Genomic DNA, 57,671 nt, shown 5'->3' on the forward strand with positions numbered 1-57,671 from the left:
TGCAGTGGATCACACAGATCATGAGACAAAATGCAGCGCTTTTCATAACAAGCACCCAGCTTTATCAGGCAGTTGTATTGGGTCGCGTCAGTACCGACCACAGATAACAAAGCAAAGGCCTTAAGGTTTTATGTAATACAAAAGACATCAAGACCACCAAAGTACCTATTATTGTTGGCAGTACGGCGCCAAAGCAGTAGCTCATTGCCAGCACAAAACCCAGCAAATATTCGGCACGATAGAGCGGAAACAGCAAGGCAAAAAAAGGCAAACTCAGCATCATATAAGGCAGGATTTGATGCTGCCCTTGTTGAAACAACACTGAAAGTGCCGCCCCAAACAGCAAAGCCATGATCAATCCTGCCACTATATTGGCAGGATATGAACTCCCTACTCTTTTGTAGATAAAACCTGTCAGGAACCAGCTTAGCACTGGCAACAATAAAGCTCCCCACCAGTTTGAAATAGCAGGCAAATCGCCCCGTTGTAATAGGTGATGGCTAACCACACCGCCGTTCAAATGCTCAAACACCAATAAGACCAAAATATACAAACTGGCAACAGCAACCAGTACCAAGCGGTGAAATTTAAATCGTTGATCGTTCATCTTTTTTAGAGTCCTTAGCCAGAAAATACAGTATCCAGTCTGACTCATCTGAAACTGGCAAAGCGTAAGAAACTGTAAGGAAACATATATGGCAGTTATAGCTGCGCTGACTGGCAAAAACGCAGCACAGCTCAACCTCCAGCAATACAGGTTAAGCTGCATTGCAATCCCCCAACCCAGCAGTTACTTTCAATTGACTATAATTACAACAATCCGGCTACCCTATGAAAAAAACTGTTACTTCACTGTTAGTTAGCGTCATTTTATCTGGCGTAAGCCTGAGTGCTTCTGCCGAAAAAATTGCTCTGGTTGGAGGCCGTTTAATAGATGGCACAGCCGAAAATCTAATCCACAACAGCGTGATCCTGATAGACAAAGGCATCATTCAACAGGTGGGCTCAGTTGATACACTCCAGGTGCCGCCAGACTACAACATCGTATCTACCGAAGGTCAGGATGTGCTGCCTGGCTTGTGGGAAAATCATGCACATATCCAGCTGACAGGGCATGCCAATTATGTGCATTGGCAAGCGAACTATAAACACCGTTTTGCCGACGAAATTATGCCGGCAAGCTTAGTGCAGTTGCTGCTGGCGGGTATTACCAGCGTGCGTGATTTAGGCGCTCCGCTGGAAGACACTCAAGTTATTAAAGCTAAACTGGCGGCCAATCAAATCCCCGGCCCCACTTTGTATGCCTCAGGCCCCTTTTTACAGTGGCAAGTCAGGGATTGGGAAAAAAGTTACCGCTGGGCCGTCAAAGATAAAGCCGATGCAATGAAAAAGGTCAATCAACTGGCCGACGCCGGTATGGATATCATCAAACTCATTGATCAGGACGATATGCCACGTGAAGTGGCACAAGCCATAGTAGTACAAGCACACAAACGGGGCTTAAAAGTAGTAGCACATTCGCATAAACCCAACGAAATTCGTCGGGGCTTAGAAATTGGCGTTGATAACTTTGAACACACAGGCCTGACTACTGCACCTGGTTATCCCGAAGATGTGCTGACTGCTATTAAAGAGCGCACAGGTACTGGTATGTTTAAAGGCTTGTTATTCTGGACTCCGACCGTCGAAGGCTTATGGAGTTATCAGGACAGGGTAAAAAATCCTGAACATCTGGACAACAGCTGCTGGCACAGAGGCTTAAAACCAGACACTATTGCCGATATTCAGCAATCTATTAAAAAACCAGGCCATTTAGGCTATACCCAATTGGTGCCACTGCGTAAACCCACCTTAAAACGTAAAATTGAACAGTTAAAAGAAACTGGTGTAGTGATGCTGATAGGCACAGATGTGGGTATTCCGATGAAATTTCATTGCCAGACCACCTGGCACGAAATGGCGGTGTGGGTAGATGATTTTGGTTTTGACCCCATAGAAACGATCAGAGCTGCCACTTACTGGCCAGCCGTCATGATGGGTGTTGAAGATAAATATGGTTCAGTAACACCGGGCAAAGTGGCCGACATCATCACAGTCAAAGGTGACGTACTGAAATACATGAACCTGCTGCGCCATGTCGACTTAGTGATGAAAGACGGCGTGATTTATAAACAAAATGGTCAGGTGATTGAAGAGGCGTTAAAGCGCTGATACAAAACTGTGCTCTACCAAACAGTGGCCTTAGGAAAAAGCTGCTTTTGTCGCTGTTTGGTAAAATCCGGCCCGTTTAAATCCATACATCATTCTGAGCTGTCAGTGTACTTTGGGTATCCCCTGTATTCACCACTCCTTCAGGTTCTACCAACAGGATCTGACACTCTTCTTGCGCCACTGGTTTATGTTTGACGCCTTTGGGCACTACAAACATTTCTCCGGCTTGCAAGGTCACTTTTCCATCTTCAAATTCAATATCCAGCACACCGCTTATCACAATAAACACTTCATCTGTATCCGGATGATGGTGCCAGACAAACTCCCCCTGCACTTTTACCAGCTTAAACTGGTAGTCGTTCATTTGAGCAATCACCCGCGGCGACCAGTGGTTGTCAAACTTAGCAAACTTGTCTTTAAAATTAATGGCCTGGTAACTCATGGAATGCAGCTCTCCGGTAAATTAAAAAACGCAGCAGGTGCTTCTCAAGGAACGCTCTGTTTCTTTGTCTGTTTATATACTGCACCCGACAAGCTGACAGGCACAACTTTTAATTTGTTAACACGGCAGCCTGAAAAAGAAACAACACTGTACAAATAAAGTTGCAACCTTAATCGCAAATAAATGCTGTTTTATCGCCTTTTCTCAAAACCAACAAAGACTTTTGCCGCAGCCATAGTGTCACTGAAAATCACAAAACGGCTCATCAGGTCAGCACTTAGAAAAAATACAGAAATTTAGCATAAGCTCATGATTTAAAATAACTTCTGCCTCACACGCCAAAAACAGCCCAATGAAATCGGTTACATTCCGCAATTTCTATCCATCAGGCTCCGCCACCGTTTTCTCTCTTTTTATTCACGATGCCAACTTAGCGCCTGATTAAAACTGAAATAAAAACATCATAGTCGCTCTGTAACCTCGCCCGTCGTTGCACACCGCAGCTGTCCATCCGAAAAACACTGTGGTGACGAAAATACAAAAACTTCAGCTAAGGGTTTGGGAATGAAACATCAGAATCAATACCGTCATCAACTTGTGTCAAAACGCACAGCCTTAAGCCTGGCTGTAGGTCAATTGCTGTTGGGTTCAGCCATCAGTTTACCTGCCTACGCACAAATGGCAGAAAGCGAGCAGAAAGTAGAAGTCATAGCAGTAAAAGGCACCTACAGTAAAAGTCTGGAACAAGCCGTTGATATGAAAAAAGAGAACATTGGTTTTTCTGATTCTATTGTAGCCACCGACATTGCCGATTTCCCTGAACAAAACCTGGCAGAAGCATTGCAACGTATGCCTGGTGTCACTATTGAGCGAAACAAAGGTTTGGGCAGCAAAGTGAACGTGCGAAGCCTCCCTTCTGAATTTACTCATGTGTCGATCAACAACCTGGCTACAGCCTCTGGCAGTGGTGGTCGTGATGTTGAGTTTGATATTTTTGCCTCTGAAATTATTCAAAGTGTGACTGTGCAAAAATCTCCTACTGCTGCCGATGAAGAAGGTGGTATTGCAGGCTCAGTGCAAATTGGTACAGCCAAACCTTTTGATTACAGCTCAGCACAATTTGTGGTCTCTGCAGAAGGCGCTCATAACTCGATTTCAGAAAAAACCGATCCTAAATTCTCCTTTCTCGCCAGCGACACCATGGGTGATTGGGGCGCGTTAGTGTCTTTCTCTAAAGCAGAGCGCAGTAACAGAACAGATTCCAACTCTGGGATCAACTTCCGTCCTATGGGCCGTTTCCTTGAAGCTTCAGCACCACGCTCAACTCAGGCTGCTGCAGTACTGGAACGTGATGCAGGCGTAATTGTCAGTGATTTCAAAGATAAAGACCAAACCAGCCGTATTATTTTCCAGGACAAAGTGGGTGACCGCGTTTTCCAGAGCGAGCAGGATAAATGGGGCAGCACAGCCTCAGTGCAATACAAACCAAGTTCAAGCTTCAGTCTGACTTTTGATGCCATGTTAGGTGGTTATGACAACACTGAAGATGAATACGATGCGGCAGCTTACACTGCATCAAGCCGCAGTACGCTGGAAACTATTCATGCCTACGACGATACCACCCTGGCTGACTACGGTATGGTGGTTCTGACTGACGTGTCTTACACCGCCACTCAGCACGAATTTTTAAGCAAAGAACGTATCAACGAAACTGATTTCACTCAGTACAGTGCCACTATGGACTGGCTGGTCAACGGCTGGGATATCAATGCATTAGCAGGTTACTCAGGTGCAGAAAAAACAGCGGACTACGCCAACCTGAAACACGTGGCTTATGCTCCATCCCGCAGCCGCTGGACTGCCAATGGCGGTGAAACCGTCAAAAGTGCCAACCCAAACAGCATAGATATGTACAACGCAGCCGACAAATACCTGTTTGAAGCTTATGAAACCCAACTGGAAGAAGTGCAGGACGACAAATATGCCGCTCAGCTCGACTTCAAAAAAGAGTTGGAATTATCCATGCTACCAGCGCTGAGCAGCGTGCAGTTTGGTCTGCGTTATACCGACAAATCCAAAGAGCGTAACTTTGGTGAGATAAAAATTCAGGGCCCTTCAGCAGGCAACAGCTCCTGGGTAAATACCCGTACATTACAGGACAGTGAACTGGGTTATGTGACTGATATCGCCTCTGGCGGTGGTTACAAAGCCAAAGATCTGAACTGGATGCAGGTGTCCAACGATTATGCCCGCAGCACCTTCCGCTATGCCGGTTTCTTCACTCCGTTTCAGGATAATCAGTACTACCGTGTTGATGAAGAAGTGACAGCTTTGTATGCCATGACGAACTTTGATTTTGAGTTAGGTAACTTGCCAGCCAGGTTAAACGCTGGTGTACGTGCAGTAGACACTGCAGTGACCTCTTTTGGTTACCACCCAATTCAAAACGAAGATGGCACTACAGGTTACACTGAAGATCCAGTGTCAGCAGACGGCAGCTACAACGACCTGTTACCCAGCTTTAACCTGACAGTTGAAGTGGCTGAAGATGTGATTTGGCGTACAGCTGCATCAGAAACCTTAATGCGCCCTGCCCTGGGTGATATTGCCTACAAACGTACTGTCAGTTGGAGTGGTTTCCGTTTTGTCGACGGTAACCCAGGTCTGAAACCAACCACAGCCAGGCAATGGGAAACCGGTCTTGAATGGTATATGGAAAACGGCGGTATTCTGGCAGCTTCTTACTTCTGGAAAGATATTGAAGGTGTAGTACGTCAAGAGCTGACCGGCATAGTGGAAGACGTAGAAAAACGTAACGCCGACGGCTCATTAGACGGTTATTACGATTTTGAAGTGTTCCAGCCAGTGAATGCCGAAGGTTCGTACAAAGTGACAGGTCTGGAGCTGATAGCCCAGTTGCCTTTAACTATGCTCAGCGACTCACTGGAAGGTTTTGGTATTAACGCCAACTACACTATGCTGGACAACAGCTTAACCGGTGCTTCTGACCTGGATATTCCGACACCACCAGAAGGTTTAGCGGATACAACCTACAACTTTACGCTCTATTACGAAAACGATATCTTTGATGCCCGTCTGTCTTACAACTACAAAGACAAATACGTCGAGTACATTCACCTGAATATGTACCCTGTGTACCGTGACGCTTATGGCCAAACCGACATAGCTTTAGGTTACCAGCTGACGGATAACGTCAAACTGAGCTTAAAAGGCATCAATATCACAGACGAAGAAACCAGCGGTTACACCATGGATCCGGCTTTTCCTGTGATGAATGAGTTTTCAGGCAGAAGAGTAAGCTTAGGTCTGCGTGCTGACTTTTAAACTTAGGGGATTTACCCTTCGTTCTTGAAGCTGCAGCGTTGTTACCTGCGTGCCCTCGCCCCAGTCACATAGGTAAACTATGCTCCTGGGGTCTCACGCACTTGTCGCCTAACTGCAACTCCAATTACTTTGGGCATAGGCAAGAGGCCACAGTATCGCTGTGGCTTTTTTATTAGCATTTCAAGGAAAGCACCACTGATGAAAACCCTTTGTTTTGGCTTGGTATTAGCTTTGTTTGGTTTACCAGCGCTGGCAACCCCGGTAAGCGCGCCAGTACAAATAGCCTTTTTACCTGATGTGCATTTTCACGACGTGTACGCCCAATTTCCTGACAACAGCTTCAAAGGCCTGCACAGCCAAGCCACAGGCAAAGCAGCTACTATCCGCACTATGGCCGCTCAATTGAAATCCACCCGGCTTTTTAACGAAAACTACTTTGCGTTGCGTGCAGCTTTAGACGATCTGGTACGCCGTCATATCAAACTGGTGGTATTGCCGGGTGATTTCAGCGACGACGGCCAGACTGCCCATATACGAGGACTAAAACAAATACTGCAGCATTACAGCAGCACTCATGGCCTGAAGTTTTTACTGACCTTGGGCAATCACGACCCGGTACGGCCTTATGCCCAAAGCGCAGGTAAACCTGACTACTTAGGAGCTGATGGCAGGCCTTTAGCTATTTATAGCCCTGGCTCTGAACCTTGTGCTGGCAAAGATAAAAACGTGATTTGCACTGAAGAGGTAAAAGAGCTGGGGTACCTTGAGCTCATGACAGAGCTGTCGGATTTTGGCTTTTACCCCAAAGCAGATGATCTGTATTGGGAAACACCTTTTAGCAGCTACTCAAACACGAATTACAGTTACAGCCAGGCTTTGGCCCAATCAGATTTAACCAAACGTCAGTTTGAAATTTGTTTGCAAGGTGCTGGTGGCGTTTTTAAAAAACCAGAGTACAGCCACTGCCAGTTTATTCCTGATGCCAGTTATCTGGTGGAGCCTGTTCAGGGCCTCTGGTTGCTGGCCATAGATGCCAATGTGTATAAACCTAAAGCAAATGATCAGGGCAAAGGCCGTCAAGCTGCAGCTTTTGAAGGCTCAGGTAATGCCGGTTACAACGCTATGTTTGACTATAAACCTGCTGTGATGCAGTGGGTGAAACATGTGGCTGAACGTGCCAAAGCTCAGGGCAAAACCCTGATCACTTTTAGCCATTATCCGATGATTGAGTTTTATCAGGGCCAGACAACGCAGATAGCCACATTGTTAGGTGAAAAACGTGGCCAGCTATCACGTAGCCCACAGCAACAAATCAGCCATCAATTAGCTGATTTAGGCGTACAGCTGCATATAGGGGGTCATATGCATTTAAATAATACGGCAGTGGTGAAGTCGAACAGCGGCAATAGCTTAATCAATATACAGGCCCCTTCTTTAGCCGCTTATGTGCCCGCCTATAAATTGCTGACACTGGTCAGCAAAGAGCAAGTCAAGGTGCAAACCATAGTACTGGAGCAGGTACCGGGTTTTGATCAACTGTTTGAGCATTACCAAAAAGAGTGGTTGCAGTTAAAAGAGGACAAAATGCCATTATGGGATCTCAGCATTTTGCAGTCGAAAAGCTATCGTGATTTTGCCAATGGCCATTTACGCGAACTAACCCGCTTACGCTTTTTGCCTGACGACTGGCCGGACGAACTGAGGCAGTTACTGCTGAGTTTAAATGGCGAACAAATGTTAGTGCTCTCAGAGCTCAACAGCAGTGTCACTCTGGAGGAATTTTCCCCAGCTATGTTGCAGCAATTGAGTCAAAGCCCTGAATGGCAAAAAGCCAGACAAAAGGCAAAAACTAAGGCTGCCACAGCGGGTTTAAAACTGGAAGACTTAGCCCACTGGACAGGCTTTGATTTAGTACTGGATTTTTACCGCTTACAAAATGCCGGTGAACTGGCTTTAGCTGATATTTCTGCACAGCGCCTGCAGCACTATGGCTTTTTTACCGCTCTGTTGCAGCAAACAACCACAAGCCCCCAGGCTCAGAACTGGGCAAACTGGACCCTGCCCCAGTATTGCCACAACAAATTTGCCAGCTTATTTCAGATCATCCAAGGGTTTTTACAAGGCCCACCCAATGGAGATTTTCTATTGAATATGCAAACAGGCGAATTAACCTCTCTGAGTGTGGTGCCTTAGCGCCACACTTAGAGCCTGAAGTCATAGCGGCAATTGTTCCAAATGCCTTAACTGGTCTTTTAACCTGTTGATCTCAGTGCTGGTTTCTTCCAGCTTTTTACGGTATTTCACTACTTTATCTTTTTTGCCATCCTGCTCTGCTTGCTGCAGATCGGCCTGATACTTCACCAAATCTTTATTCGCATCAGCAAGCTGCTTTGTTAAATCATCTTTTAATTTATTGTCACTGCAGTGGGTTCTGGCGTTATCCAAAGCCATTTGCAAACCCGTCACCTGACTGTTATCACCTGTTTGTTTCGCCAGATTAAGCTGGGTTTCTATCTGACAAATTTTTTGTTCACAGCCTTTTAAAGCACTGCAACTGGCTTGTGTCTGAGCAACAACAGGAGTAACTGTTATTAAAAGTGCCAAAGTCAGAGGTGTAAACAACTGATTTGGAAAAATAATTGATGTAAGCGTCATTTCAGTTTCCTTCTTCAAGACGGTTGAGTGCGATTAAATATCACACCAGTCTTTGAGACTAACAGCCCCTGCTGAACTGAAACTTAAGCTTTGTGATAGCGGAAATAAGCCAGGATGGCAGCAAGGACAGGTAAGACGGAAACAGCCAACAGGGAAATAACCATTTGGTTTTCTGTCAGTAGTTGCAAAGCCAGGCCAGCAGCAATCAACATAATGGCCACACCCAATAGCAGTACACTAAAGCCAACTAACCTTGCATAAGCTACCGGATTGCTTATTTTACTCTCATTCCAGCCTGCTATCAGATGGCGCTGCTGTTTCACTGCGATCAGATAACCAGAAATAATACAGGGCAAAGCACCTGCCACTATCAAGATTGCCACTCCCGCCCAGATGTTATCCATATCCGCCTCCTGAATGTTTTATTACAAAGCCTGAGCTGAACCTTGAATGGCAGCTTCAATAGCAGCCAAAGCCTGTGGACTGTTTTTCCAGCAGCTGGTTCTGAGCATAGAGGCCACCCGTTCAGCAATTTCGGCAGCACTGTGGCTGGCCAGTTTTTCAAAAGAATCCAGACCAATTTGCTCAAAGCGTTGGATCACAGCAGGGCCTACGCCTTTTAGCTGCAATAAAGCGGTTTTTTCCTGTTCGCTAAAAGCCACGTCAGTCTCCTTGCTGGTATTTGATGTTAACTGCGTTATAACATACCAGTACCACGGCTGTGAATTACAGCCAAGCAAAAATAACGGAATGAAAACAAAGTGCTGCAGTCAGACTGCAGCACGCAGAAGAGGACGGATCATCAGTAGCTGTCTTTAATCTCCTGATAAATACCGGGGTAGTTTGCCTGTAACTCTTTGGCTTTGGTGGTGGCAATATCATCCCAGTTAAACCAGATGTTGACCCACAACGCATCAGAACGAGGCACATTGTTATTCGCCTGATCCATGATCAAGGCATCATTCCGGGTTTTAAAGCTGGCTGAACCAAAGTTCGATTGCTCCAGCGCGATGCGGTATTGCGTATTGCGCTCATGGCGGCTGCGTTCATTCGAGTCCCACACAGCTACAGCACGGTAGTGGCTGATAATATTAGGCGCATAAAACTCGCCCCAGTTGCCCAGAAACTCCACATTGGCTTTATCCGTTGCATTGGCAAACCGAAAGGCATGGGTGCGGATGCCGTGTTTGTGATACACCACCAGCGGATGACCATTGTGTTGCTGTAAGGTGTTCATAGCTCGGGTATCAAAGTTACCATGAGCACTGGTGGATACATGGCTGACAAATTCCTGATTATGACCTTTCAGAGTCCAGACAATCACAGTTTCCACATCATGACGATGGCCACCTAAAAAGGTGAAGTGCACCGCCTGATCTTTCTCAAAATACAGCTCATAAAAATGCGCACAACGCTCCCAGCCATCCGTACCTTGCTGGCATAACTGTCTGTGAATGGTATTGGCGGTATTACCCCAGCCTGCATCACGACAGCCACCATAATAACTGGATGTTGCTGCTAAACCCGGGTTCTGGCGTAAGGATCCATAGCGGTGAAATGGGGTGCCCGGATAACAGCCATCCGAGTCAAAATCAAAAGTAGGGTGAAATTTTCTGACCTGGCCTTCGTTATAGGCGGTAATGGCCGTATCCCAGCTTGGGAATTCATCCGCATTAGCTGTATTAAGGTTAAAAAAAGCCAACAAAACTAAACAGCTTTTTACTGTCGTTAAGGTAATTAATTTGAATCTACTGAACACGGGTTGGACCTCCGGTTGATCATTGTTGTTGTGTGAACTCAACTCCGCCTTCTGGAAAAAAAGCGAAATCAGAAACAACAGACTAAGGTCCGGTACATGACAACATGAGGTCATCATGAAAATTTAATAAAAGGGCAGACAAGAAAACGTCAGGAGTCGTTATCACCTGAGCAATTTTCTGATGTAGGCCCCGACAAAAGTTGTGATAAAAAACACGCCAACATAACTTTGCAATGCCACCAGAAACAATAGATCATTTTTTGAATCTAAAGATGCAGCCCAGGAGCCAAAAAAGGCACCGCTAAAACTCTGAATACTTAATAAAAAGCTTTCTTTCACAGCAAGTGCATTTGGGCTCAGAAAATACAGCGCTGCAAAAAGAATAATCACTATCAGAGATGATAAAGCTATATTGGAAATTCGTACTCCCCAACCAAACACACGGCCTAAAAAAAACTTAGTTAAAATGCCAGAAGCTGACACATCCCTCATATGAAAAAACGCCATATCTTCATAAGCTAATTTACCAGTATCATGAAACCAGTGCTTTAGGTTCGAATACTGCTCCTCCATACTTTTGCTGGAGTTGTGTTTGACTAATCCGGCAAATTCGCGGGGTGAAAAAAATCTGAACTTAGCTTTCCCAACAAAAACCTCTGGCACGTTAGTGTAAAAGCGGGCAGATATAAATCTATACAGATCAATGCCTTCACTCTTAGCTGTTTTAAGGTCTTCCAAATAAGTACATTGAGAAACAGAACTGTTCGCCAAAGAAAGTTGGGATTGAATATCGCAGTTTTCCAGTTTCAGGTTTCTGGCAACCATCACCTCAGACAAACTGACCCTCTGCACAACCTTCATATTTTTAAGCTCAATGTCTTTTTGCACATGGCTTGATAAAACAATTACATTTTTCGCTGTTAAATCAGATAAATATAAAGCATTCAATTCGGCACTTTGTATAGTGACGGTTTCGAACTCATAACCAAAGACTCTGATGTCAGCAGTGCTTCTGGTCAGGTTCGCTTTTTCATTTTGATAACATTCTGTCCCAATACAAAGATAACCTACCGGCATTTTGATCTCAGATACCTCATCCTGACGGTTAAATAACTGGATCTCCGATCTGAAATCTCCACCAATACTCAGTACCCCTGCGACAGAAACTTCATTGAGCCAGACCATATCTGATGGCCCTTTCACGCCAAGATCAAGATAGATGTTCCGGCAATAAACGCCACGCAGGGATAAACCGCCTTCCCCATAAAAGCAGGCTGATTCCAGGTGCACCGAACCGACTAAATGGCAGGCTTTCAAACTAAAGTGTTTATAAAAAGTACAGTGAGGAAACCATACCGATTTGCTAAAGGTTGAACTCGTCAGTCTGAAATTGTCCAAAAAGGTGCATTGGCAAAACAACAGATCCTGTTCAAAGTGCAAACCGGACAAATGAATTTCCTCAAATTCACACTGGTAAAAAATCAGGGTTTTGTCGGATGAACTGGCAAACACAGCCGCCAGGCTTTGTGAGGTGAATTTTATACCGCTAAATTCGGCAGTGTTTGCTGTCACCGCGGGACCATCAACCTGAAGAGCTGACAGCCTGATACCTCGAAAGCAATTGTCTGGTTGCGTAATATCCTGGAATTGCATCAGGTAACTATGGTTTTGTGTCAGCTGGGTGACACTGAATTTCTTTAGTTCAGTCCAGTAGCAGAAGCGGATATCACCCACAGAGTTCATTAATAAAGAAAAGCGGTGATTCACCTTGTCTTCGTAAATACATTTCAGTGCTTCCAATGCTTAAAACTCCACACTCATACCTTGTTTCGCAAAACCTGAAAAATAAGCTTTTACCTGCTGTTCAAACTGCGGCCAGCTGTCTTCATAACTCATCAGGTACAGTTTTTTTCGCACAGCTTCAGGGTAATCCATCAGGCTGGATAAAGTGGCATGCACCGGATTCCAATCTGTGAGCGTCACGTCATGAAATCCCACATCAAACTTAAGTTCCGACACTATCTCGGGTATAGCTATCGTATCAGATGAGTAAAATACCTTATCGTTGACACACAAACCCAGCGTCTTTTTGCCCGGCGTATGAGCAACCTCAAACACATCGTAGTGATTACCTAAACTTTCGAAGCCAGAGCCTGTGAGCGGGCATAATTCAAAATAGTCATCAAAAGCCAGGCTGCCCTCGCCTATTTTTGCCAGAGAGCCTTTTAGTGTTTGCTCCCACAGCTCCTGATAAATATCGGGGTGATAATGAAGTTTGATTTTTTTCTGATATTTAAAGCGGGTTTCATAAGCAAAACGTTCAAGCCCAAACACATGATCACCATGCACATGAGTGATAAAAATTTCGTCGACATCACCAATAGTCAAACCAAGATCATGCAGTGCGTGTTTTGCTGTGTGCCCGCAATCAATTAACAACAGGCCCTTTGAGTTTGACACCAAAGCATTGTTGTTATGATGCAGTAAGGATTCTGAATGACCACAACCTATGATGGTGAATTTGTTGTTTTTATCCATGGTTCAGCTCTCCGCTAGGATCTGGTTTGACACCTCAGCATTCGGGCAGCACTCTTTCATACTAAATACTGAATCAACTTTAGACTTTTGTTATTGCACTCATCTGAAGTGCACTAACAAAAGCTTGAGCTGAGTTTTCCATAACTCAGCAAAAGATACTCACAGACTTAAAAACTTACGCCATAGTTAGCATCCACTAACTCGCTGACCTTTAATTGGTCAACTGAAGGCAGAGCTTTAAACCATGCTGTGATCACAGCAATATCTTCCTGAGTTGCAGAACCATAACGGTGTGCAGACCAGATAAAGGCTTCAAACTGAGTTTTATCGCCACCACCGGCCATCACTAGATCACGGCTTTCGATCAGACTGATAAATTGGTCAAGCAATTTGCTGAAATCCTGATCAGACTCCAGACCTAATGAACAGGACAACATAAAACCGTATTCAGTAAATTCGCCCAAATAGAGCTTTTTCTGTAAACGACGGCTTTTAGGTTTAGACATGGGATCTCCTTGGTGCATCTGCCGGATATTCGGTGGGATGCATAATGAACACAATCAGTATTGCTATAGGATCTCGTTATTCGTCCGTGATTGGCAAGTGTTTTTTTAGATGTGTTGTCTTAGCTACCTCAGACAAGAAAGTCTAAGCCTCACTATTAAGCTCTCAGCACCAAGACCTCAACCCTTCGCTCACAAACTTGCACTTACAACATCGATAGCCATAGCTGACACCTAACTTCAGATATAAAATTTGATAAATATGAAACACTACCATTGATAATATGCGAAAATTTGATAATATCGATAAGCCGTATTAGTTGATATTCGTTCCAGCACAAAAAACGAGGCATACCATGTTAAGAGAATTCACCATACAAAAGCGTTTATTGTTGGCATTTTCAGTGATCATTGCCCTGCTTATTGGTGTTGGCACTGTTTCACTCTCGTCAATGAAAACTATTCGAACTAATGCAGCAGAAATAGAAACCAATATGCTGCCCGCTATCCTTAATCTGGGTGAAGTGAACCTGAATCTGATGCAGGTGCGGGGTTTTACGCTTCGCTTGTTATTAGATAAAGATGATGCATCCCGCCAGCAAACAGCTACCCTGCTACAGGAAGTAAAAAAGGCTGTTGAGAAATATTCAGCAGACTACCAACTCACTATTTCAAGCGACAAAGAACAGCAGTTGTACAATGAATTTGCAGCTTCTCTTTCCAGTTACTATCAAGCACAGCAACAGCTTTATTCGCTTGCGCTCAACGGCCAAATCGATGAAGCCGAAGCCTTACTACCGCAAATTAATCCATTGTCAGACAGCATGACCAAACATCTTGTCGCCATAGTGCATTTTAATGAGCAGGCAGCTGCAGAGGTCAGTGCGGAATCAGCCACCAAATATAACAGCACCTTTTGGCTTATTCTGAGCATCATCATACTGGCAGTAATCATAGGATTAGTGGTTGCCAGAGTGCTGGCGTCGAGTATCAATGCACCTTTACAGGAAGCATTAAGAACAGCAGAAACTGTCGCTTCTGGTGACTTAACTCAACATGCACTGATTAAAGGGGATGACGAACTAACCCGATTAGCCCGAGCTTTGCAGACCATGCAATCTAATTTACGTGAAGCTATAGTGCAGATTGGCAGCTCTTCCAGCCAACTGGCCTCAGCGGCGGAAGAGCTGAATGTAGTCACAGAAGAATCTTCCAAAGCACTGCAACTGCAAAACGATGAAATTCAACAAGCTGCTGCGGCCATTACAGAAATGAGTGCTGCAGTGGACGAAGTTGCAAGCACAGCATTACAAACCTCTGATGCTTCTGCCGAATCAGCCCGACTGGCGTCTGAAGGCAAAGCTCGTGTCGCGGAAACCAGTGCTGTTATTGTCAACATGAACAGAGAGATGGCCGACAGCAGTGGAGTCATTAATACACTTGCAACTCAGGTTGCCTCCATTGGCCAGGTACTGGACGTGATCCGTGCCGTAGCAGAACAAACCAACTTATTGGCGCTAAATGCTGCCATTGAAGCTGCAAGAGCTGGCGAAGCTGGTCGGGGTTTTGCGGTAGTTGCAGATGAAGTGCGAAGTCTGGCTTATCGCACTCAGGTATCCACAGGTGAAATTGAAGCCATGGTACGCAGCGTACAAGATTCAGCCCATGCCGCGGTTTCTTCCATTCAAAGCACCAGCATGAAAGCCAATGAGGCACAGTCTGTGGTCCAGTCTGCAGCAGAAGTATTGGATAGGATTGCGTCTCGTATTTTGTCCATCAGCGACAGTAATCATGTTATAGCCAGTGCGGCTGAACAGCAGTCTAAAGTAGCCCGGGAAATTGACCGCAATATAATTACTATCAGTGATTTAGCAGCACAAACTGCAGCAGGTGCTAATCAAACCAGTGCCAGTTCATTTGAATTAACCCGTTTGGCTGTAGATTTAAACGGTCTGGTTGCTCGTTTTAAGGTGTAAAGGTCTTTTTTTGGCAGGTTTTGTTTAGCAGTAGACAAGACCTGCCTTTTTTATTGAGCTTCGCAAAAACAACGAACTGATATATGATGCGCGGCCGAAAATTTGACCAAAACATACAGCACCATGCACTCATCCAACGCGCTTTACACTGATCTTTCTGGTTATTACGACCTGATGTGTGCTGATATCGACTATCAGGCGCAAAGCCAGAGTGCGCGCAGGTTGCATCAGTTTTTTGGTGGTGAAGGCAAAACACATCTGGATTTAGCTTGTGGTACAGGGCCACATATCCGCCATTTTCTGGACGCTGGTTATCAAAGCAGCGGTCTGGATTTAAATCAGCCTATGCTGGATAAAGCTCAGCAACGTTGTCCTGAAGCCCGCTTTATGCAACAGAATATGTGTGATTTTCAGCTGGAAGAACCTGTGGATCTGATCACCTGTTTTTTATACTCCATTCATTACAGCGCCAGTATAAAAAACCTTAAAGCTTGTATCGCCAGCGTGTTTAACGCCTTAAAGCCAGGTGGGGTGTTTTGTTTTAACGCGGTCGATAAAGACAAAATCGACAACAACTCCTACGTACGGCACAGCGCTGTGTTTAACAACAGCCATTTTGTGTTTGAATCCGGCTGGAATTACAGTGGTAAGGGCGAGCAGCAGTCGTTGAACCTGAGCATAGAAAAAACCACGGCCGAGCTGAAACAACTCTGGCAAGACCAGCACCCTATGGTAGCCATCAGTTTTGCCGAGCTGGAACAACTGCTTTGCCCCTGGTTTGAAGTGCATGTGCTTGAGCATAACTACGAAAAAATCGCAGCATGGGATAACCACTCAGGTAATGCACTTTTTATCTGTATCAAGCGTTAAAAGCTCAGGCTGCCGCCTCATAAGCGGCTTTTAACCATGCCACTAACTCAGCGTCCACTTCTGCAACATCAGCTAAGCGGATTTTATAGTTACACATTTGGCCTGCCGGCATCACTTTTAGCCTCTCACTCAGAGGCAGATCTTTCACGTTTAAGCCAATTTCAACTGCTGTATTGGTCGCAGGCCCTATCATGCAAAACTGTTTAGCACGGCGATAACTGATATAGGTTTTTTTAGGCGCAGTTTCATAATCACCAAACTGACTCATCTCTGCCAGCAGCTTCTGATGCACAGGTTTCAATGCTGCTTTTTTATCCGTATAAAGCTCGTTCAGACATTGCCCTGGATCCGCAGCCATGGCAACAGGCGAAGCTGTATCACTGCGGGCCAGATGCACTATGGTATTGGCATCACCATGCCCCATTCCCAAACTACTTTTTAACAAGGCCACCAGCTCTCCATGTTTCACCAGAGCTGAGGCCTGAACCAGTTGGGTTAACTCTGCAATGGATTTACCTGTGCGTTTTTCAATATTGGCCAGTTGAGTGGCCAGAGCTTTATCAAGATCTGCCATAAGTGTCTCCAATTTTAGTCTGTACTTAGGCCACTTTATGCCAAAAACAGCAGCACCAATGCAAGAGCGGCAGGCATAGCCTGAATAAATAAGATTTTCTTACTGACCGTCATAGCGCCATACACACCAGCCACAACCACACAAAGCAGAAAAAACACTTTAAAATCGAGGCCTGCAGCGCCTTGATGTACTATGCCCTGAAACAAGCCCCACAATAAACCAGCCGCCAGAAAACCATTGTATAAGCCCTGATTGGCCGCCAGTACTTTGGTATCCGCTGCCTTTTGTGGCGTCAGGCCAAAGGCTTTCATGCCCTTGGGTTTGTCCCATAAAAACATTTCCAGTACCAGAAAATACAAGTGCAGCAAAGCCACCAGAAGTATCACCAGATCCACAATCAACGCCATATATTGTCCTTTTGTATTGCTTTAAAGTGACGAACTCAAAAGCGGTTCGTCTTCTGGTCCAAGACTCAGAAAAAACTCTTTTTAAACTCAACACCTATAACACGGGGTTCGTTGACGAAACCAGCCAGATTATTAAAGTCGATCGCACCTTTAAGGTTATGCTCGTCGGTAATATTACGACCAAACAAAGCCGCTTCATAATGCCCGGCGAAGTTCAGATAGCCTATTCGCAAACCCGCTTCGTAGTTACCGCTGGAATTAAACTCTTCCGATTGGTACAAAAACAGCTTGGTTTTGCCTTGCACTGCTATATCTCCATAAAAATACAACTCGCCACTTCGCAGCGGAATACCGTAGCGGGCATTAAGCGTCAGAATGGTTTCAGGGGCCTGAGGAAACGAATGGCCATCTACATAAGCAAACTTCTGACTGCCAGCTCCTGGCAAATTGACATAAGGGCTGGTCAGAGTACAAGCAGCACAGGTTCCGACCAATAAATCGTCATCTTTGAGTGTTGTGTGGTTGTAACTAAAACCCCCTGCTATCACTAAACTTTTTGTTGCATGCCAGGTCAGATCCACTTCAAAACCATAGCCAGTGCCCTTGTCAGCATTGAGCAAGGTATTGCTGTTGCTTGCACCACCTATGGCAGACAGCTGCATATCATCAATGAGGTAATAAAACAGCGCCGCATTCAGTCGCAGAGAATCATCCAGCAGATCCGATTTAATCCCCACTTCAGCAGAATGAATAGTTTCAGACTCTGCAGTGGTTGGATCCCGTTCAAAGGCCACATTACGGCCCTGAATGGACGGAGCGCGAAAGCCTTTGGCAAGGCGTGCAAAGCCGCTGACTTTATTTGTGAACTGGTAGTTCGAACTGAAATCCCAGCTCCATTGTCCGTCATCCTGAAAGATTGGGTCGTATTGCTGAATACGGGCAGCCCCCACAGCCAAAGCTGCACCTCCTACATTTTGCTCTCCTACCCAGAAAGATTTTTCATCGAAGGTATAACGAATACCACCGCTCAGCGTCCACGCCTCAGTCAGCTCATAACTTGTCTGCCCAAATAAAGCCCAACTCTGGTTGCTGTGGTACACAGAAGTGGCACCATAAAAGCCATCGATACTGGTGACGCCAAAAGAAGAATCAAAATAAAATGCGCCTATTTGCCACTGCACTGCCTTATCAGTGTCACTGGCTAAACGAATTTCCTGTGTGATTTGCTTCAGGTTATTTAACTGATCTTCAGTCACAGCACTAAAAGGAATAAAGCCAGGCCCCATTTGCTCTGGTACACCGTCAAAATTAGCGTCAATACGGTAGCCACCATCCACATCACTTTTACCCCGCCCATCGGCTTTTTCCAACGCCGAAATCATGATAAGACTCATCTCAGGCAACATAAACTCAAAAGCCAACGAAGCGCCAAACCCCTTATAAAGCCTGAAGTTACCATCACCACTGTCATGCCAGACCCGGTCGCGCTGGTAATTTTCGTTCAGTTGATTACTGCCTTTAGTTAATACATTGGCGCGGAAAACCGAGGAAGAACCATCCAAATCCCGGCTGTGAATATTCAATAACGTCTGAAAGTCTGTGCTTTCATAACGCAATTGCAAACGTCCGGCTTTTTCTTTATGCCCTCCGGTAAAATCGGGCTCTTTGGTAAACGCATTGTCTATATAGTCAGAGCGCTGTTGCGACAATAAGGAAATACGTCCGGACAAGCTTTCAGTCAAACCTCCTCCCGCTGCAGCTTCCAGATCCAGAGCCCCTAAACTACCTGCGGACATCCTGGTGTAAGCAGAAAAGTTTTGTTCAGGTTTGACTGAGGTGATTTTTACTATGCCTGCTGTGGTATTGCGGCCAAATAACGATCCTTGTGGCCCCCGCAGCACTTCAATTTGTTCTGTATCAAACAACGGAAAACTTTTCAGCACCACATTTTCCATCACCACTTCATCCATGATCACAGAAACAGGCTGAGACGCAGCTAAATCGAAGTCTGTATTGCCTAAACCTCTGATGTAAAAACGTGGCGCTATACGGCCATTCGAAGATTCGATATATAAACCAGGGATCTTGGTGGTTAATGCCTGAATATCATCACCTGAGGAAAACAAAGCTTCCAGTTTTTCACCACTTAAGGTGGCTACAGAAAGCGGCACATCCTGAGCATTCTGGACTCGCCGTTGCGCTGTCACCAGAATATGCTCAAGCTGGGTTTCATGATCGGCGTTAACATCAAGCTCTGTGGCAACAGCCACAGCACTCAGGCCTGCCACACTGATAAAAACTCCAATACGGAAACACACAACCACCACAAATACTATGTAGTTTGTCATCACCATGACGCCTTATAAGCTGAATTGTTATGAGGACTTGCAGTGTTCTGACCCGACCACTCATTGCATTGAGTATGGTATTAACAACAGACTTTATCCCGATACTTTTGTTAGATTATCCAGGCATTTGATTTTGAAGTGTTTTATTTAGCGGCCCATTTTTTTGCACTTTAAGGGGTTTTCGTAAATGACGGCCTGATGCGGTTTAACAGTCGCTGATACTCTCCGGATTTTTTAAGCTGCATTATACCCGCATCCAAAGCTTCAGCCCTTCTGATGCTTTGAGGATTATCTTTGGTAAAAGCCAGATAAATTTCGCTGGTGTAGTTCAACTGCCCACGCTGAATATTCTGCGCCTTAATGCCTTCGTGCTGCAGGTAATAATGCAATACATCATCAAAAAATATCGCCAAATCCAGCTTGTTGGTGTTTAACAAACCAATAAGTTGAGCATGAGTCGATACTTCAACCCGTTTAAACCTGTGTTTATGCTGCTCATACAAATCACCGTATTCGTACCCCAAAATCACGCCTACTACAGCTCCATCCGGAATTTGTGCTACCGACACATAAGGCTTTGGCTGCAAGTAATAATAAAATGAAGAGTCAGCGCTAAATAAAGCAGTGTTATGAAACCTAAAGTCGCGCTCTGTATTTTGCTGACGGGTCACATTCCAGCAGGCATCGGTGTCACCCTGACTGGTGAAATATAAAGCCCGGGCATAAGGCACAACAACAGTGGTAATTTGATAACCCTGAGTAGCAAAAGCTGCTTTTACTAATTGCTCAGACAAACCTTTGCCCTGATGGTCTGAAAATGGCGGCTAATTGTCCTCAGCAGCAATGCGGATCAGCATGGCAGAGTCTGTTGGGGCGACATCATCCTGACTTACCGCTGATACAGGCCACATCAGTAGCCAGAGGCACAGATACAATCGCAAATGAAAAACTCAGCTAAACCAGAATGCTTTAAAGATAAACCAGATCAAAACAAGGCTCCAGTTTCAGACTTGATCTAAAACAAAACGGCCTCTGTCAGTTACCATTTCTGCTTATTTTTTAAACAAAACAAACCCTCAGGCCCCTGTGTTACACTGAATCGCGAACAGGGCATTGCATCGCAAATCACGGTATGCAAGCTGTTGAATACTCAACACTAAACTCTTATCAAGGATAGTTATGCAATTGATCAAACCTGGCTTCATCAACTATAAAACTCTGATCCTGTTTATTGTCGCTGCAGGCATTCTGGCCGGATGTGCCACTCAGCCTGTGGCAGGCCAAAGCGAAACTGAAGCAATGAGCTTTGTGATGGGGCTTATTCACGGATTTTGTATCCTGTTCAGCTTAATTGGCAGCTATTTTACCGACGTGCGCATCTACGCATTTCCAAATTCAGGGGGCTGGTACGATATTGGTTTTGTACTGGGCGCAGCCATGTTTTTAGGGGGCGGCGGAGCCAGCGCCAGATAATAAAAATTCAGATCACAAAAAAAGCCCATGACGGCAACATCATGGGCTTTATTCAGAACAGAAAGTGGCTATCAGAACTGCGCTGTATAACGCACACCAAATTCACTGGCATCGTTGCTCAGAATTCTGAGTATATAATCGCCAGTATTTAAGCGGGCATTGTCATAACGCTCATCAAAGATATTGTGGCCATACAGAGCCACTGTCCAGTCACCGCTGGCAGGGCTGTAGGCTATATCCATATTCACCAGTTCACGGCTGTCGATCTGAGTCAGACGACCAGGGTCTGAACTGGGCTCACCATACATCTCATCACGGAATGAATAGTCGATACGGGCGGTAACAGAGGCACCGCTGGCCAGTGCAAACTCGTACGAAGGCCCAATAGCAGCGGTTAACTCCGGAGTTAATGGCGCTACAGGTTTCACCCCGTCTTTTTCATCCACATCCACATCAATCCAGCCCAAAGCACTGTGCAGCTTAAAGGCATTCGAGAAATACACTGTACTTTCCCACTCAATACCACGGGAGGTTTGGCTGACGACCAGGTTTGTGGTGCTGAAACCGCCTTCAGCTGTAGTGCTGACCTGATAAGGCAAGTCGTCAAATACGGTGTTAAACACTGCAACGCTCATACTGAAGGTATCAGTCACCTGCCCTTTGATACCCATTTCGTAGTTCACAGCTGTGATGTTATCCGTCGCCACCAGACACTCTGGGTTGCCGAATAAGCAGTAAGGACGAGCCGGGAACTGGCCTGACTGATAACCGCTCTGAATGGTGCCGTACAGGTTCATACCATTTTCCATACGGTAGCTGGCTGACAAGTCGTAACTCATCTGGCTCCATTCATCGCTGGCAGCAAAAGGCCCAATACCCACATTTGCCACTACGTCTTTTTTGTCTTTGTTAAAACGTAAACCACCGGCCAGACGCAAATCGTCGGTCAGCTGATAACCCACATTGGCAAACACAGCGCGACTGGTTGAAGTTTGATCCAGTTCCAGCGTATTAGCACCGCCATTAAAACGCGAGTCTTCGCCCTGACGATTGCTGCCCTTTTCTTCAAACCAGTACAGGCCTGACACAAAGTCCATATCGCCATAAAAGCCAGATAACTGCCACTCTGCCGACGTTTGATCCGCATCACCTCGTTCAGGGTAATGATCCAGCGTATAGACTGTACCATCATCATCTAAACCCGCTTTGTATTCAGAGCTTCTGTTGCTCAGCACAGCCTTGGTCGACAACTCGTCGTTCAGACTCCAGTCGGCCGTCAAAGACAAACCACTGGCTTCATTGCTGACCGTTGTTACTTCACGAGTACCTGTAGCATTGTCATAAATATTGGGCGCCAGATCTGAATTACGCAGCGGGCCAGTGGGCGTTGGCGCACCAAATCTCATGCCAGTGTAATAAGCGCCATTTGGCACTTCGTCAATCAATACAGTATAGGGGCGTAAGCCACCTTCACCGTCATTGCCATCTGCAGTTAACACCAGGCTGAAATCATCATTTGGCGTAAATTTAACCGAAAAACGGCCATAAGCTTCCTGAGTTTCACCCACATCATATTCAGCATCAGGCACATTAATAAATTTGCCCAGACCGTCGCGCTGGTTGTAACCGGCATTGAAATTAAAGGCCAGCGTATCACTCAGCTCACGATTAACAAACACATCTCCCTTGGCACGGCCACGGCTACCCGCTTCTAATGCAACTTTGGTCACAGCCACTTCGTCTGGTTGTTTAGTGATGATGTTAATGGCACCACCAATAGAGTTACGACCATATAAAGTGCCCTGAGGGCCACGTAATACTTCAATACGTTCAATGTTACTCAAATTCCAGTTCTGGCCAACCTGACGGCCCAGATACACGCCATCCACATAAACACTGACACCTGGATCTGTGGTGATCAGGTGATCCTGCAAACCAATGCCACGAATAAAAGGGTTGGCTGACGACGTATGTCCTGCTGAAAAACCCGTTACATTCAGGTTAGGCACAAACTTGCCTACATCTGTCAGGTCGCTGATGCCCTGCTCTGCCAGCGCATCACCGCTAAATGCACTAATGGCTAAAGGCACTTCATAAATCACTTGAGTACGTTTGGTGGCCGTCACCTGAATGGTTTCAATGCTGTCGTCTTTTGTTGCTTGTGATTTCTCTTCAGCCCATGCCACTGAAGATAAGGCTGCGGTAATAGCTGCACCTAATAAGCTGACTCTGGTTGCAAAAATGCGGATTGGTTGTTTGGATTTGTTCAAGAAGGCTCTCCATTATATTATTTTGAAGTATGAAGGTCGGCCACGAAGGCGCATAAGTATATGCGAAAGCACTTATATTGACTATTAACAACATAAAGAAAATCAGCAGCTAAGCTGTTATCCAACACCAAAGCACAGACTGATTATCGCTGCAATTCCCCTGTTAAACGTATTAAGTTGCGGCCTCAACAACCCCTTGCCATAGTAAAAGCATGCATACCCACCACAATAATAATGAAGGAAACTCTATGCCTATTCGCCTGTTGCTCAGTGCCGCTCTTGTGCTGAGCTTGATGTCTGTGTTTGCAGAAGCTGCAGCCACACCTGAGCGAACCCCATCAGCACCGGAACGGGACAGAGGCGAAGGCCCGTATAAACGGCTGATTTTACGGGGTGCAACTTATATCAGCGGCGAAGGGGCGCCACCTGTTGGGCCTGTGGATATTGTGATTGAACAGGACCGTATCACTGAAATCAAAGCGGTAGGGAATCCGGGTGTGCCTGTATTGCCGCAAGGACGGCCAAAAGCTCAGCCTGGGGATCAGGAAATGGATCTCAGCGGCATGTATATTCTGCCGGGTTTTGTGGATATGCATGGTCATATTGGTGGCTCTGCCAACGGCACTCCGGCTGAATATGTGTTTAAACTCTGGCTGGCACACGGCATTACCACAGTGCGTGAACCCGGCAGTTTTAACGGCGTAGACTGGACTATGCGCCATGTCAAAGCCTCAGAAAAAAACAGCATAGTAGCTCCGCGTATTGTGCCTTATATCGGCTTTGGTCAAGGCCTGAGCAAACCCGTATTCAGCCCGGAACAGGCAAGGGATTGGGTGCGGGATATTAAAAAATCCGGAGCTTCGGGCATCAAGTTTTTTGGTTCAACGCCCGCTATTATTTCCGCCGCTTTGGATGAAGCCAAAAAACAAAAACTCGGCACTATGATGCACCACGCTCAGTTGAACGTGATGGGTACCAATGCACTGGACAGTGCCCGTATGGGCTTAACTTCTATGGAACACTGGTATGGTTTGCCTGAAGCTTTGTTTACAGGACAAGTGATCCAAAATTACCCGGCCAGCTACAACTATCAGAACGAGCAAGACAGATTCGCCAGCGCAGGTCATTTGTGGAAACAGGCAGCAGCACCAGGCTCAGACAAATGGAATACAGTGCGCGATGAGTTAATCAAACTGGACTTCACTATCAACCCTACATTGACTATTTATGAAGCGACACGGGATGCCAGTGCCCAGCGCAACGCAGAGTGGCATCAGGACTACACCCTGCCCACTTTAACTGACTTTTTTAAACCAAACCGTTACGCCCATGGCTCATTTTGGTTTGACTGGACTACAGATCAGGAAATTGCCTGGCGCGAAAATTACCGCATCTGGTTTCAGTTTTTAAATGATTACAAAAACCATGGTGGTCGTGTGACTGCCGGATCAGACGCTGGTTATATCTATAAAATTTATGGTTTTGCTTATATTCAGGAGCTGGAATTACTGCGTGAAGCAGGTTTTAACCCGCTGGAAGTCATACAAGTAGCCACCTTAAACGGCGCGGCTGCTTTGGGTATGGATAAAGACATAGGCAGCTTAGTTCCGGGTAAAAAAGCCGATATGGTTATAGTAGCTGAAAACCCGCTGGCGAATTTTAAAGTGCTGTATGGCACAGGCCATTACCGTTTAAACGACAACAATGAGCCTGAGCGTAGCAAAGGCGTGCGTTACACTATTAAAGACGGTGTAGTGTACGACGCACAGCAGTTGCTTAAAGATGTGCGAGATCTGGTTCAAAGCGAAAAAGACATGCACAAAGCCAAAAAATAACCGCTGTAGGGGCGGCGGCTTGTCACCGCCCGTTCATCCGGCTAAATCAAAATCAAACAAAGTTTATCCCGCCCTATTCTCCAGGCTGTTGCATTAATCAGTGCATCAGCTTAACAAATAGGTCTATACTCCTCTGGCTATTTAGTTTTAGGGAAGCCAGACGCAGATGGCCCACTGTCCGCCGTCCACTTGTGACAGCAAGCGCGGTCCATGATCGTCACTCAAAACGGAGATTTGTATGTCTGACTTCAACCATCCCCACGAAGACTTTACCTCTTTACGCCAGCAAGCAAACGAAAGAATAAAAAACGGCACAGCCAAATGCAGTGACACAGTGGCCGCCAGTGCTGAAGCACTTGCTGTACTGTATCAGCTAAGCAATGAACCTGACACGGCAGTGGATGGCTTGAAATTACTGCACGAACTGCAAACCTATCAGGTTGAGCTGGATATGCAGCTTGAGCAACTGCAGGCCAATGAACTGGAGTCCAATCATGAGCTGAGCTGCTACCGGATGTTTTTTGAGATGGCGCCTGTAGGTTGCATGTTGCTCAGAACGGATGGCGTGATTATGGATTGCAACCTGGCCGCCGCCCGTTTGTTTGGCACAGTCACAGAACAGCTTCTTGGCCAACCGGTAGATTCGTTGTTAAACAATGAAAGTAAAGCTCAGCTGCGGGCTGCTTTGGCCAGACTGCAAAGTGGCGATACCAGCCTGAACAAAATCCTGACGACAAGTCCGGCTCAGCAAGGCCAGCAGAGCCTGGAACTGAACATCAGCTTATCGCCAGACCGTCGCGCCATCATGATGATGGTTTGTGATGACGAACCAAAGCTACCCAGCTAAAGCATTGTTGTGTCTGACTGAATTTTAATGCCCGCTGGCAGCAGTGGGCAGCCTACTTCTCTGTAATGAGCATGATCTGATTGAGTTCACACACTATTTCCCAGACCTCTGAAACCAAAGCAATACGTATCGTTGGCATAGGCGCATCGGCTGGAGGTCTCGAAGCGCTGAATCAATTTCTGGCACAAACGCCAGCTGACACAGGTTTGGCCTGGATTGTGGTTCAGCATCTGGATCCAACCAAAAAAGCACTGTTGCCCGAATTATTACAGCGGGTCACCACTATGCCGGTACAGCAAGCCATTCAGGGTATGCAAGTACAAGCCAATCATCTGTATGTGATCCCCCCAGACACCGAGCTGACGGTCGTCAATGGCAGCTTGCACTTAGCGAAACCCGAAGAAGCCCGGGGTTTACGTTTGCCTGTTGATGTTTTATTTTCTTCTCTGGCAAGTGCCCTTGGCGAAAAAGCTATAGCCGTAGTGCTGTCCGGTATGGGTTCTGATGGCACAACAGGCGTTCAGGCGATCAAAGCAGTAGGTGGTTTATCTGCAGTACAAAAGCCGGATTCAGCCCAATTTGATTCCATGCCGAGCAGTGTGATTAATGCAGGTTTCGCCGACATCATTGATACTCCAGCCGAATTACCGGGTCGAATTCTGGCGGTATTAGCTCACAAACCCGAAGTGCATCCGCAGCAGAAAAACTCCTTAGAAATTGCGGATCTGCCCTCAGATTGTTTACAACAGATAGTGGTGCAGTTGCAGCGTCATAGCCGCCATGATTTTTCCTCTTATAAAACCAGTACCTTATTACGCCGTATTGAACGTCGTATGGCGATCCACTCTTTAGCCTCTTTGTCAGACTACGCGGCTTTTCTGCACGACAATCCGCAGGAACTGGATCTGCTGTTTAAAGAACTGCTGATTGGCGTCACTCACTTTTTCCGCGAACCCGCCGTCTGGCAGCATTTATCGGATCTGGTCTTGCCTGAATTATTGCAGCACCGCATGGAAACCAAAGCAATACGAGCCTGGTGTATTGGCTGCTCTACAGGGGAAGAAGCCTGCTCTCTTGCTATCACCTTTTGTGAAGTATTAGAAAAGCACAGCGAGTTTAAAGGCTACAGCCTGCAAATTTTTGCATCCGATCTCAGTCCTGATGCCATTGCCAGTGCACGCCGTGGTCAATATCCGCTGTCTATAGCTGAGCACGTATCGGCCGAACGGCTGGAACGTTTTTTTGTTCGTCATGAAAGCTGCTATCAAATCAAACAAGCAGTTCGTGATTTAATTTTATATGCGCAACATGATGTTATTCTTGACGCGCCTTTTACCCGGCTGGATTTAATTGTTTGTCGTAACCTGTTGATTTATTTTGATACAGCATTGCAACGCCGTTTGTTGCCCCTGTTTCACTACAGCTTGCGTGATCAAGGTATTTTACTGCTCGGCAGCTCAGAAACCACAGGCCGTTTTCATGACTTATTTACACCAGTGCAGGCTAAATTAAGACTGTACCAGCGCCAGCCTCGCCACACTCAGGCTGGCTCTAAGCTGCCAGTTCAATCTTTCCCTCCGCTGTCGACCCTTGCTAAGGAGCATCCAGTGCCTACAGATAAACCTTCTGTGCCAAAAACCCATAACCTGCAAAACGCTGCCGATCAGTTGTTGTTACAAGTGTATTCGCCAGCCGCTGTGGTGCTGAACAGCAGCGGAGATATTGTTTATATCAGTGGCAGAACAGGCAAATACCTCGAACCTGCTGCTGGTAAAGCCAACTGGAATTTCCACGCCATGGCACGGGAAGGATTGCGGGCTCCGCTTGCCACCGCATTAAAACAAGCATCTCAACATAGTGCGCCCTTGCAGCTGCGTGGCTTGACGGTATCAGTGCAAGACACAACACAACGGGTGGATGTGACAGTGCAGGCGCTGCGTGAACCTTCGGCTTTGCAGGGCATGACCATGATCGTATTCCGTGATGTGGCAGGTGAAGTAACAGACTCGCAAGACCCTGCTTCAAGTGTCGATTTTTCCTTAGCTGCAGTGCAACAACAATACCTGGATGAAATTCAGCTGCTGCGCGAAGAAACACAGGCCTCCAAAGAAGAGCTGCAATCCAGTAATGAAGAGCTTCAGTCGACCAATGAAGAACTGCAATCCACCAACGAGGAATTAACCACCTCGAAAGAAGAAATGCAGTCGATGAATGAAGAGCTGCAAACTATTAACACCGAATTGCAAACCAAACTGGATGATTTAGCCCTGGCGCAAAGCGATTTGCAAAATACCCTGAACAGCATAGAAATAGCGGTGTTGTTTTTAGATCAGCAACTTAACGTAAGACGGTATACAGACAGAGCCGCCAAAATTATTAACCTGCGTGAAAGTGATTTGGGCCGGCCACTGACCGACCTGACCAGCAGTTTGATGTATCCGGGCTTGCATCAGGACGCCCAGGACACCTTACGCACTCTGGTATTTTCTGAAAAACAAATTCCAACCAGTGACGAGCGCTGGTTTACAGTGCGGATCATGCCGTATCGCCGGTTGGACAATGTGATAGACGGGGTAGTTATTACCCTGGTGGATATCAGCACCACGAAAAAACTCGAAGCTGCTTTGCGGGAGCAATCGACTCCAACTGTAGTTGGCCCCTGACAGGGCCTTTTAGTGCAGCTTATTTAAGGCTGATTATTTAAGACTGATACCCGGAACTTCAGTGACGGTTTTTGCGCCAGAGCGCTCAATAATTTTAACCAGTACAGACTGAATAGTCTCATCCTGATGCACATCTTCCGTACCTGAGAATTTTTGCTGCTGCGCAGCAGCCCCTTCTTCCAATACAAAGGTCACCACCACTTCGGTGGCCTTATCCGCTGTTTCACCAAAATAGGCCAACGACAGGCTTGGATAACCTTCAAAGCCTTTGGTCAGTTGTTTTGACAGGCGCTTTTTTGCTTTATCTAAATTCATACGATTTTTTCATCTGTGGGATAGTCAGTAAGACTATACAGCGCCAAAGCCTGCGCCGCAGTTATTTCTGTTTGCTCAGCCCTGATCAGTGCCGCAGTTCCAGCACAACTCAAAGGAAGCCGCATTTTCTTCAGCGCACTGACTACAGACCCAGTCTTCGGCGTCACTATCCAGCTTCAGGCTCTGTACTATTCGGCTGGCTAAGGCAAAATCGTTTTCATCCACCAGCCATAACTGCAGCCAGCTATCAAAAGCAGAGACTTCACCTATGATGCTCACTGCATGTTCGTTTTTGACAAACACTTCAAAACCACGGCGCTGCAGAATATTTTTGATATTACTGACAATAAGCCGGTTCTCATGGGTGTAGATCATTTTCAAGACAATTCCCTCTACTTTCAGCGAACTGTTATTGGCTTCGTTGCTTGCTGAAATAAATACCAATGGATATGGCAAAGATAAGCAAAAGTCAGATTGTCAAAATCAGGTTCAAAGTTTTTTAATCTGAAAGAAGTAAGCTCAACCTCGGCTTCTTCAAGTTCTGCTTCAGAGTGGATATCAAGTAAATTAATAAGTATGGAAGTGCCAGGGGAACAATAAGGATCCTGTCCGACCCCGTACTTGTCAGTCATCAGAGCTTTGTAATTCTTTAAGTTTGGCGGCCAGCTTAGGATTTAGCTGTTGTCTGGTTTTGTCCGTCGGCTTCAATCCTTCCAACCTCAGGCTTTCGTTGTAATTGGCAACCTTGGTTGCGTCGAAGCGCTTACGCAATTGTGGTTTATTCATCAGAACCGCACCTCTTTATTGATAGCCTGAGTTTAGCTGGTTTTGATCTGCTCAACAACATCAGGCTCTCATCAGAGCTGAAACACAAATCCGCCACAAAACCACTGCTTTAACAACAAAACAGCAGCTTTGTGGAGGAGTAAAAATTAAATAACAAAAACTAAGTCAGATACCTGTACAACCACAGACAGAACCAGCGCTTGAATTAGCGTTTGTCCAGTTGCCGTTCCATTTCAGGTAGCTTGCAGTGCTTTGGCACACACCTTTTTCGCCGCCACAAATACCAGCAGCCATGCTGTTATCACCAATAGTAGTGCCGGACGTTACATCAATATTTTCACCCTGACCTATTTTGATATCTTTAAAAATATGACTCAGCGCCTGAGACGTAATGTTATTGCTGATCTGTTGCCCTGTGCCTGCGTAGTTATGGCAACCAAAACAATTACTGGCAAAGGTGCTGTTCAGGTTCACATGCTGATAATCCGTTTCAGCGACTGAGTTGGCTAAACGTAACGAACCCCGTTCATTCGGAACCCCTACTCCACCTGAGCTTTGGCTGATATCACTCACCCAGAGTGCGCCAACGGTAAAATAGTTTGCCAGTACTTTCATAGCGGCTGGCGTGGTCGGTTGTGTTAACAAACTAAGCAGCTCGCTGTTTTGGGTAGTCACGTCCGTCAGATTTTGTGCAGCTTTTGGATCACCAGATGCGGTACCATAAGGATGAACCCGACAAATATTGGTTGGTGTGCCTGTTGGCGCAGTTTGTTTTTTCAGAGGGTTATTAAAGTTACAACTATTACCCGCATCTGCTGAACCAGGCAAAGCCGCAGTGCAGCTGGCACTGGCAAAAGTCCAGGCATTGCCATTTTGTGCATCTGGTGGTGTGCAGTCAGGCGTATTATTTATATGCTCGTAAGTAGTCCAGATAAATTCCGGGTGATCTGTAGTCGCAGACACCATATGCATACCAGCCAAACCCAAAGTGACATTTTTACCGCCTATACTTTGTTTTTGGGTCACAAAGGCATTTGACGCTATTTCAGCGTCTGATAACAGTTTCCAGCCAAATTTCAGCTCCATAGTGCCGGCAGGAAAATTAATGATATTTTGTTTTTGCATCTCAACAGCACTGCCGGTTAAAGCACATAGCGACTTGCTGAAGCGCACATCGTAATACACTACATTGCCATCCTGCGCATAAATAGTAGCGCCACCACCAGCCTGGCCTGTAGTCACCGAAGTGCCGGCTCCGGCTTTGGCTAACGCCGTTCTTAAGGTCGGCCCTGAGATGCTGTTATCACAGGAATTGGCTGGACTGCCATCGTCTTTGAATTCCAGTACAGGGTAATTCGCCTGGTTCATAAAATTACGCTGGCCATTCGGGTCTTGCGACATCAGATACAAAAAGGTTTGAGTAGAAAACTGATAAAAATCACAAAAATTAGAGCTTCCATCTGAGCCGCTTTTTTTCACTTCAGTAGGTAAAGACGGATTTTTTAACCAGTTTGGATCAACAGGACAAGCCGAAGCTGCTGAAGCAGAGCTTGCATACGCCTGATTTGCCAACGCCATCTGAGGCAAAAACGAGCCTAAAACCAAACTGCTGATCAGTAGTTTTTTTAAGGTATTCATCTGCGGTATTCCTTCCTTTGTTTTGTTATCACTTTTTTAGCAACAGGTTCTGCTGGTTTTAGCCTGCCATTTTTACCTGTTTTGAAAACTCTAGTTGCTAAATCAGAAAAGGAAAGAAATTTCAAAAAAAGAAACAAAAACACTGCGGTTTTTGTTCAAAGTACGGAGCTAAGTAAACAGAGCCCGTATCACCTCATGCTATCTTTTATATCTCCACTTGCCCTTGTACTTACCCCTGCATACAAACCCTGTTCCGGCCCGATTGTTTAGCCTGCATCATAGCTTTGTCTGCCTGATGCAATAAGGCTTCCAGCATGGCTTCTGGTTCACATTCGCCTGTTAACCCAGCCAGATTGGCACAGGCTATTCCAAAACTTGCAGTGCAACTGATTTCTCCGCCTTCTACTGCAATTTTATGCTGCTCAAAGCCTGCTCTTATCCGCTCTGCCAGTTGTTTTGCCTGCTCAGGCTGGGTGTCGGGTAATAAGATGGCAAACTCTTCTCCGCCTACCCGAGCCAAAACATCAGAACCCCGTACCAGACTTTGCGCCAAAGCTGAAAGCTCTGCCAGCACAGCATCACCAGCAGCATGGTTCCACTGGTCATTCACCTGCTTAAAATGGTCCAGATCAAACATAATCACGGCCAGCATCTGGCCATGACGATGGGCCTGAAGAAACAGTTGCCGACTTAAATTAAAAAACGCCCATCTGTTGTTTAACTGAGTTAACTCATCTGTATTCGCCTGCCGCTCCGCCAGAGCTTTGGCGTTCGCCAGTTGTTGTTCCATTTCTTTACGTTCAGTGATATCTGTGGCTATTTCAATACGAACCAGCCTGCCATCTACCCAGCGGATCGCCTGATCGCGGCGCTGATACCAGCGACCATTCACCGTATTCTGAAATTCCCAGACATATACCCCGGTGGGCTCTCCATTGGCATCCAGCAGCTTGCCATTAGTGCAATGCCGACAGGCCGAATCCTGTCCGGCCTGCAGCACCTGATAACATGTCTTGCCCGCTATAGGCCCCCACTCGGCGGCACCATAGTTGTTGATATACAACAGTTCATAGGTTTGCAGATCCGACACATACACCAGCGCATCCATACTATTAAGAATAGTTTCAATCGCCTGATAACTATGGTTCTCGTCCACTGAAGTTAAAGAGCCTGTTGCCTTATCAGAACCAGAAGAAGCTGAACTCATGGAATACCACCAAATGAAAAAAATGAAACATTCGAACATTAACATAATTGAATATAGCTGTCTTGTTTTCAATCGGCTAAGTCTGCGGAAACTCTTGTCATCAAAGGCTGAACAGGTTAAAACAGTGTAAATACATCAAGGAGTGAGTAATGACTTACCGCGTTTTTTTCTCTGCTTTATTAATGGCTTTATCCTTAGTGTTTTCCCCCTTACAGGCGGCGGAAACCAAAGGAACAGGCCAGGGCGCTGTGGCCTCGCCCGATCAGTACGGTGCAACAGTGGCCGAACAAATTCTGCGAAAAGGTGGCAACGCGGTAGATGCAGCCATAGCCACGGCCTTTACACTGGCCGTCACATACCCTGAAGCAGGTAATATTGGTGGTGGTGGTTTTATGCTGGTCTGGTTTGACGGCAAGCCCTACTTTTTGGATTACCGCGAAACAGCACCAGCAGCAGCCCACAAAGATATGTTTTTAAATGCCGACAAGCAGGTGATTGAAAACTTGAGCTTAATTGGCCATAAAGCCAGCGGCGTGCCTGGCACCGTAATGGGATTATGGCTGGCGCATAAAAAGTTCGGCTCTCTGCCATGGCAGGATTTAGTAGCTCCGGCTATTCACTACGCCAGCCAGGGTTTTATCGCAGCCGATCATTTCCAATACAGACCAGATTTGCTCAGGCAACTGGAAGGAAAAACCAATTTCGCTCAGTATTTTGGTGCCATGAAAGCAGGTGAAAATTTTAAGCAACCTGAACTGGCTGAAACCTTAAAACGCATTGCGGCACAAGGCCCTGATGATTTTTACAAAGGCAAAACTGCAAAACTTTTAGTGGCGGAAATGCAACGGGGTAGAGGCTTAATCACTATGGACGATTTAGCAGCCTACCGGGCAGGCTGGCGTGAGGCTTTAGTTACACCATGGCGCGATAAGCAGTTAATTAGCGCACCACCGCCAAGTTCAGGTGGCATAGCTTTGGCTCAGCTTTTAGGCTTAAAACAACGCCGCAGCAACGATTTCGAAAACATAAAACACAACAGCCCTCAATACGTGCATTTGATCGCCGAGCTGGAAAAACGGGTTTATGCTGACCGGGCTCAGTATTTGGGTGATCCGGCTTTTGTCACTGTGCCACAGCAGCAATTGCTCGACAGCAGTTATCTGGATAAACGCGCTAAAGAAATCAACGCTTTAGCTATCTCTGAAACTAAAGCTATTCAACCTGGTCTTGAAGGTTATCACACCACTCACTTTTCCATTCTGGATAAGCATGGCAATGCAGTGTCGAACACTTATACCCTGAACTTAGATTTTGGCAACGGCGTGGTAGTGCAAGGTGCTGGTTTTGTGCTGAATAACGAAATGGACGACTTCTCAGCCAAAGCCGGTGTACCCAACGCTTTTGGTGTGGTGGGCAACGACGCAAATTCGATAGAACCCGGCAAACGTATGTTGTCGTCCATGACGCCCAGCATGCTGGTACAGGACAACAAAATCAGCTTAGTGGTTGGCACTCCTGGGGGTTCTACCATCATCACCTCGATATTTCAGGTGATCACCAACCTGTTCGACTTTGATATGCCATTACAAAATGCGGTAGCAACCACCCGTTTTCATCATCAGTTATTGCCGAAAGATCAAATCACCATGGAGCCTTACGCCCCATTGCCGGATGAGGTGCAGCAGCAACTCAGCAAAAAAGGCTACAAACTGCATACCCAAGGCTGGAATTTAGGTGATGTACAGGCGATACAAGTGACCCCAGAGAAGGTGCAAGCCGCCGCCGATCCACGGGCTCGTGGCGTAGCTAAGGTGATTGAGTATTAAAGGCTGAACTCTGTTTATTCAGTAAGCGGGCTGGATTGACTCCAGCCTTTGCTTTTTTACGAAATGTCTTTTTCTACAGCTTATTTAGCCAGTTGATTATCAGCCCCCTGCTGGCTGGCCTGGTTTGTTGTCGCACTATTCTGGCTGGCTTTACTCACCAGATAACCACCGTGACTAATGGCGATAATGGCCAGCAAACCTTGATTCAAATCAGGTAAACCTTTGGCAATATCCCCTTGTAGCAATTGTTCATGCAACATCACGCCATAAACCAGCAATGCAACCAGAGTGAAAAAACACATCTGCACTCTGGGTAAATCCAGATGCAGGCAATTGCTGTTTTGCTCGCCAGTGATTAAGTCTGACCAACGTGCCTCTGCTGGTGACGGGTTTCTGTACAAAGGGCCACTCAAACTCTGTTCAGCCTGCTGATAACCTTGTTGAGCCAAAGCTGCAGAAATTTGCTGGCTTTTTTCCTCGTCAGGCTCGGCCGCTGCGCTGTTGCTCAAAAGCACAGGAGATGCAACCAGTGTTGTTGTGCTAAAACCCATTAACAGCCACAAATCACCTGGAATATCCGGAATACAGCTGACATCAGCCTTGATCAGACAACTGGCGCTGTCCTGACTGACATTCTGCAATACCATAGCCAATACAGCAGTTAATACCAAAATACTCCAGGCCACCATCTGCACCCGGGACAAAGACAGCACATTGCGCTCATCAACCAATACGCCTTTCCAGGTGCCACAAATCACTTTGCCCAGAACCGCCAGCACAGCCACAAAAAGCAGCATCAACCAGTACCAGTTGCTCAGGCTATGGCCTGTATTGTTGTAGATAAAATAAAAAGCCACGACAAAACCAAGGGCAATCAGCAGGCTATAACTATCCCGCCACTTTGTTTGATCCAGACTCATAATGTCTCCGGTTATTTTTGTTGTGCGTCCATCAGGCGCAGACAGCACACGCCGCTCTGTCAAAAACTTAGCACCAGCTTCAGTTTAAACAAGGAAACAGGAACAAAAAAATCCCGAAAAAGGAAAATGCAGACACACCAGGATAGCAGTGCAGTGATCTGCTTAAGCGAGGAGCCGAAGCAGCACCACAACAAGCCCATACACCGTCACTCCGGCACAAACTGGCCAACCTAAAGAGCGGGTGCGCCGCCACACCAATATAGTGCAAAGCCCACCTAATAAAGTGGCCAGCCAGGAACTAAGACCCGGATGAGCGGGAACCAAAGACACACCAAACATAGCGGCAATCATGGTTGGGGCAAGCACTGTTAACCAAAGCGGCATAGCTTCGGTGCTATTACTGATGCTACGGCGAACCAAATGCCGCCGCATCCAAAGTAAAGGCAAAGCCCGCAGTAAAAAGGTGCCCAAAGCGCAGGCCAGCATCAACAACCACAAAGATTTATCCATGAGCCTTGCCCTCGGCTTTTAGTTTGGCCTGCACCAGATAAAACAGCGACACCCCACATAAAGCCGCCAGCGGAATAGCTGAATTGGTCATGCCCATCAGCTTCAACACCAGGGCTGCCACTATGGTAATCAGCATGGTTAAGGTCCACTGCACAGAAGTAAAACGTGGTGCTAATAACACCAAAAACAGTGCTGGTAAGGCAAAGGGCATGACTTCACCCAATAAAGGCCAGCGGCTGGTAATTTCAGCGCCTGCTATAGCGCCCACCGCAGTTCCAACAATCCAGCTGCCCCAGGCAATAAGTGCCGCGCTGATATACCAACTCATTCGGTCTTTTTCAGCAAGCTGCGGCAATCTTGTATGCGCCAAGGCAAAAATCTGGTCGGTTAAGCCATGCATTAGTAGTGGCCACCAGCGGCTGTTTGATAAATAAGGCGCAATATTAGGCCCGTACACCAGATGGCGGGCATTGATCAGCAAAGTCATCACCAGCACCAGCCAGAGCGGCGCACCAGAGGCGACCATGGCGATAAACAAAAACTGCGAGGCACCAGCGTAAATCAGGGTGGAAATAAGCACTGTTTCCAGCGCACTAAAACCTGATTGCACTGCAATCAAACCAAAAGAAATCGCCACCGGAATATAACCGCCTAAAAGCGGCAACGCATCACGGGCGCCTTGTTGCCAGGCTGAGCTTTTTGCTGCTTCCACAGAACTCATAAGCCCTCCTTGCTTTGCTGATAAACAATGGTCAACAGCGCCGTAGCCCAGTTTTCGCCGGTGCGATACAAATGCGGCTCGTCAGCAGAAAAGCTATGGCTTTCGCCAGCGGTTAAGGTTTTGCTATCGCCTTCAATACCGACTTCAAGCTCGCCGCTGATCAAGGTAATAGACTCCACAGTGCCAGCAGCATGAGCTTCCGCCTTGCGCTCCGTATGGGGTGCACAGGACATCCAGTAGGCATCTACTGGTGGATTGTCTTTGCCTTGATCAATCAACCGCACCTGAACCCCACTCTCCCCCACTAAAGCGCTGACAGGCGCTATCAAATTGCCAAAAGGCACTTGCAGCTGCAACGACAAGCGCCAGATGGTATCCAGCGTTGGATTGCCATTGCCCTGCTCCAGCCTGGACAGATTAGACTTCGCAATACCGGCATCAGCCGCCAGCTGCGACAACGACAAACCGCGGGCAAGGCGCAAACTTTGAATATGGCGGCCCAGCGTATCAAGAGTAGCTTTATCCATGACAGTCCCAAATCGTTCCTTATAAAGAACGTTCTATATAATGAACGATGCCTTGTCAATAGGTTTTGTTGGTTAGGAATAAGCTACGGAGTTCGGTAGACAGATGGCAATTTAGTTGCAACACCGGAAGGCCTAATTATTGGCTCTTTTGCAACACTACATAATCATGTTCAATATTGGGATAAAAGCTATTCGGTAACAAAGCCCAGTCATGAACATCCACCAGAATGGGCAGAGTGCTTTGCTGCAATGCTTCCTGTAACTCGCTCCAATCGCTTTGAGCCACATTCAGGTTTTCCACGTTACGCAGCACTATGTCCAAATCACTACCCTGATGCGCCTTGCCTGTAACCCTGCTGCCATAAGCCCATACTTCGGCTTGCGGTACATACTGTTCGAGTATTTGCAGCAGTAAGGTAAGATGCCTTGGTTCAAGCTGTAGTTTAGAAATATCAGTGCTGGGCATCAAATAAATCCTGAATAGCCAAGGCCAGGTCGCGCACATCTTTTAAAAAATCAGGCAGAATTTTTAGCGTTTCGTTGGCAAAACCTTCACCATAATCGTGTGCAGTAGTGTTACGATTCGCTCTGTAATTAATCCAACGTTCAACACCAGCCATATCCAGTAAACCATGTTTACCTGCGTGGCGTAACACATCGTTGAATACCAACTTATCCACCTCGCGCGGACTGCCTCCATATAATTTCAGCGCTTTACGCAGCAGTTTTCCGGTAGTTTCCAGCGAAAGTTCAAAGCTTTTAATGGCTGCATTACGATACAAATCGTACAACACATCAGTTGGCTCTACTTCAACTAACCGAAGAATGGCTTGCTCCAGAGTGTCGGCTGTTCGCCTCAAATGTTCAACGTTCAAAGACATGAACTTTGCTCCTAAAAAATGTTACAGACCCTAAGATCTGTTCGCTCTGGTAATGTTAACAGATGAGTAACGTGGCAGGCTATTTGATTCTGGGATCCAGCCCTTACAACTGAAAATTCATAGTTCAAAATTCTGTTTTGATCCGCCAAAAGAGAAGACATGTTGACCTACGGCGCGGCCCTTTTAGGCCTCACACTTTTGGAGCTGCACAAAGCCATGTTTAAGCCACACTAGCCGACAATTTTATACCATGCACTTTCACTTGCGTCCGGATCTATCGAATCAGCGACATAATCAGGCAAAAAAAGTAGCAAAACCCCAAGCTTCGTCTACAGTGTAGACGCTTGGCAAAGCACTACTGTTGTTGTGATAGGTAGTGACGCATTTGGCCTGGCAGAACTATTGACCAAGGACCTGTTATGAAACTACCTCTTTTTTCTTGTCTGTTATTTTCCACTGTGGTTTGTAGCGATCTTCACTCTGCTGAAGCATCACACCATGCTGTCAGCGATGAGGTGATTGCTCAGCAAAATGCCAAACTGGCCGCTGCCACCAAAGGCAAAGGTTATGGCCCGCAATCGCCGCGCGATATTGATATTAAAACTGGCAGTGATCAGCGTTTATTTGCATTGGCTCCTTCGTACGAGCAGATGAACCTGTGCAATATTCATATGCATGTCAGCGCCGAACACAAAGGCGGAGAGTTCACCACTTATGCCGGTAATGGCGACGGCAAAGGCATGGGCTCGGGTTATAAATACAATGGCGCACTCAGCAAAGCCGAGTTAACGCCAGTCAAAGAGCCTATCTGTGCTGGTGAACATGGCAGCCTGCATTCAGGCGACACCATTGAAGTGCATTATGTGCACACCAGCGCTATGGCCACGCCTGGCGCTACTTTAAACTCCTGTATGAGCGAAGCCATTAAAAACCCGGAACTGCGGGTAGAAGCTCAGGTCTTTGTGCTGGTGAATGACAGTAAAGCGCTTGATTTCACCAAACTGGCTGCAGTTGGTATGGATGATGGTTACCATCAGGCGCTTAATATTCCGGAAAATACAGGCGAACCCATTGAATATGCAGGCTCAACCACAGGCCCGGATTACAATGAAGTGGCTTCGCCTTTTCAGGTCAGCTGGGGCGTTCGTCCTAAAGTAGCAAAGGTAAATATTGCCACTGTGGGCGCCTGGTGTAAGGCCAATCCATTTAACGAATCCTTGGCTCACGGCGTACGTAACCTGGTGACCAACCCGGATTTATTGTCAAAAATTGACGACTAATCACTGAGCTACGCTGTGGCCAGATCCTGTCTGGCCACAGCTTTATCTGTCCTTTTGTCTTAACGCGCTTTTTACTTCCAACAGTAGTCAAAGGTAATGGTCCAGCGCCAGATAACTACGCTGCGCAATCTTTTCCATACAAAAGTTCTGTTGCTGTACATCAAATTGCCAAAGCATCAGCGCACTAATTAATTCGGTTTTTCTATCGGCATGCCGGGTTAATAAACAATCCCCTTCGATAATAGTTTCAGCGCCATACAACTCGGCCTCAAACAATACTGTGGAATTGATGCCATGCACCTTGGTCGCCCCTTTGATCAAGGCTCTGGAACAGTCTGCAGACCAATAGCTACGGGCAGATCTCAGCTGATAGCTGGAGCTATCACGAGGATGTCGTTTAAACACTAAGGTCTCAACAGGGTAAAGTGATTCTATGTAGTCGATAAACTCTTGCATACCATTCACAAAACGCGAGTTCAACTGAACGTTTGAATCCTGAGCCAGCTGTAATGGCACAAAAATATAATCCTGCTGGTCAGCATAAGTGGGTACATCCTTAAAAAACAGCTCGCGTTTGTGCTGCAAAATTGGAGTTACATCTTTTGGCAACCAGTTCAAATCATTGGCCGCAAGACTGGAATCAACATTAATACCCTGCCGGTCAAAGTAGATATGCTGGGTTTGAGGGAAAAATCCGCATTCAATAAAGCTGTATTTCAGGCCATTGGCGCGCATAAATTGTTTTAACGGCTCAAATTGTGGCACTGAACCACTCCACAACAAGGTACCCAAACTCTGCTGAAAAAACTCCACAGGCAGCGACTGCAAGGGGTGGCGGTACACCAGACTGATACCGTATTTTTGAAACCAGTCTGCAAGAGCAGCTAACCAAACAGGCACTTGTTCCACAGGATTCAGCGTAAAAATAATCACATAAGGCTGTTCTGGCTGAACCTGGTAAAAAGCACTATTGCATGGGGAAATGCGCGCCAAGACTCCACTTTTATCGATAGACATTGCGTTAGATTGACCCATCTTGCCCGACATACCTTTGCTTTATCGTTTTCAATAAGCTTTTGTCTACGCTGTTTCTGTGAGATTGAACCAACCCAGCAGAAAAAATAACTGAAAAACCACCAGCTTGTCGCCAGCGGCCACCAGATGCCATCGCAATTTTTTAATCGCCAAAGGCCGGATCACCTCAGGCACAAACTTAGTGCAGTGTTGCAAACCCTGGTGTTCCAGAACCGGATGAGCCAAATAGACGGCTTAATCTCATCAAAAAGTGAGGCGAATATCCAACTTATCTGCCTCAGCAGGATATTCGGGTTAGTTATTTTTACCGGATAATCTTTACAGTGTCAGATTGCGCCGTACCGATTCAAGATAGGTTTTCACCTGCGGCTTTGTCGTCAGCCCAATTGCAATGCTATAGGCATAGTCAGCTGACATATCACTTGTTATCCCGGCCAAATGGAGTAAGTAACCTTTGGCCACCCACCAGGGTTGGAATGTGAGGCGAAGAGACTGATCCATCCTATCAAGCTGTTCCAACCCAGCCATTATCTGTCCTGCTTCCGCCATAGCTACGGCTCCAGCAACCAGCGAACCCTGGGTTGGAAAATAAGCATTAATTTGTTTATACAGTAAATCAATGCCCTGCCAGGCTGTTGTGCCAGTGAACAGACGTTGGCAATGGGCTGATTGCACCGCCGCCTCCAACTGAAAAGGGCCTGGGCGTTTGTGTTGAGCAGCAGTCCACAGCAATTGATTAGCCTGAATAATGGCATCACTATCCCATAACGCCACATCCTGCACAGCTAAAGGCACAAAAGCCCCACTGTCACTCAGTTGCGCCTGCTTGCGGGCTGTGCAAAACAGCATTAATGCCAGTAAGCCAAGGGCTTCCGGTTCGTCAGGCAAAAGCTTGCATAACAGCTGGCACAAATAAATAGCTTCATTTTGCAGATCAGACACGCTGGCTTCAGCACCATGGATCATGTCCTGACTGAAACCGAAGGTGCCATAGATTGATTCCAGAACACAGTCGAGACGCTCCGGTAATTCTGCAACTTCAGGCTCTTCAAATCGAATGCCACTATCGCGAATTTTCTTCTTTGCCCGCACCAGTCGTTGTGCAAGGGTGGTGGGAGAAACCAGTAAAAGCGGCGCCATTTCGCTGGCCTGAAAGCCCAATACGGTTTGCAGCATCAGCGGAATTCGCACTTTTTCATCAATAGCCGGATGAGCACAAACAAACATTAGTTTGAGGCGACTATCCGGTATTTCTGATGTCTTTGCTGCAACATCCTCTGGCTCCAGCAAGATCATAGTTGCAGGGTCAAACCGCACTTTGTTATGGCGGGCCACCTGAAGCAGTTGTCGCTTTGCCACAGTAAGCAGCCAGGCCTCTGGGGCGTCCGGGACACCATTCACTGGCCAACTTTCGAGCGCTTTTAAAAACGCATCGGCTAACGCATCCTCTGCGGCTGCTATATCTTTCCACTGCCAGGCCAAATAAGAAACTAACCGCCCGAAAGATTCCCGGGCGGCCAGTTCTGCTGTGTGTTGTGACAAAGACAGCATGGACATTAAGTCGACGGCGTCATCACCAGTACAGGCCTGACTTCGGTCGTGCCTGTTGTGGCATTCGGACTGCGTGCCGCCCATTCCAAAGCCTGATCAAGACCTGGCACCTCTATCACAAAATAACCACCTAAATGCTCTTTACTGTCGGCATAAGGGCCATCGTGGATCACTCTTTTACCGTCACGTATCTGCACCTGAGTGCCATGGTGCGGTTCCTGCAGTCCATTGCCGTGCACTATCACTCCCGCTTGCCCCATTGCACCTATATAGGCAGTCCAGGCATCCCAGTAAGCTGGTGCAGTGGCCGGATTGACTCTTTGTTCGAAGTCAGTGGCAGTTTCATTAAAGATCAGCATAAATTGCATCAGAACGTCCTCTATTAAAAATGAATTTGAACATGTGTAACTTCGAAAAACTTAGTGCACTGGATCTTCTGTTAAAAACTGCTTACGCGACAGCCACAATAAAGCCAGGGCTATGGCAACTACTGTGGTCAGTATTGCCACTTGCTCAAAGCCAAATACAGCAAAAACACCCTCTGTAATGTCGCCAATATAAAGCACAATATAAGCTAACAATGACAGTAGAAATATATGCTGAGCTGCAGAGTGGCGCAGCAGTAATAACACTGAGCCCAGCGTGCCACCGAATACGCCCACAGCAAATGCAAGAGTCATCCACATCGGCAAATTTACATAAAGTTCAGCTTGTTCTTTTGTCAGACCATTTGCCATAAAGCTGCCAACAGTGCCATTGATTGTAGGAAGGAACTGCATAATGCCAAACAGATTCCAGACCAAACCCACTGCAGCCGCCACCCAGAACCAATATGGCCGCCTTGTACTCAGATTCACTTTTTCCATACCAACTCTCCGAAAACATGACGAGCACTATTGCATCGCCTCAAAGCATAGATGCTTGAGTATTCAACTAATCGACATCAGACTAAAAAAATTCTGAACACTTTATTTCTGGCCCTGAATTTATAGCAAGACTCTTCTCTGAGGTGACGCATACGGCTCATCATGCCCAGCCCTCCAACCCCAACATGAAGATCCTTCATAGTGCAGATGAAATAAAACCATTTTTCTTCATCCAGCTGTCCGCGTATAACAGATACATAACACTTAGACGTCCAGACTTCTTAATGGGCATTTGAGCCGCACAGCAGCGAATTAGAGAGCAGACAGGATGAACAACTTCAGATTCAGCATTAAAAGCATTGGTTTTGATGAAAATTATCAGCCGGCAGACAATACCCGTATCACCACCAACTTTGCCAATTTAGCTCGTGGTGAGCGCCGTCAGCAGAATCTTCGCAACACCCTGGCCATGATCAACAACCGTTTTAATAGCCTGGTGGGTTGGGATAACCCAAACTCAGATCGTTATTCTGTGCAGCTGGATATTATTTCTGTGGCTATCCAGATAGAAGGCACCAGCGAAAGCGATGACCATAAGTTCCCGGCCATTGAAGTATTAAAAACCACCATTATCGACAACAAAACCAGGCAACGTATTGAAGGCATTGTTGGCAATAACTTTTCCTCTTATGTGCGGGATTATGACTTCAGCCTGGTGCTGCCGGAACATAACAAAAACCAGCCTAGGTTCAGCGTCCCGGATCAGTTTGGCGATCTGCATGGCAAACTCTTCCAATTTTTTGTCAATTCAGAAGCTTACCAGCAACACTTTCACAAACCACCTGTGATTTGCCTCAGTGTGTCCGACAACAAAACTTATCAGCGCACCACCAATCAGCATCCTGTTTTAGGGGTGGAATACCAGCCAAATGAAAGCTCATTAACAGAGCAATACTTCAAAAAAATGGGCTTAGAGGTTCGCTACTTTATGCCTGCTGGCAGCGCCGCACCTTTGGCTTTTTACTTCTTTGGCGACTTGCTAAACGACTACAGCAATCTGGAGCTGGCAAGCACCATCAGCACCATGGAAACCTTTCAACGCATTTACCGGCCTGAAATTTACAACGCCCATACCCCGGCCGGAGAGCGTTATCAGCCCAATTTAAAAAACCGCGATCACACAGTCACAGACATAGTGTACGACAGAGAAGAGCGCAGCCGATTAGCGGTGGAACAAGGCAAGTTTGCCCACGAGCACTTTATTAAGCCGCACCATGCCCTGTTAAGCCGTGTGCTTGAACAAAGCCCAACAGTCCTTAGAGCACAGAATTTAATTTAACCAAAGAGCGACCTATTGATGAACAAATTACTTCCAACTTCAACGGCCGGCAGCTTACCTAAACCTTCCTGGCTGGCCCAGCCTGAAACCTTATGGTCGCCATGGAAATTGCAGGCTCAGGAATTAACGGACGGCAAACAGGACGCTTTACGTTTGTCGCTGCACGAACAACAACAGGCTGGTATTGATATTGTCAGTGACGGCGAACAATCGCGCCAACACTTTGTCACCACCTTTATCGAGCATCTGGACGGCGTTGATTTTGCAAAACGCGAAACTGTGCGTATTCGTAACCGCTACGACGCCAGCGTGCCAACTGTGGTCGGTGCCGTAAGCAGGCAAAAACCGGTTTTTGTCGAAGATGCCAAATTTTTACGTCAGCAAACCAAGCAGCCCATCAAATGGGCGCTGCCAGGCCCTATGACCATGATTGATACATTGCACGACGCGCATTACAAAAGCCGCGAAAAACTGGCCTTTGAGTTTGCCAAAATTCTGAATCAGGAAGCCAAAGAACTGGTAGAGGCTGGTGTGGACATTATCCAGTTTGATGAGCCCGCCTTTAATGTGTTTTTTGATGAAGTAAACGACTGGGGTATTGCCGCTTTAGAACAAGCCGCCGACGGCCTGAAACAGCTGCACTGCGAAACCGCGGTGCATATTTGTTATGGTTACGGCATTAAAGCCAACACCGACTGGAAACAAACTTTGGGCTCTGAATGGCGTCAGTACGAAGCAGTCTTTCCTAAACTACAGCAATCCAGCATCGATATTATCTCGCTGGAATGCCACAACTCACGGGTTCCAATGGAGCTGTTGGAACTTATCCGCGGCAAAAAAGTGATGGTAGGCGCTATAGATGTCGCCAACCACAACATTGAAACGCCGGAAGAAGTAGCAGCTACTTTGCGCCAGGCCCTGCAATTTGTCGACGCTCACCACCTCTACCCATGCACCAACTGCGGCATGGCCCCGTTACCCCGTCATATTGCACGAGGCAAACTGAATGCATTAGCAGCAGGTGCAGAGATAGTGCGCCGGGAGCTGGCGGCGAGGTAATAATGGGTTGAATACGGCATTGCGGGGTGACTTTTTGGTTGCCCTCGCCTACTACTTAGAATTGGGATATTACCAGAGCATCAGTTATTGCAAAGTGAATAAGCAGTTCTCAGAACTTATGCTGGGGCAGTTATGTTGCCGGAGTTTCAAGGTCATCTTGACTTGTCTGGTCTTATGCAGTGTTTTCTATATCGGTCATAGCAAACTCCAAAATTCCAACACACCACCAAGCTAAAAAAACTACAACGTCACAATCTGGATAATGCAGCTTTGTATACTTGGTTGCGATCTCTTTTCCCTACTGCCACAACAGAGACCACAATCTCCAGATCCCGAACCTGATACACAAGGCGGTAACCAGCGCTGAGTAACTTGATTTTGTAACAGTCCTTCATGCCCCGAAGCTTTGCAGATTCAACATGAGGAGCATCAAGGCGCTCTATCAGCTTTTTCTTAAATTGTTCCCGAATCAAAGGTTCCAGCTTTTTCCATTCTTTCAAAGCTTCTTCTTTAAAAACCAGCTTATAGGTCATTAATATCGACCTCAACCTCCGGCTGATCAGCTCTTGCCGCAACTAAAGCCGCCAGCTCTAAATCCTCCAGACGCTCCATTAAAGCTTCATAAGTTGCGGCAGGTACGCAGTAAAAAGCAGGCTGATTATGGCTAAGCACAGCCACAGGAAACCCCTCACCCTGCGCAACTACCGCCATAGGGTTCTTTTTCAGTTCCGTAATACTGCTGGTTCGTTCCGCCAGAATGCTGTGTACAGTTGCCATGTGAAGTTCACCTTTAAATCGACACTTAATATAGGTCTTATTTTAGGTTTTATTTTCAGTTTAATCCAGCGCTTTGCTCCCTTTAGTTTTTTAACTGCTGTTTAGTTTTTTATCGTTATTGCTGTTCAATAGATAACGTAGCCGATAGTAACTAACTGTTCCCCACAAACCCATGTTTGCTTTTAGAAACAACCGTTGTTATGGTAGTTTTTTAACCATCGCCGCAATTAGAAATAAATAATTAGCAGACGACAAAGGCGATGGGTATTCAAGCAAGCCAGAGAGGGATTTTATGGTTGTTGAGCAGCAGTTGGAACGTGCGCGTCTTGAATTACTTGATATGGGTCTTCGATCCAACCCTCAACTGAATTACCGCAGCGGCAGCAAAGCCCTCGACATTATTGATGAACAATCTGCCAAGATTTTTGAAATGCTGGTTGAGCAGGAAAACACACTCAGCTTTTTACCGCTGCCTGAAGCTTATCAACAAAAAATTGCCGACAACGAAGATGAAGGAAGCTTCTTTCAGTCGGACGACGACTCCGAATTACCACCGCTTGATTTGTATCTGGAACAAAAGAAAGGCGCTGCACGCTTTAGCGATAAATACCTGCAAACTGGGCTGATACCAGCAAAGCTGGATAAAGCACTGCTGAAACTCGAAACTGAAGCTCATACCATGCTGCAGGAACAAGGTGTTGAGGTTCTGTATCTGGCTCTTGGTTTTTTACAGTGGAATGAGCCCACCAACTCATCAGTTTCAAGGTATGCGCCGTTAATTCTGATCCCTGTCGAACTTACCCGATCATCAGCCCGCGACAGCTTCAAGTTGCGTTATACAGGCGAAGAGCTGGGCTCAAACCTGACTTTAGCGGCAAAACTCAGAACAGAATTTAAGTTACTACTGCCCACCTATTCTGATGAAATGACGGTTTCGAATTATTATCAAGCGGTGACAGATGCAATTGCTGCGCAGCCTTCGTGGCGAGTGCATCAGGACAAAATTGGTTTGGGGCTGTTCTCTTTTGGCAAGTTTCAGATGTATATGGATCTTGACCCATCCGGCTGGCCTGAAGGAAAAAAACCATCGCAGTTGCCTTTGATTGGCCGCTTATTCCGGGATGGTTTTGACCACAATGCAGAGATTAACCCAGATGAACTGAATCATCCGGAAAAACTCCACTTAGTAAAAGACGCCGACTCCAGCCAGATTGAAGCCATCCTCGCCATGAAATCTGGTGCAGATCTTATAATCCAAGGCCCGCCAGGCACAGGCAAATCCCAAACCATCACCAACATCATTGCTGAAGCCGTTGCTTTGGGTAAAAAAGTACTGTTTGTGGCGCAAAAAATGGCTGCGCTTGAGGTGGTAAAAAAACGCCTGGATGAAACTCATATGGGCTTTGCCGTACTGGAACTACACAGCCACAAAAGTACTAAAAAAGCTGTGCTGGGATCTATTGCTGAGTCGCTCGAACAAGGTCGGCCACAAACCGGAAACCGCCAGCAAGAGCTGTCGGATTTAGCAGAGTCAAAGGCCTCACTGGATGCTTATGTACATGCCATTCGCGCCCCTGTTTTGCGTAGTGGCCTTAATTATATTGAAGCGTTAGGCTCCTTATTGCAGCTGAAAACAAAAGATCCCGAAAGCTCTTTGCCAGCTTTGCCCTTTAGTTGTTTTGAACAATGGACAGCAGAACAATACAGCAATGCCAGAAAACTGGTGGCTGAATTAGTGCAGCAACTGGAACGTGTTGGTGTGCCTGCAACTCATCCTTTTGCTATGTCTGGCCGCACGGACTTTTCTCCTGCATTGCAGCAGGCGTTGACCTCAGCTTTAGCAGAAACAAGCCAATTGCTTAGCCAACTTGATGCACAAACTCAAACCGTCAGTGCATTTCTGAAGCTTGAAAAACCACAAAGCTTGCAACAAGTTACCCCACTGATTTCAACAACAAGCTGGCTGTCCGAAGTGCCAGATCTTAAACAGGTTAAAGTAAATAACTCCTTATGGGCTGTTGAACAAAAGCGGATTGATAACGGCCTGGCTTGTTTAGCCAATTTCTTAACCTTAAAAGCCAGCTGCGAACAACACTTTATCGCTCAGGCACTGGATGCCGATTTGCTGAGTATCCGCCAGGGCTTGATTGGCAAAACAGATAAATGGTGGCGTTTCCTATCGTCCAGCTATCGACAAGCAAAAGCTAACTTAGCTGGACTTTGGCGTGGCACTCTGCCCGCTTCGTCTGCTGACTGGCTCACTGCATTAGATACAGCCCTAGCTTACCAAAGCGCGAAAAAAGAGCTGGCCAGCTACCAAGCTATTCTGTCTGAAGTCTTTGGCACGCAGTGGCAAGGCGAGTTTTCAGAGCATGCTGAACTAACTCAAATCCATAGCTGGATCAGCACCTTTTATGCAAAGGTAAATCGTCTTGAATTGTCGCAGTCATTGGCTGAACTGATTGATACAGGCGTTGATAAAAAGCTGCTGCGCGACCAGGCGAACTCACTAACGACACTCTGCAACGCCATTGCAGTACAGGCGCAAACGCTGAAAGAGCTGATACAAATCCCAACCAGCAATCCAAACCATGACTTAGCAGCCATGCAATTTACCCAGCTAAATGCTTTATTAGAAGGTTGGAAAAACTCAGCCCTACTTTATGATTTTGCACGCTATAACCAGATCATTCAGGCCTTTGAGCCTTATAAAATCAAAGCATTTACTGAACTGGCGTACTCATGGCATACAGCTCCAGACCTTCTAATGACGGTATTCGAACTTAGTTATTACCGTGGTTTGGTTGATCATGCCTACGACAGCTCAGAAGCCATACGGCGCTTTGACCGCAATAAACATGAGCAAAGCCTGCGCGACTTTAAACGTATTGATGGCAACAGTTTGTTTTTCGCCCAGGAGCTGTTGGTAAACACCTTGTACGAGCGCTTACCCAAGAAAACAGCCAAAGGCGAAATGGAACTGGTGCTGCGCGAAATGGGTAAGAAAAAGCGCCATATTCCTATCCGAAAGCTGCTGGCTGAAGCCGGTAACGTGATCCAGCAAGTAAAACCTATTTTTATGATGAGCCCTATGTCCATCGCCACTTATCTGAAACAAGGTGCTTTGGATTTTGATCTGGTGATCTTTGACGAAGCCAGCCAAATTCCAGCCCCTGATGCTTTGGGCGCCATGCTGCGTGGGCGGCAGGTGATTGTGGTGGGTGACAGTAAGCAAATGCCACCAAGCAACTTGTTTGGTAAAGCCGTTGAACTGGAAGAAGAAGAGCTGGAAAGCAGTGCTACCGCTGAAATGGAAAGTATTCTGGCGTTAATGGAAGCCCGCGGCGCAGCAAGTAAAATGCTGCGCTGGCACTATCGCTCCCGCCACGATTCGCTGATAGCAGTGTCCAACGACCAGTTTTATAAAAACAAGTTAGTGGCCTTCCCAAGCCCGGGTTTTCATCCCGATGCAACAGGGCTGAAGTTTCATCATTTGCCGGAAACCCATTACGACAAAGGCGGTTCACGCACCAATCCAGGCGAAGTAAAAGCTGTGGTTGCGGCCGTATTAAACCATGCGTTAAGCAAACCTCACCTGTCCTTAGGTGTTGTGGCTTTTAGCCTTTCACAGCGTGATGCCATATTGCTTGAGCTGGAAAAAGAGCGCCGCCTACACCCTGAAACCGACGAATTCTTTGCACGACATGCAGGTGGCGATGAGTTTTTTGTAAAGAACTTAGAGAACGTACAGGGCGATGAGCGCGACGTTATTTACATCAGTATTTGTTATGGCAAAACCAGCACAGGCCAACTGAGCCAGAATTTTGGCCTGCTGAATAAACCCGGTGGTGAACGGCGCTTAAACGTGTTGATCTCACGCGCACGGCTGGCAATGGAAGTCTTTGCCAACTTCAAAGGTGACGAGCTGAAAGTTGAAGCAGACAGCCCTTTTGGTGTGCGTTCGCTGCAAATCTTTTTGCAATTTGCCGAATCAGGCCTGCTGAACAAAGCCCATGAAAAAGAGCAGGAACAAAACTTTGCTTTTGGTGCCCTGCTGCATCAGGCGATCCAGCGTTTAGGTTATCAGGTAGCCACCCGGGTCGGCAGTCAGGGTTATTACATCGACTTAGCCATCAAGCATCCGGACGACCCCAGTAAATTTGTATTGGCATTGGAATACGACGGCGCAGGTTATTATCAGGCAGCTTCAGCCCGCGACCGTGAACGGCTGCGGCAAAGTGTGCTGGAAGGCCTTGGCTGGAGCTTTGGACGCATTTGGTCCACCGACTGGTTCCGCGATCCAGAGGCTGAATTACATCGCCTGAAAGTATTGATAGATAAAGCCATAACCCAACACAACGAGCTGATGGTATCGATAGCGGCACAAGCCAATTGCACCAAGCAAGTGAGAAAACAGGTTGCCACACCGGAGCTTGTTGCTGCGCCTATTCTGCGGGTAGAGGAAGAACAACCAGAGTTTGAAGCCTGCACTACGCCTTATAAAAAAGCCGATGTGTCTAAGCTAAATATTCCCCATGTCGATGATTTCAGTGCCATTCCTTTAAGTATGTTGGTGCATGCGGTGGAGCGTATTGTCGAAACCGAATACCCAATATTCGCCAGCTTAGTTGCCACCCGATTAGCCAACGCTGCAGGCCTGACACGAGTTGGTGCCAAAATTAAACGCACTGTTGATCAAGCCATAGAAAGCGCAGTAGCAAAAGGATTGATTCAGCTAGATAAAGACGAAGTGTTATGGCCGCATGGCCGCAGCACAGTCAAATTAAGAAACTGGAACAGCGCCGACACTGCCACCCGCAAGCTTGAAAACGTCTGTGATGCAGAACTAACCAACGCCTTATTACTGACAGTACAAGATGCACACGCTATAAGCGTAACTGATGCAGCATCCGCAGCTTTGGGTCTGTTAGGGTTTCAGCGCGCAACGGCACAGGCTGCGGAACGAATGGCGAAGTTGGCTCAGGTACAGTGTGATAAAGGTGTGCTGGTTTGTGAGAATGAGCGGTTGAAGATTGCGAGTAAAGTTTAGGACTCTCAAAACATAGGATTTTTGAGATCCATTACTCAAGTACTAGGGCAATGAGCATAACCCTAGCACCAAAACCTCCATAGGCGGTTGTTTATCTGCAATTAGTATTCATCTTGCTGATTCAAAGCTATAAGCACGTGAGAGTTTTATTAGTGCTTTTTAATCCAACACGTGTAATTATATACAGTATAAAGTCACATATTAGATGTCATTATGCTTAACCAGTTTGACCAAAATTTATCTCAAAACGAGTTCGATATTTCGAGCCAAGATGCCATTACATGGCTACATAGTTTGTCTTCAGAGTCAGTTGATTTGGTTATCACAGACCCGCCATATGAATCTTTAGAAAAACACAGGAAAATAGGTACAACCACTAGATTGAAGAATAGTAAATCCTCTAGTAATCAATGGTTTGAAATATTTCCAAATGAACGGTTTGAAGAACTATTAATTGAGATATATAGAGTTTTGCGGAAAAACAGCCATTTTTATTTATTTTGCGATCAGGAAACGATGTTTATCGTAAAACCTATCGCCGAAAAGGTAGGCTTTAAATTTTGGAAGCCTATTGTGTGGGACAAAGTTAATATAGGGATGGGTTATCACTATAGAGCTAGGTATGAATTTATTTTATTTTTTGAGAAAGGAAAACGAAAATTAAATAACCTAGGAACACCAGATATAATCGTACAAAAAAAGATCAGAGGGGGATATCCAACAGAAAAACCAGTGCAGTTAGCTGAGGTATTAATTAGTCAAAGTAGCGTTGAGGGGAATACCGTCATAGACCCTTTTTGCGGCGCTGGCTTTGTTGGGGTAGCCTCAGAGTTACTTTTGCGTAACTTCCGAGGCAATGATATTAATGAAGAAGCTGTAAAAATAACTAAAGCTCGGATGCAGGAGGTTCGGGAGCAACATGAGATTCCGAAATTGATATCTTTTTGAACCGTTTAGCCCAAGATTTTAATGTTTGGGCCCTGCGCTCACTTGTATCTCGACTAAGGCCATTGCAATTGTTTATTAAAAATTGAGTGGCTGAATCTTCATCTATTAAAGAAATTGATTTTACACCCTGATTACTCATCCAAAAATGTCCACAATCAGATTCTTCAAATTGTCGCTGTATGATCCCAACCCATTCTTCTTCAATCTCTGAATTAGCTACTTTCCAACCAAGTGGTGTCAAAGTAGAATAATCATGAATAAGAGATAGTACTTTGCAAGCGTCTCGATAATAATTTACCTGTCTAGGGTCTACTCCAAGATCTTCCGCTGTAACAATTTTTTTCCTATCGACAATGCTGAGATATGTTTTTAATCTGTCAAGATTGTCAGCTTGAGGCACCATAGTGCTATCAAGATAAGTTCCCAACAGATCATCAATTGCAGGTACTACTGCTTTCACATATTCAGGCTCTAAATTTAAGATTGTTCTAGTCGATACTTCATCAATTAATTGAACTTCTATATCGTTACTTCCAATCAGATCGAAAAGCTTGCGTACTATTCTTAGATCTATTTCTTGCTTAGCAAGAGACTTTACAAAATCTTCATTAGATGTGACTCGGGAAAGTATTTGGTATCCTTCATGTCTAAACAATTTATCGTTATCTGACTTTGCCTTGACACGATAAACGAAAGAGCCATTTACTGCATCTTGAGGATAAAACTGAACAGATATATCATGCTTTCTTAAATAATGACGGCAAAATTGACCAAAATATTCCGAGACTTGATTAAGAGTCTCAGACATAATGTCATTATCAGATTTTTTAGCTATTCTTATTCTATGAGAGAATCGTCTCTTCCCATCATAATTAACATTTTCACTAATACATAAATCATCATTAGGCATTTTGTATGGAAGGTCTTTTGCCGATATGAATTCTTCTGAAATGACACCATTTTCTAATTTAATTTTTACAAACAAAACTTTACTAGAAGCGCTTTGTTTAATCATTTTTATGATTGGTATATCTTTTTGCTCTAGACGATTAACTCGCTCTTGAGATGTTGGAGCAATAAGCCACCTATCGTCATGTTCGTCACAGCCTAAACCATAACAGAAAAACAATTGGCCATATTCATTAAGAGCTGTAAAAATTAGAGGCTCATCATAGAAACTATACACGTTGTGATAGTACAGAGTTCCGAATTTTTCAACAATCAAAAATAATAAGTCATTCTTTGTTGTCATACGACTTTAAAACCTTCAGGGTATACCCCGTCATAAAACCAAACTGAGACGTGATGAGAATGCTCTGAACTTTCACCTTTCCCATGTTCAGGCGTCACGTTTCCACAAGCTATGAACTGATCAGAAAACCTTTCCGGACTCTCAGCTAATTTTGTCTGAATACTATCCTCAGTATCAAAAAAAGAAGTTGCATAGAATGACGGCTTCTTCTTGATTGCAGGTCGATTAGCTAGATTCTTTTGTTTTGGATCTTTGTAGCTCGCTAGAAAATCTGCTGCATCTGGGTTAACTTTACCCACAAATCTGTACAGCTGGGCGTTTATCTCTTCGGCGCTGTCCGGTGGCAAAACCATACCACTAGGATAGTCATTAGGCCATTTTTTATTTGTCATGCACCGTAACCATTGTTTCTAATATTACTAAATTGAGGGAATAATAGACAACTAGGTACATATATTCAATAGGTTACTGAGCAAATACAAAAAAATCTAATATGACCAGGCCAAAAGTGAACTATCCATTCAATAGTTAAGGGACGATTGGTGCTTACCCACTCGTCCCTTGATTCAGAGGCTTAATTCTCCGTTGTAAAACTTACCGATAATCTTCCGGACTAGGGCAAGCACACATCAGGTTGCGGTCGCCGTATACGTCGTCGATACGGGTGACTGTTGGCCAGAATTTGTTTGCTGCCACGTACTGTGCAGGGAATGCAGCGTACTGACGCTCGTATGGGCGGTCCCAGCTTGGGTCAAAAATATCTTCCATAGTGTGAGGTGCGAAGTGCAGTGGGTTGTTGTCTGCAGTCCACTCTCCTGCTTCTACTTTGGCAATTTCATTGCGGATAGAAGTCATGGCGGTGATAAATTTGTCCAGTTCCACTTTGCTTTCAGACTCAGTAGGCTCGATCATCAGCGTGCCGGCTACCGGAAATGACATAGTTGGCGCGTGGAAGCCGTAGTCCATTAAACGTTTGGCGATGTCCATTTCGGTCACGCCGGTTTTTTCTTTGAGTGGACGCATGTCGATAATACATTCGTGCGCTACGCGGCCGTTGGTACCTACGTACAGCACTGGGAACAGGTCGCCCAGTTTTTTCGCCATGTAGTTCGCGCTTAAAATCGCCATTTCAGTGGCTTGACGTAAACCGTCGCCGCCCATCATTTTGATGTACATCCAGCTGATTGGCAGAATGCCTGCGCTACCAAATGGTGCTGCAGATACTGCGCCGTTATCCTGACCAGTGCCTTCAATTTTTACGACTGCGTGGTTTGGCATAAACGGAGCCAATTGTTTCTTCACACCTATAGGACCCATACCTGGACCGCCACCGCCGTGAGGAATACAGAAGGTTTTGTGCAGGTTTAAATGCGATACGTCAGCACCGATAAAGCCAGGAGAAGTAATACCTACCTGAGCGTTCATGTTGGCGCCGTCCATATACACCTGGCCACCGTGCGCGTGAACTATGTCACACAGCTCGCGGATAGACTCTTCAAACACACCGTGTGTGGAAGGGTAAGTCACCATAATGGCGGCTAACTTGTCTGATACGGCTTCGGCTTTGGCTTTTAAATCGGCCATGTCGATGTTACCGCTCTTGTCGCAATCTACCAGTACTACTTCAAAGCAGGCCATAGCTGCTGTTGCAGGGTTAGTACCGTGTGCAGACACAGGAATTAAACACACATTACGGTGTGAATCGCCGCGGCTTTCGTGGTATTTACGAATGGCGATCATACCGGCGTATTCGCCTTGTGCGCCTGAGTTTGGTTGCATAGACACAGCGTCGTAGCCTGTGATCTCTACTAACCAGTTGGCCAGCTCGCCAATCATGTCGTAGTAACCTTCAGCCTGGTCGCGTGGCACGAATGGGTGCAGCGAACCGAATTCTGGCCAGGTCACCGGGATCATTTCGGCTGTAGCGTTTAACTTCATGGTGCACGAACCTAAAGAAATCATTGAGTGGTTCAGTGCTAAGTCTTTGTTTTCCAGCTTTTTGATATAACGCAGCATTTCAGTTTCACTGTGGTACTGGTTAAATACCGGGTGCGTTAAGTACTTAGAAGTACGTACTAAGTCAGCAGGAATAGAGTTTGAGCCTTTAGCAACTATGTCAGCATCCAGCTTAGTTACGTCTAAGCCATGGCCAGCGCCTAATACGATATCAAACAGCTGAGCTATATCAGAAGCACTTGTCAGTTCGTTGAAGCTTACGCTTAAGCTTTCGCTGATATCAGTACGTAAGTTCACTTCAGCGGCTATAGCACGAGCTACAACGGCAGCACGGTCAGCCACTTTGAAGGTCACAGTGTCGAACCAGGTGTTGTGAACTAAAGACACGCCTTTGGCTTGCAGACCAGCTGCAAATACGTCAGCAGAACGGTGAATACGCTGCGTAATGTTTTTCAGACCTTCTGGGCCATGGTACACAGCGAAGAAAGACGCCATGTTCGCCAGTAACACCTGTGCAGTACAGATGTTGGAGTTGGCTTTTTCACGACGGATATGCTGTTCACGGGTTTGCATCGCCATACGCAGCGCCTGATTACCACGACGGTCTTTCGACACGCCTATGATACGGCCTGGCATAGAACGTTTGTAATCGTCACGGGTAGCGAAGAATGCTGAGTGTGGGCCACCAAAAGCCATAGGCACACCAAAACGCTGGGCAGAACCTAACACTACGTCTGCACCTAATTCGCCTGGTGATTTTAATAACAATAAACTCATCATGTCAGAAGCTACTGCTACTACAGCTTTTTTCGCTTGTAAGGCAGCGATTAAAGCGCTGTCGTCACGCACTTCACCAGTCGTAGAAGGGTACTGTAATAAAGCACCAAAGACGTCGTGGTTTACTGCATCAGTGGCTTTGCCAATGATCACGTCAAAACCAAACATTTCAGCACGGGTACGAACTACGTCAATAGTTTGTGGGTGCACGTCGTCAGCGATGAAGTAAGTGTTAGCTTTGCTTTTTGCGACACGTTTGGCCAGCGCCATAGCTTCTGCAGCGGCAGTGGCTTCGTCCAGTAATGAAGCAGATGCCAGCTCCATACCTGTTAAATCTAAAGAAATTTGTTGGAAGTTCAGCAGAGCTTCTAAACGGCCCTGGGCAATTTCCGGCTGGTATGGGGTGTACGCAGTGTACCAGCCCGGGTTTTCTAACACGTTACGTAAAATTACGTTTGGTGTCAGTGTTGGGTGGTAGCCCATACCAATGTAGCTTTTGAACATTTTGTTTTTGTTCGCAGCAGCTTTTAAGTACGCCAGAGCGTCCGCTTCAGTTGTGGATTCACCAGTTGCCAATGGCTTTGGCAGGCGAATGGAAGCAGGCACAGTTTGTGCGATCAGCTCTTCCATGCTGCTTACGCCTAATTCAGCCAGCATAGCTGCTGTTTCGTTAGCGTCCGGGCCTATGTGGCGTTGAATAAATTCCTGATGGTTCGCAAGTTGCGACAGGGTTTTCACAGCTGAAGTGGTCATGCCTTGAAGTTCCTAAATGGTCTTAACAATATGCTGGATGTTACGTGCCGCTTCGGGTTTTGGCCCAGTGGCACCTAAGATCCCTGTTGGGTCTGTCACGGGCGGGGGTAAACCCCGCCCCTACAATGCCCGTTTATATCAGCGCGTTATCAGATATCCGTAGGGGCGAGGCTTGTCCTCGCCCGTCTATCCGGTTTAACCGCATCGACGTTTTTCTACGCCTATTTGATAATTTAAAGCCCTGTGCGAACACAGGGCTTTAAAGTTAAATCAACGTCGACTTATTCAGAGTCAACAACGCTCTGGTAACCAGCGGCGTCTAATAAGCCTGCCAGTTCAGATTCGTCAGAAATCTTGATTTTGAACATCCAGCCGTCACCGTATGGTGCGCTGTTTACCAGCTCTGGAGAATCGTTTAATGCGTCGTTGATTGCAACGATTTCGCCAGATACCGGAGCGTAGATGTCTGATGCTGCTTTTACAGACTCAGCTACAGCTACGTCGTCGCCCTGAGCAACTACATCACCCACATCTGGTAATTCAACAAATACCATGTCACCTAACAGGTCCTGAGCGTGCTCAGAAATACCTACAGTGAAAACGCCGTTGCCTTCGTCACGAACCCATTCGTGTGACGGAGCGTACTTTAATTCGTTAGGGATGTTGCTCATTTTAAATTCCTTAAATCAGACCTTGGTGGCTTTTAGTTATCTGTTTAAACATCTGCTGGTTAGACCGCGGCCAGTCTACTGACTGACTCTGGCAAACAACATAGCGAAGCTATGCTTCTGCCGCAAGCTTAAGGCAGCTCACCTTATCTGTTTATTTTTCAGACAAACAAAGCAAACCGCTGTATTTCTACCCAAAGTACCTTGACGTTGCGGGGCGGCGACAAGCCAGTGAGACCCCAGGAGCATAGTCACCTATGTGACTGGGGCGAAATGGCGTAGTCAACAAAGCCGCAGCTTCAAGTACGACGGG

51 protein-coding genes are annotated in these 57,671 nt (G+C 46.3%); 15 read left to right on the forward strand and 36 right to left on the reverse strand.

Features of this window, described 5'->3' with window-relative positions; genetic code table 11:
- Positions 1-64 precede the first annotated feature (64 nt).
- Positions 65-607: a hypothetical protein gene (locus RHEIN_RS08775; RefSeq protein WP_008898626.1), complete on the reverse strand. Its 543-nt coding sequence runs from the start codon at positions 605-607 to the stop codon at positions 65-67.
- A gap of 224 nt (positions 608-831) precedes the next feature.
- Here RHEIN_RS08775 and RHEIN_RS08780 point away from each other — a divergent pair, with 224 nt between their 5' ends.
- A complete protein-coding gene (locus RHEIN_RS08780) occupies positions 832-2,211 on the forward strand; it encodes an amidohydrolase family protein (RefSeq protein ID WP_008898627.1) in 1,380 nt (459 codons plus the stop codon).
- 76 nt (positions 2,212-2,287) lie between these two features.
- On the opposite strand, the gene RHEIN_RS08785 is transcribed toward RHEIN_RS08780, so the two are convergent.
- The gene (locus tag RHEIN_RS08785; RefSeq protein WP_008898628.1) at positions 2,288-2,653 is read right to left on the reverse strand and encodes a cupin domain-containing protein; all 366 of its coding nucleotides are present in this window, start codon (positions 2,651-2,653) and stop codon (positions 2,288-2,290) included.
- Between the two features lie 564 nt (positions 2,654-3,217).
- Here RHEIN_RS08785 and RHEIN_RS08790 point away from each other — a divergent pair.
- Positions 3,218-5,998: a TonB-dependent receptor gene (locus tag RHEIN_RS08790; RefSeq protein ID WP_008898629.1), complete on the forward strand. Its 2,781-nt coding sequence runs from the start codon at positions 3,218-3,220 to the stop codon at positions 5,996-5,998.
- Between the two features lie 198 nt (positions 5,999-6,196).
- Positions 6,197-8,191 (forward strand): metallophosphoesterase family protein, encoded by a 1,995-nt coding sequence (locus RHEIN_RS08795; protein WP_008898630.1) that lies wholly within the window; start codon positions 6,197-6,199, stop codon positions 8,189-8,191.
- Positions 8,192-8,212: 21 nt separating this feature from the next.
- On the opposite strand, the gene RHEIN_RS08800 is transcribed toward RHEIN_RS08795, so the two are convergent.
- The 7 genes from RHEIN_RS08800 to RHEIN_RS08830 all read right to left on the reverse strand — a co-directional run bounded on the left by RHEIN_RS08800 (position 8,213) and on the right by RHEIN_RS08830 (position 13,456).
- Positions 8,213-8,653 (reverse strand): DUF1090 domain-containing protein, encoded by a 441-nt coding sequence (locus RHEIN_RS08800; protein WP_008898631.1) that lies wholly within the window; start codon positions 8,651-8,653, stop codon positions 8,213-8,215.
- Positions 8,654-8,736: 83 nt separating this feature from the next.
- On the reverse strand, positions 8,737-9,057 hold the full coding sequence (locus RHEIN_RS08805; RefSeq protein ID WP_008898632.1) for a DUF3784 domain-containing protein: 321 nt from the start codon (positions 9,055-9,057) through the stop codon (positions 8,737-8,739).
- 21 nt (positions 9,058-9,078) lie between these two features.
- Entirely contained in the window at positions 9,079-9,315 is a 237-nt protein-coding gene (locus RHEIN_RS08810) for a Pathogenicity locus (protein ID WP_008898633.1), read from the reverse strand.
- A 140-nt stretch (positions 9,316-9,455) separates the two neighbouring features.
- Entirely contained in the window at positions 9,456-10,412 is a 957-nt protein-coding gene (locus RHEIN_RS20385) for an NPP1 family protein (protein ID WP_008898634.1), read from the reverse strand.
- A 162-nt stretch (positions 10,413-10,574) separates the two neighbouring features.
- Positions 10,575-12,212 carry a hypothetical protein gene (locus RHEIN_RS08820; protein WP_008898635.1) on the reverse strand — a complete coding sequence of 546 codons (1,638 nt, stop codon included), beginning with the start codon at positions 12,210-12,212 and terminating at the stop codon, positions 10,575-10,577.
- A gap of 3 nt (positions 12,213-12,215) precedes the next feature.
- The gene (locus RHEIN_RS08825; protein WP_008898636.1) at positions 12,216-12,950 is read right to left on the reverse strand and encodes an MBL fold metallo-hydrolase; all 735 of its coding nucleotides are present in this window, start codon (positions 12,948-12,950) and stop codon (positions 12,216-12,218) included.
- Positions 12,951-13,117: 167 nt separating this feature from the next.
- Positions 13,118-13,456 (reverse strand): YggL family protein, encoded by a 339-nt coding sequence (locus tag RHEIN_RS08830; protein ID WP_008898637.1) that lies wholly within the window; start codon positions 13,454-13,456, stop codon positions 13,118-13,120.
- A gap of 353 nt (positions 13,457-13,809) precedes the next feature.
- Between RHEIN_RS08830 and RHEIN_RS08835 the strand changes: the two genes are divergently transcribed.
- Entirely contained in the window at positions 13,810-15,429 is a 1,620-nt protein-coding gene (locus tag RHEIN_RS08835; RefSeq protein WP_008898638.1) for a methyl-accepting chemotaxis protein, read from the forward strand.
- Positions 15,430-15,552: 123 nt separating this feature from the next.
- Complete coding sequence (locus RHEIN_RS08840) at positions 15,553-16,299, forward strand: class I SAM-dependent DNA methyltransferase (protein ID WP_008898639.1); 747 nt, start codon at positions 15,553-15,555, stop codon at positions 16,297-16,299.
- Between the two features lie 4 nt (positions 16,300-16,303).
- Here RHEIN_RS08840 and RHEIN_RS08845 read toward each other — a convergent pair whose 3' ends face one another.
- The 4 genes from RHEIN_RS08845 to RHEIN_RS08860 form a co-directional block, all read right to left on the reverse strand.
- Positions 16,304-16,873: a DUF4287 domain-containing protein gene (locus tag RHEIN_RS08845; protein ID WP_008898640.1), complete on the reverse strand. Its 570-nt coding sequence runs from the start codon at positions 16,871-16,873 to the stop codon at positions 16,304-16,306.
- Positions 16,874-16,908: 35 nt separating this feature from the next.
- Positions 16,909-17,280 carry a DUF1304 domain-containing protein gene (locus RHEIN_RS08850; protein WP_008898641.1) on the reverse strand — a complete coding sequence of 124 codons (372 nt, stop codon included), beginning with the start codon at positions 17,278-17,280 and terminating at the stop codon, positions 16,909-16,911.
- A 65-nt stretch (positions 17,281-17,345) separates the two neighbouring features.
- Positions 17,346-19,628, reverse strand: coding sequence for a TonB-dependent receptor (locus RHEIN_RS08855; protein WP_008898642.1), 2,283 nt, complete (start codon positions 19,626-19,628; stop codon positions 17,346-17,348).
- A gap of 170 nt (positions 19,629-19,798) precedes the next feature.
- Positions 19,799-20,422, reverse strand: coding sequence for a substrate-binding periplasmic protein (locus RHEIN_RS08860; protein ID WP_008898643.1), 624 nt, complete (start codon positions 20,420-20,422; stop codon positions 19,799-19,801).
- A 385-nt stretch (positions 20,423-20,807) separates the two neighbouring features.
- Here RHEIN_RS08860 and RHEIN_RS08865 point away from each other — a divergent pair, with 385 nt between their 5' ends.
- Positions 20,808-21,101, forward strand: coding sequence for a hypothetical protein (locus RHEIN_RS08865; RefSeq protein WP_008898644.1), 294 nt, complete (start codon positions 20,808-20,810; stop codon positions 21,099-21,101).
- Between the two features lie 71 nt (positions 21,102-21,172).
- Here RHEIN_RS08865 and RHEIN_RS08870 read toward each other — a convergent pair whose 3' ends face one another.
- On the reverse strand, positions 21,173-23,371 hold the full coding sequence (locus RHEIN_RS08870; protein WP_008898645.1) for a TonB-dependent receptor: 2,199 nt from the start codon (positions 23,369-23,371) through the stop codon (positions 21,173-21,175).
- 248 nt (positions 23,372-23,619) lie between these two features.
- On the opposite strand from RHEIN_RS08870, the gene RHEIN_RS08875 reads away from it, so the two are divergent.
- The 3 genes from RHEIN_RS08875 to RHEIN_RS08885 all read left to right on the forward strand — a co-directional run bounded on the left by RHEIN_RS08875 (position 23,620) and on the right by RHEIN_RS08885 (position 28,716).
- The gene (locus RHEIN_RS08875) at positions 23,620-25,206 is read left to right on the forward strand and encodes an amidohydrolase family protein (protein WP_008898646.1); all 1,587 of its coding nucleotides are present in this window, start codon (positions 23,620-23,622) and stop codon (positions 25,204-25,206) included.
- 238 nt (positions 25,207-25,444) lie between these two features.
- A complete protein-coding gene (locus RHEIN_RS20390; protein ID WP_008898647.1) occupies positions 25,445-26,053 on the forward strand; it encodes a PAS domain-containing protein in 609 nt (202 codons plus the stop codon).
- Positions 26,054-26,133: 80 nt separating this feature from the next.
- Positions 26,134-28,716 (forward strand): chemotaxis protein CheB, encoded by a 2,583-nt coding sequence (locus RHEIN_RS08885; protein ID WP_008898648.1) that lies wholly within the window; start codon positions 26,134-26,136, stop codon positions 28,714-28,716.
- A 33-nt stretch (positions 28,717-28,749) separates the two neighbouring features.
- Here RHEIN_RS08885 and RHEIN_RS08890 read toward each other — a convergent pair whose 3' ends face one another.
- The 5 genes from RHEIN_RS08890 to RHEIN_RS08910 all read right to left on the reverse strand — a co-directional run bounded on the left by RHEIN_RS08890 (position 28,750) and on the right by RHEIN_RS08910 (position 32,662).
- On the reverse strand, positions 28,750-29,031 hold the full coding sequence (locus tag RHEIN_RS08890) for a hypothetical protein (protein ID WP_008898649.1): 282 nt from the start codon (positions 29,029-29,031) through the stop codon (positions 28,750-28,752).
- A 75-nt stretch (positions 29,032-29,106) separates the two neighbouring features.
- On the reverse strand, positions 29,107-29,406 hold the full coding sequence (locus RHEIN_RS08895) for a putative signal transducing protein (RefSeq protein ID WP_008898650.1): 300 nt from the start codon (positions 29,404-29,406) through the stop codon (positions 29,107-29,109).
- A gap of 249 nt (positions 29,407-29,655) precedes the next feature.
- On the reverse strand, positions 29,656-29,817 hold the full coding sequence (locus RHEIN_RS21030; protein WP_008898652.1) for a YhfG family protein: 162 nt from the start codon (positions 29,815-29,817) through the stop codon (positions 29,656-29,658).
- Positions 29,818-29,982: 165 nt separating this feature from the next.
- Positions 29,983-31,455, reverse strand: coding sequence for a Mannan-binding protein (locus RHEIN_RS08905; RefSeq protein ID WP_008898653.1), 1,473 nt, complete (start codon positions 31,453-31,455; stop codon positions 29,983-29,985).
- 229 nt (positions 31,456-31,684) lie between these two features.
- Positions 31,685-32,662: a sensor domain-containing diguanylate cyclase gene (locus RHEIN_RS08910; RefSeq protein ID WP_008898654.1), complete on the reverse strand. Its 978-nt coding sequence runs from the start codon at positions 32,660-32,662 to the stop codon at positions 31,685-31,687.
- 149 nt (positions 32,663-32,811) lie between these two features.
- Between RHEIN_RS08910 and ggt the strand changes: the two genes are divergently transcribed.
- Positions 32,812-34,488, forward strand: coding sequence for a gamma-glutamyltransferase (ggt, locus tag RHEIN_RS08915; protein WP_008898655.1), 1,677 nt, complete (start codon positions 32,812-32,814; stop codon positions 34,486-34,488).
- Between the two features lie 80 nt (positions 34,489-34,568).
- Here the strand turns inward: ggt and RHEIN_RS08920 are convergent, their stop codons facing one another.
- The 6 genes from RHEIN_RS08920 to RHEIN_RS08945 all read right to left on the reverse strand — a co-directional run bounded on the left by RHEIN_RS08920 (position 34,569) and on the right by RHEIN_RS08945 (position 38,047).
- Positions 34,569-35,408 (reverse strand): hypothetical protein, encoded by an 840-nt coding sequence (locus RHEIN_RS08920; protein WP_008898656.1) that lies wholly within the window; start codon positions 35,406-35,408, stop codon positions 34,569-34,571.
- Between the two features lie 162 nt (positions 35,409-35,570).
- Positions 35,571-35,918: an AzlD domain-containing protein gene (locus RHEIN_RS08925; RefSeq protein WP_008898657.1), complete on the reverse strand. Its 348-nt coding sequence runs from the start codon at positions 35,916-35,918 to the stop codon at positions 35,571-35,573.
- A complete protein-coding gene (locus tag RHEIN_RS08930) occupies positions 35,911-36,639 on the reverse strand; it encodes an AzlC family ABC transporter permease (protein WP_008898658.1) in 729 nt (242 codons plus the stop codon). The genes RHEIN_RS08925 and RHEIN_RS08930 overlap by 8 nt, the downstream gene beginning before the upstream one ends.
- Positions 36,636-37,166, reverse strand: a complete 531-nt coding sequence (locus tag RHEIN_RS08935; RefSeq protein ID WP_008898659.1) for a helix-turn-helix domain-containing protein — start codon at positions 37,164-37,166, stop codon at positions 36,636-36,638. The genes RHEIN_RS08930 and RHEIN_RS08935 overlap by 4 nt, the downstream gene beginning before the upstream one ends.
- Positions 37,167-37,302: 136 nt before the next feature.
- Entirely contained in the window at positions 37,303-37,632 is a 330-nt protein-coding gene (locus RHEIN_RS08940) for a nucleotidyltransferase family protein (protein WP_008898660.1), read from the reverse strand.
- Positions 37,619-38,047 carry a nucleotidyltransferase substrate binding protein gene (locus RHEIN_RS08945; protein WP_008898661.1) on the reverse strand — a complete coding sequence of 143 codons (429 nt, stop codon included), beginning with the start codon at positions 38,045-38,047 and terminating at the stop codon, positions 37,619-37,621. Before RHEIN_RS08945 ends, RHEIN_RS08940 begins: the two co-directional genes overlap by 14 nt.
- Before the next feature lie 419 nt (positions 38,048-38,466).
- Here RHEIN_RS08945 and RHEIN_RS08950 point away from each other — a divergent pair, with 419 nt between their 5' ends.
- A complete protein-coding gene (locus RHEIN_RS08950) occupies positions 38,467-39,327 on the forward strand; it encodes a delta-class carbonic anhydrase (RefSeq protein WP_008898662.1) in 861 nt (286 codons plus the stop codon).
- 87 nt (positions 39,328-39,414) lie between these two features.
- On the opposite strand, the gene RHEIN_RS08955 is transcribed toward RHEIN_RS08950, so the two are convergent.
- The 5 genes from RHEIN_RS08955 to RHEIN_RS08975 form a co-directional block, all read right to left on the reverse strand.
- The gene (locus tag RHEIN_RS08955) at positions 39,415-40,362 is read right to left on the reverse strand and encodes a capsular polysaccharide export protein, LipB/KpsS family (protein ID WP_008898663.1); all 948 of its coding nucleotides are present in this window, start codon (positions 40,360-40,362) and stop codon (positions 39,415-39,417) included.
- Between the two features lie 45 nt (positions 40,363-40,407).
- Positions 40,408-40,587, reverse strand: a complete 180-nt coding sequence (locus tag RHEIN_RS08960; protein ID WP_040554786.1) for a hypothetical protein — start codon at positions 40,585-40,587, stop codon at positions 40,408-40,410.
- Between the two features lie 93 nt (positions 40,588-40,680).
- Positions 40,681-41,997, reverse strand: coding sequence for an RNA polymerase sigma factor (locus tag RHEIN_RS08965; RefSeq protein ID WP_202797791.1), 1,317 nt, complete (start codon positions 41,995-41,997; stop codon positions 40,681-40,683).
- Entirely contained in the window at positions 41,919-42,281 is a 363-nt protein-coding gene (locus tag RHEIN_RS08970; RefSeq protein ID WP_008898665.1) for a YciI family protein, read from the reverse strand. Before RHEIN_RS08970 ends, RHEIN_RS08965 begins: the two co-directional genes overlap by 79 nt.
- A 51-nt stretch (positions 42,282-42,332) precedes the next feature.
- Positions 42,333-42,779, reverse strand: a complete 447-nt coding sequence (locus RHEIN_RS08975; protein WP_008898666.1) for a hypothetical protein — start codon at positions 42,777-42,779, stop codon at positions 42,333-42,335.
- A 328-nt stretch (positions 42,780-43,107) separates the two neighbouring features.
- Here RHEIN_RS08975 and RHEIN_RS08980 point away from each other — a divergent pair, with 328 nt between their 5' ends.
- Both RHEIN_RS08980 and RHEIN_RS08985 read left to right on the forward strand, forming a co-directional pair.
- Entirely contained in the window at positions 43,108-44,118 is a 1,011-nt protein-coding gene (locus RHEIN_RS08980; RefSeq protein ID WP_008898667.1) for a DUF1852 domain-containing protein, read from the forward strand.
- A gap of 18 nt (positions 44,119-44,136) precedes the next feature.
- Positions 44,137-45,177: a methionine synthase gene (locus RHEIN_RS08985; protein WP_008898668.1), complete on the forward strand. Its 1,041-nt coding sequence runs from the start codon at positions 44,137-44,139 to the stop codon at positions 45,175-45,177.
- 248 nt (positions 45,178-45,425) lie between these two features.
- Here RHEIN_RS08985 and RHEIN_RS08990 read toward each other — a convergent pair whose 3' ends face one another.
- Both RHEIN_RS08990 and RHEIN_RS08995 read right to left on the reverse strand, forming a co-directional pair.
- Positions 45,426-45,710, reverse strand: coding sequence for a type II toxin-antitoxin system RelE family toxin (locus RHEIN_RS08990; protein WP_008898669.1), 285 nt, complete (start codon positions 45,708-45,710; stop codon positions 45,426-45,428).
- Positions 45,700-45,954, reverse strand: a complete 255-nt coding sequence (locus tag RHEIN_RS08995) for a type II toxin-antitoxin system Phd/YefM family antitoxin (protein WP_008898670.1) — start codon at positions 45,952-45,954, stop codon at positions 45,700-45,702. Before RHEIN_RS08995 ends, RHEIN_RS08990 begins: the two co-directional genes overlap by 11 nt.
- A 292-nt stretch (positions 45,955-46,246) precedes the next feature.
- On the opposite strand from RHEIN_RS08995, the gene RHEIN_RS09000 reads away from it, so the two are divergent.
- A complete protein-coding gene (locus tag RHEIN_RS09000; protein WP_008898671.1) occupies positions 46,247-51,004 on the forward strand; it encodes a DUF3320 domain-containing protein in 4,758 nt (1,585 codons plus the stop codon).
- Positions 51,005-51,217: 213 nt separating this feature from the next.
- On the forward strand, positions 51,218-51,952 hold the full coding sequence (locus tag RHEIN_RS09005) for a DNA-methyltransferase (protein WP_008898672.1): 735 nt from the start codon (positions 51,218-51,220) through the stop codon (positions 51,950-51,952).
- Here RHEIN_RS09005 and RHEIN_RS09010 read toward each other — a convergent pair.
- The 4 genes from RHEIN_RS09010 to gcvH all read right to left on the reverse strand — a co-directional run bounded on the left by RHEIN_RS09010 (position 51,891) and on the right by gcvH (position 57,361).
- Complete coding sequence (locus RHEIN_RS09010; protein ID WP_008898673.1) at positions 51,891-53,204, reverse strand: DUF6575 domain-containing protein; 1,314 nt, start codon at positions 53,202-53,204, stop codon at positions 51,891-51,893. The two genes, RHEIN_RS09005 and RHEIN_RS09010, sit on opposite strands and share 62 nt — an antisense overlap.
- Entirely contained in the window at positions 53,201-53,596 is a 396-nt protein-coding gene (locus RHEIN_RS09015; protein ID WP_008898674.1) for a hypothetical protein, read from the reverse strand. The genes RHEIN_RS09010 and RHEIN_RS09015 overlap by 4 nt, the downstream gene beginning before the upstream one ends.
- A 202-nt stretch (positions 53,597-53,798) precedes the next feature.
- Complete coding sequence (gcvP, locus tag RHEIN_RS09020) at positions 53,799-56,690, reverse strand: aminomethyl-transferring glycine dehydrogenase (RefSeq protein WP_008898675.1); 2,892 nt, start codon at positions 56,688-56,690, stop codon at positions 53,799-53,801.
- Between the two features lie 281 nt (positions 56,691-56,971).
- Positions 56,972-57,361, reverse strand: a complete 390-nt coding sequence (gene gcvH / locus RHEIN_RS09025) for a glycine cleavage system protein GcvH (protein ID WP_008898676.1) — start codon at positions 57,359-57,361, stop codon at positions 56,972-56,974.
- Positions 57,362-57,671 lie beyond the last annotated feature (310 nt).

The sequence above is a fragment of the Rheinheimera sp. A13L genome (genome assembly GCF_000217935.1).
Lineage (GTDB): Bacteria > Pseudomonadota > Gammaproteobacteria > Enterobacterales > Alteromonadaceae > Pararheinheimera.

What these genes read in the sequence shown, in the direction of transcription:
- RHEIN_RS08990 (WP_008898669.1), bottom strand. Translation starts at nt 45,710, where the DNA reads ATGACCTATAAGCTGGTTTTTAAAGAAGAAGCTTTGAAAGAATGGAAA.
- RHEIN_RS08925 (WP_008898657.1), bottom strand. Translation starts at nt 35,918, where the DNA reads ATGGATAAATCTTTGTGGTTGTTGATGCTGGCCTGCGCTTTGGGCACC.
- RHEIN_RS08845 (WP_008898640.1), bottom strand. Translation starts at nt 16,873, where the DNA reads ATGGCAGATCTTGATAAAGCTCTGGCCACTCAACTGGCCAATATTGAA.
- RHEIN_RS08850 (WP_008898641.1), bottom strand. Translation starts at nt 17,280, where the DNA reads ATGGCGTTGATTGTGGATCTGGTGATACTTCTGGTGGCTTTGCTGCAC.
- RHEIN_RS08935 (WP_008898659.1), bottom strand. Translation starts at nt 37,166, where the DNA reads ATGGATAAAGCTACTCTTGATACGCTGGGCCGCCATATTCAAAGTTTG.
- RHEIN_RS08975 (WP_008898666.1), bottom strand. Translation starts at nt 42,779, where the DNA reads ATGGAAAAAGTGAATCTGAGTACAAGGCGGCCATATTGGTTCTGGGTG.
- RHEIN_RS08840 (WP_008898639.1), top strand. Translation starts at nt 15,553, where the DNA reads ATGCACTCATCCAACGCGCTTTACACTGATCTTTCTGGTTATTACGAC.
- RHEIN_RS08985 (WP_008898668.1), top strand. Translation starts at nt 44,137, where the DNA reads ATGAACAAATTACTTCCAACTTCAACGGCCGGCAGCTTACCTAAACCT.
- RHEIN_RS08945 (WP_008898661.1), bottom strand. Translation starts at nt 38,047, where the DNA reads ATGTCTTTGAACGTTGAACATTTGAGGCGAACAGCCGACACTCTGGAG.
- RHEIN_RS08890 (WP_008898649.1), bottom strand. Translation starts at nt 29,031, where the DNA reads ATGAATTTAGATAAAGCAAAAAAGCGCCTGTCAAAACAACTGACCAAA.
- RHEIN_RS08830 (WP_008898637.1), bottom strand. Translation starts at nt 13,456, where the DNA reads ATGTCTAAACCTAAAAGCCGTCGTTTACAGAAAAAGCTCTATTTGGGC.
- RHEIN_RS08825 (WP_008898636.1), bottom strand. Translation starts at nt 12,950, where the DNA reads ATGGATAAAAACAACAAATTCACCATCATAGGTTGTGGTCATTCAGAA.
- RHEIN_RS08950 (WP_008898662.1), top strand. Translation starts at nt 38,467, where the DNA reads ATGAAACTACCTCTTTTTTCTTGTCTGTTATTTTCCACTGTGGTTTGT.
- RHEIN_RS08790 (WP_008898629.1), top strand. Translation starts at nt 3,218, where the DNA reads ATGAAACATCAGAATCAATACCGTCATCAACTTGTGTCAAAACGCACA.
- RHEIN_RS08930 (WP_008898658.1), bottom strand. Translation starts at nt 36,639, where the DNA reads ATGAGTTCTGTGGAAGCAGCAAAAAGCTCAGCCTGGCAACAAGGCGCC.
- RHEIN_RS08780 (WP_008898627.1), top strand. Translation starts at nt 832, where the DNA reads ATGAAAAAAACTGTTACTTCACTGTTAGTTAGCGTCATTTTATCTGGC.
- RHEIN_RS08775 (WP_008898626.1), bottom strand. Translation starts at nt 607, where the DNA reads ATGAACGATCAACGATTTAAATTTCACCGCTTGGTACTGGTTGCTGTT.
- RHEIN_RS09000 (WP_008898671.1), top strand. Translation starts at nt 46,247, where the DNA reads ATGGTTGTTGAGCAGCAGTTGGAACGTGCGCGTCTTGAATTACTTGAT.
- RHEIN_RS08875 (WP_008898646.1), top strand. Translation starts at nt 23,620, where the DNA reads ATGCCTATTCGCCTGTTGCTCAGTGCCGCTCTTGTGCTGAGCTTGATG.
- RHEIN_RS08865 (WP_008898644.1), top strand. Translation starts at nt 20,808, where the DNA reads ATGCAATTGATCAAACCTGGCTTCATCAACTATAAAACTCTGATCCTG.
- RHEIN_RS08940 (WP_008898660.1), bottom strand. Translation starts at nt 37,632, where the DNA reads ATGCCCAGCACTGATATTTCTAAACTACAGCTTGAACCAAGGCATCTT.
- RHEIN_RS08805 (WP_008898632.1), bottom strand. Translation starts at nt 9,057, where the DNA reads ATGGATAACATCTGGGCGGGAGTGGCAATCTTGATAGTGGCAGGTGCT.
- RHEIN_RS08965 (WP_202797791.1), bottom strand. Translation starts at nt 41,997, where the DNA reads ATGGGCGGCACGCAGTCCGAATGCCACAACAGGCACGACCGAAGTCAG.
- RHEIN_RS08920 (WP_008898656.1), bottom strand. Translation starts at nt 35,408, where the DNA reads ATGAGTCTGGATCAAACAAAGTGGCGGGATAGTTATAGCCTGCTGATT.
- RHEIN_RS08980 (WP_008898667.1), top strand. Translation starts at nt 43,108, where the DNA reads ATGAACAACTTCAGATTCAGCATTAAAAGCATTGGTTTTGATGAAAAT.
- RHEIN_RS08955 (WP_008898663.1), bottom strand. Translation starts at nt 40,362, where the DNA reads ATGGGTCAATCTAACGCAATGTCTATCGATAAAAGTGGAGTCTTGGCG.
- RHEIN_RS08895 (WP_008898650.1), bottom strand. Translation starts at nt 29,406, where the DNA reads ATGATCTACACCCATGAGAACCGGCTTATTGTCAGTAATATCAAAAAT.
- RHEIN_RS08785 (WP_008898628.1), bottom strand. Translation starts at nt 2,653, where the DNA reads ATGAGTTACCAGGCCATTAATTTTAAAGACAAGTTTGCTAAGTTTGAC.
- RHEIN_RS08835 (WP_008898638.1), top strand. Translation starts at nt 13,810, where the DNA reads ATGTTAAGAGAATTCACCATACAAAAGCGTTTATTGTTGGCATTTTCA.
- RHEIN_RS21030 (WP_008898652.1), bottom strand. Translation starts at nt 29,817, where the DNA reads ATGAATAAACCACAATTGCGTAAGCGCTTCGACGCAACCAAGGTTGCC.
- RHEIN_RS08905 (WP_008898653.1), bottom strand. Translation starts at nt 31,455, where the DNA reads ATGAATACCTTAAAAAAACTACTGATCAGCAGTTTGGTTTTAGGCTCG.
- RHEIN_RS09005 (WP_008898672.1), top strand. Translation starts at nt 51,218, where the DNA reads ATGCTTAACCAGTTTGACCAAAATTTATCTCAAAACGAGTTCGATATT.
- RHEIN_RS08995 (WP_008898670.1), bottom strand. Translation starts at nt 45,954, where the DNA reads ATGGCAACTGTACACAGCATTCTGGCGGAACGAACCAGCAGTATTACG.
- RHEIN_RS08855 (WP_008898642.1), bottom strand. Translation starts at nt 19,628, where the DNA reads ATGACAAACTACATAGTATTTGTGGTGGTTGTGTGTTTCCGTATTGGA.
- RHEIN_RS08795 (WP_008898630.1), top strand. Translation starts at nt 6,197, where the DNA reads ATGAAAACCCTTTGTTTTGGCTTGGTATTAGCTTTGTTTGGTTTACCA.
- RHEIN_RS08970 (WP_008898665.1), bottom strand. Translation starts at nt 42,281, where the DNA reads ATGCAATTTATGCTGATCTTTAATGAAACTGCCACTGACTTCGAACAA.
- RHEIN_RS09010 (WP_008898673.1), bottom strand. Translation starts at nt 53,204, where the DNA reads ATGACAACAAAGAATGACTTATTATTTTTGATTGTTGAAAAATTCGGA.
- gcvH (WP_008898676.1), bottom strand. Translation starts at nt 57,361, where the DNA reads ATGAGCAACATCCCTAACGAATTAAAGTACGCTCCGTCACACGAATGG.
- RHEIN_RS20390 (WP_008898647.1), top strand. Translation starts at nt 25,445, where the DNA reads ATGTCTGACTTCAACCATCCCCACGAAGACTTTACCTCTTTACGCCAG.
- ggt (WP_008898655.1), top strand. Translation starts at nt 32,812, where the DNA reads ATGACTTACCGCGTTTTTTTCTCTGCTTTATTAATGGCTTTATCCTTA.
- RHEIN_RS09015 (WP_008898674.1), bottom strand. Translation starts at nt 53,596, where the DNA reads ATGACAAATAAAAAATGGCCTAATGACTATCCTAGTGGTATGGTTTTG.
- gcvP (WP_008898675.1), bottom strand. Translation starts at nt 56,690, where the DNA reads ATGACCACTTCAGCTGTGAAAACCCTGTCGCAACTTGCGAACCATCAG.
- RHEIN_RS08910 (WP_008898654.1), bottom strand. Translation starts at nt 32,662, where the DNA reads ATGAGTTCAGCTTCTTCTGGTTCTGATAAGGCAACAGGCTCTTTAACT.
- RHEIN_RS08800 (WP_008898631.1), bottom strand. Translation starts at nt 8,653, where the DNA reads ATGACGCTTACATCAATTATTTTTCCAAATCAGTTGTTTACACCTCTG.